This is a genomic window from Micromonospora sp. NPDC000442, from assembly GCF_042898635.1.
Lineage (GTDB): Bacteria > Actinomycetota > Actinomycetes > Mycobacteriales > Micromonosporaceae > Micromonospora.
The window spans coordinates 1-43494 of sequence record NZ_JBIAYZ010000031.1 but is presented as its reverse complement, the minus strand read 5'-3'; the positions used below and the strand labels follow the sequence as shown (position 1 = coordinate 43494).

Here is a 43494-nt window from a genome sequence, read left to right as displayed (position 1 = left end):
GGCGGCGGGGGGGGCGGCCCCGGGGGGGGCGGGGGGGGCCCCCGCCCCCCCCCGCCCCCCCCGGCGGGGGGGGGGGGGGGGGGGGCCCCCCCCCCCCCCACGCCGCATCATGATCAGGCCGGGCTGCCGGTGATCGAGCTGCCGGACTTCGTCAGGCGGTACGTGATCTGCGCACCGCTCCAGAAGTGGAAGGTAAGCGTGACGGTGCCGTCGTTGACCTCGGCGAAGAACTCCGGCGTCAGGAGGACCGTGTTGGCGCTGTAGTCGGGCCGGAAGCTGCTCCAGAACTCCTTGTACGTGGTCCAGTTGGCCGGTCCGGCCGGGCTGCCGTCGGCGTACTCGGCTTCCATGGTGGCGAGCTGGTCACCGCGGAACTGGGTGGGAATGGTGAATCCGCTGGTCGTGCCGGTGGCTGCGGTCTGCGTGGGCGGGTCGTAACTGATGATGCTGATCCGCCACGGCACGCCCTGGGAGAAGCGGGCCTCGATGGTGGCGTTGACACCGGTGGCCCGGTTGCCGGCCAACCGGGTGACGGCCGTTCGGGTCAGCGTGAGTGTGCTGCCGGAGACGGTGTAGTCGGTGCCGTTGGTCAGTCGGGTGCTGCCGTGCCAGAGACTCTGGAACGAGGCGCCGTTCAGGTTGAGGGTCAGGGACCTGCTGGTGATGCCACCGGTGCGGGGTACGTAGATCTGATCGGTGGACGCGGTGGCGGAGCGGTTCGTCAGGCTCGCCATCATCAGCTCATGGATGCCCTGGTCCCGCCAGCGCAGCTCGGGCCGGTGCAGGAACGAACCCGCGTCCCACAGCATCGTGGTGAGCTTCCGGGTGCGGGCGTGGTGGCCGACGGCCTCGAAGAACTTCAGCAGTTCACCCCGTTGGATGATGCCGGGCCGGGTGTAGTCGTAGCTGAGCAGAGCCCACTCACCGATGATCACCGGGATGTCGCGGGACACGAACGTGTTGTACGCCCGGTCGAAGGTGCCGATGATGTCCTGCTCGACGTTGCTGTCGTAGCGGGTGCCGCCGGCGATGTTGACGCTGAACGGCCACCAGCCGTAGAAGTGGATGGTGGCGACGAGGTGGGGGTCGTCAAGCTCGTCGAACGTGGCCAGCAACGCGTCCATCCGGGCCTGCTCCCCGCTGGTGTGCAGGGTGGGCAGCACCAGCAGGCGGGTGGCGTTGTTTCCACCGGACTGGCGTACCAGGCGGACGAAGGCCAGGTTCAGTTCGTGCAGGACCTGGTCGCTCTCGGCGTCGCCAGCGGTGCCGGCGAACTGGGGTTCGTTGATGCTCTCGAACACCAGCTTCGATGAGTGGTCGCGGAACGTGTCGGCGAGCTGACTCCACAGTGCCTGGTACCGACTCATCACGTTCGTACGGTCGGTGGGGTAGGCGTTGATCCACTGCCACGAGTCGTGATGCAGGTTGATCATCACGTAGAGGTCCTCCGCCAGGGACCAGTCGACGATCTCGCGGACGCGGTTCAGCCAGGCCGGGTCGATGGTGTAGTCCGGTGCCGGGCCGTGGTGGTTGCTCCACGTGATCGGAAGCCGGATGCTCTTGTAGCCTTGCGACCGGACGTGGCGCAGCATCTCCCGGGTCGTCAGCGGGTTACCCCATGCGGTCTCGTCGGGAATGGCGTCGAGGGTGTTGCCCAGGTTCCAGCCGGGCTGCATCGCCGCCACCATCGCCATCCGGTTTCCCGGCGGCGGGGTCACCGTCGGCGAGACCGTCGGTGACGTGGTGGGGGAGACGGTCGGCGTCGGTGAGGGACCGACGTTCCCGGTGCACGCGACCCCGTTCAACGTGAACGAGGCCGGTGCGGGGTTGCTCCCCGTCCAGGATCCGTTGAAGCCGAACGAGACCGTGGCGTTCGTGCCGACGGCGGCGTTGTAGCTCATGTTCGTCGCGGTGACCTGGTCACCCGACGCGGCGACCGTCGCGTTCCAGGCATGGGTGACCCGCTGGCCGGAGGGGAACGTCCACGCCAGGTCCCAGCCGTTGATCGGGTCACCGAGATTCGTCACGTTCACGTTGGCGGTGAAACCGCCCGGCCACTGGGACGAGACCTCGTACGCCACCCGGCAGCCGGCCGCCGCCTGGGCGCTGCCGGTCACCATCGTCCCTGCCATCATCAGCGCGGCCACCGCACCGGCGACCAGGCCGGCACGCCAGGGGGGCCTTCGTCTGTTCTGCGAACTCATCAGCAACTCCTCGCCATAGTGGCGCCCGTTTCGTGGACCGGCCGTTCCGCCGGTTCCTGCTTTTCGGCGGACGGGCTACCAGCACAGGGCATGGCGCACGAAGGCATGGCCTTCAGCCGTCACGGCCGGGAATGCGCGGCGATGACGTACCGACAGGCGCCCGGCCGCGCGAAACGAAGGGTGATGGGTACGCGGACGCTGCCCTGGCGTCCGCGACGAGCCCTGGAACTCCCGTACAGAAACTTTCGGCCTCATAGGCTAGAAAGTTTCCGGGCGAGACATTACAACTTTCTTCGATCGACGTCAATGAGTGCCTGGTGCAATGGCCTCGGGTCGTGGCTCGGCCGGCGGCCGGACGTCGATGGCGTCCCCTCGGCACCACCCCTGGCACCGGACTGAACGGTTATCCTTGCGCCCTGAACGATGTAGCGGCCATCGGCCGCTCGGCGACTGCCGACGCGGGCCCTGCGGCCACTAGGGACCGGTGAGAAGGTGGCCAGGTTGACGCGCGCCGATTCGAGCGAGCAACAGCCCGTTGACCTGGAGTCGCAGCTCGGCGACCCGCTGCGACCAGTGACGATCGCCGCCATCGCGGAGTCCGCAGGCGTCTCGGTGCCGACCGTTTCCAAGGTCATAAATGGTCGGTCCGGCGTGGCGGCACAGACCCGGGCCCGCGTCGAGGCCGCCATCAACCAGCACGGCTACCGCAGGTCGTCGCCGTCCGCCCGGTCCAACATGATGGAACTCGTCTTCGACGAGATCGAGGACATGTGGGGCGTGCAGATCATCCGGGGGGTGGAGCGCGTAGCCCGGCAGCACGGTGTGGGGGTCATCCTGACGGAGTTCGGCCCGCACCGCGGCGCGATCCGTTACTGGATCGACGACACTCTCTCCCGCCGCCCGGACTGCCTCGTGACGGTGGCTCAGCTGGATGAGGAGCAGCGTAGTCAGCTACGCGCCCGGGGCATCCCGTTCGTGGTCTTCGACCCCACCGTCGAGTTGCCGGACGATGTTCCCTTCGTGGGCGCGACGAACTGGGCCGGAGGTCGGTCCGCGGCCCGGCACCTGATCGGACTGGGCCACGAACGAATCGCGATGATCGCCGCGCCCGAACGGATCCTGTGCTGCCGGGCCCGGCTGGACGGCTACCGCTCCGCGTGCGACGCCGCCGGCCTGAGCGGGGAGCCGGCCCTGATCGTCCGTGCCGAACTGTCCCGGGAAGGTGGTGAGACGGCCGCGCTCGACCTGCTGAGCCGACCCGATCGTCCGACGGCGATCTTCGCGGCCAACGACCTGCAGGCGTTCGGCGTCTACCAGGCGGCACGGCGGTTGGGGTTGCGGATCCCGAGCGACCTGAGCGTGGTGGGCTTCGACGATCTGCCCTTGGCGGACCTGGTCGATCCGCCGCTGACCACCATCCATCAGCCACTGACCGAGATGGCCGTCACCGCCACCGAATTGGCACTCGCGCTCGGTCGCGGGGAGCGGGCCCCGCAGGTCGGCCTGGAGTTGGGCACCACCCTCAAGATTCGTCAGAGCACGGCACCGCCCGTCATTACGCTCAAGGCTTCCGGTTGAGCACCTGCTCTCCGCCAGGAGATGGACGGGATCCTTCGAGCCGGCGGGCCGACCGCTACCGGCTGCGTTCCACGACGTAGTCGGGCAGGCCGAGCAGGAACCGGCCGTCCTCGGTGTCGGCCGCCGGGCCCAGCACCCGCTGTCCTTCCCGCCGGGCGGCGGCGGCCAGGTCGCGGGCGCTGCGCCGAGCGGACTCGACGCAGTCGTAGGCGAGCAGCCGCCCGTGCAGCCAACGCACCTCGGCCCCCGTGCGCTGCGCCCGGCTCCGGCGCAGGAACGCGACCAGCCGCTCGCGTTCGTCCCCGGTGCACCGCCGCATGAAGTCGATGAGAATCAGTGTCCGCTTGCCCTCCCAGAGATCACCCGCGATCTCCTTGCCGTAGCGGGCGAAGTCCCCGACGAGGTTGAGCGCGTCATCCTGGATCTGGAACGCGGCACCCAGATACCAGCCGTAGCGGTCGAGGACGTCGACCGCGTCATGCTGACCCGTGGCGACCAGGATGCCGGTACGGCACGGGTAGATGCAGGTGTACCAGGAGGTCTTCTTCAGACACATCCGGTAGTAGTCGTCCGCGTCGAGGTCGCACACGTTGTCCCGGATCCAGCCGACCTCGATCGCCTGCCCCTCCAACGAGTGACGCAGCATGAGCTGGGTCTCCTCGAACAGCCGCCACGCGATCCCCGAGCCGAGGGCCCTGCGGTTGGCGGCGAGCCGCTGCAAAGCGAGCAGGTTCGTCATGTTCCCCACGTTGAGGGCGACACCGACTCCGTACTCGCCGTGCAGGGTCTGCGCTCCGCGCCGCTGCTCGCTCTCGTCCTGGATGTCGTCATGGATCAGGAACGCGTTGTGGAACAGTTCCACGGTCACCGCGGCGTTGAGTCCCACCGACGGCGTGCCGCCGAAGGCTCGGCAGGCCGCGAGACAGAGCGCGGCACGCAGCCCCTTGCTCCAACGCCGCGGATACTCGCTCACCAGGTCATAGAGGTACTGCGGTCCGCCCGACGGCACGCCAGCGAGGAGCGCGTCGATCGCGAGGGCGCGATAGCGCTCCAGCATGTGCGTGACATGGCCGCCGGTCACGCCGGTGGTCCGGCTACCTGTCCGAGGGCGCGGGCTTCTGCGTGGCCTCCGGCGTCAGCCGGTCGACCAGCCCGTTCGCCATGTCCGGCACCAGCCGCGCGAGGTTGAGCACGCCGTCGAGGACGTCGTGCGCGTCCGACGTGTATCGGCGGATGACCTCACCACGCTGGTCGTCGGAGGTCTTCAACTGCGCCACAACAGTGTCGATCAATGCGTGCCCGTCGGTGCGGACCCGCGTCACCAGTTCGTCGAACGCCTCCGGGTCCACCCTGCGGTCAGCGCTCAGCTTCTCCTCAAGCCGCCGCGCGCTGGCAATACCCGCCGCGAGTTCCTCCTCCAGCACGCTGGCCGCATGGGTCACGGTCTCAGAGGTCTCCGCGGCCACCTTCTCGAAACGCTCGTCGCTGCGCTCACGCCCACTGCTCTGCATGGGAGAAGTGTTGGCGTCCCGGTGGCCGGCCGGGTAGAGATGTGTCTAAATGGTGACTCACTGTGATCTGATTCAGCGTCAGGTTCGCTGACCAGCGCAAACCAACTCCGACGCAGGTCCGAACGGGCCGGCAGGGCGGCGAGCGCGACCTCAGCGATCAGTCGACCCAGTCACCGGGTAGGTGACCCTCGATGACGAGGGGGTTGCGGAACGGCGGTCAGCGGTTGAGGTAGGCGGCCAGGCCGCCGAGTTCCTCGCTGGCGATGAAGACCGCCCGTACGTTGAGGATGGCTTCCTCGACATGGCGCGGACAGCCCCACGCCGAGTCGCCCCACGAGTCGGCGATCTTGATTTCGGCCGGTGCGGTGCATTCCTGGGGCCCGCCGAGTTGGCAGGTCTCCGGATGCGGCGTGGCGGCCTGCGCGGCTGCGGCGGCACGCATCTTGGCATTGAGTTCCGCGGCGGCTGCGGCGCGCTGCTCGGCCTCGGCACGAAGTTCCCGCTCCGCGCGTACCGCCTTGGCGAGCTCGTCATGGGCTGCCTTGGCGCGTGCCTCGGCGGCGAGTTTCGCCTGCTCGATGTGGTGGCGCTCGATGGCCAGTGCCGCGGTGTCGGCGAAGACCCGGGCGAGGGCCAGGTCGGTGTCCTGCGGAACGCGCGGGGTGCGATGGTACATGGCGAAGGTGCCGAGCAGGCTGCCGTCGCGGGCCAGGATCGGCGTGGACCAGCAGGCGGCCAGTCCGGCCCGCCCGGCCAGGTCGCGGAAGTCGGTCCAGAACGGATCGGCGGCGATGTCGGTGACGATCACCGATTCCCGCCGGTGAGCGGCGGTGCCGCAGGATCCGACGCCCTCACCGGTGGCGATCCCGTCGATGGCCTGGTTGTAGAAGTCCGGCAGGCTGGGGGCGGCACCGTGGCGCAGGTGCCGACCATCGGGGTCGGCGAGCAGCACGGAGACGAGCATCTCCTGCGGGGCGAGGTTCTCGATACAGCGTGCCATCCCGTCGAGCACCTAGGCCAGCGGTGCCTGGCGGGCGATCTGCTCCAGCATGGCGCGGTGCTCGGCCATCAACCGTTGGGCCTGCTTGACCTGGGTAGTCTCCACGCCGATCACGCGGATGCCGAACACGGCGCCGTCGGCGTCCCGACGCGGCTCGTACGTGAAGTCGAAGTACGCCTCCCGCGCGTGCGGCTCGGTGCCGAGCACGACCCGGGCGTCCCGGCCGGTGTAGGGCTCACCCGTGCGGTAGACCTCGTCCAGCAGGGCGACGAAGCCCTGAGCGGCCAACTCGGGCATCACGTCCACGAGCGGCACGCCGGTGCGGGCCCGTTGCTCGCCGATGGCGGCGAAGAACGCCGGATTGGCCGCCTCCACCAGGTGCTCCGGCCCCGCCAGCGATGCGAAGACGGCAATGGACTGCCCGAACAGCGTACGCAGATCCTCCGCTGCCTGACCGGCGCCCGCCGGATCCGCAGCAGTGGGCAGTTCACCCGGTACCGCCGTCATGGTGTCGGCTCGCCTCTCATCTGCCAGTGCCGAGGAACATCGGTGGTGCACCCGTCGGGAGACGGTGGCCACAGAGCGAAGGACCGGGCTGAGGCCGCCGATGCAGCGTACCGGCAGTCGATGTATCCGGCAGCGATGCCGCCGGCCTCCTGTCCCACATCCGGTTCGCCCAGGGCCGGCACACCGAGGCGCGACACCTGACCGGCACGCTCGTGCAGCCCGGCCGGGGACAACTCCGCCGGCAGGACTTGCAGACCAAGCCGGCACCGCCCGCGAACGCTCAGCTGATCGTGGCCAGCAGTTCGCGGCAGGCTCGCTCGCAGGCGCGGCACGCGTCGGCGCAGACCCGGCAGTGCTCGTGCTTGTCGGCGTGAGCGGCGCATTCGTCCCCGCACGACTTGCAGGCCGTGGCGCACGCCTCCAACAGGCTGCGGCTGATGTTCGCGTCGTAGCCGGTGTGCCGGGACAGCACCCGGGCGGTGGTCGCGCAGATGTCGGCGCAGTCCAGGTTCGTCCGGACGCACTTGGTCAGGTCCGCGACCATGTCCTCGCTGAGGCAGGCGTCCGCGCACGCGGTGCAGGCCTGCGCGCAGTCATCGAGGGCGTCGATGGTGGCCGCCAGCTTCGTCCGGTCCAGGTTGATCGACTTCGGGTACGTCTCCAGCATGGGCATCCATTTGAGTTGCACCGCTGTCTCGCCCTCGCAGCGGTCGTGCCGGCAGGGGCACCGTTCACCGGGCCGTCCGTACATCGAGCCGGTTGACCACTGCCGCGTGCGGCACGGTGAGCCCGGCGAGCACCGCGAAGACCAGCTGGAGCGGGGAGTCCTGGAACGGACCGGCGGTCGCTGGCCCGACGGTCGGCGATGCGCTGACGTGTACCAGGACGAGCAGGCCGGCGAAGGCGGCGATGGTGGGCAAGGCCGCCTGCCGGGCGAATCGGCGGATCGCACTGCCCAGCCGACCGACCGCCAGGTGGTGGCGGTTGCCCGGGTCGGCGCGCAACAACCGGGCGACATGCCGGGCGGAGTGCCAGGCCGCGAAGTAGCCACCAAACGCCAGCGGCGGCGGCACCATCGCGAAGGCCGCTACGAGGATGCAGAGTGCCGCCGCATCCTCACCACGGCGGGCGGCCAGCGCGCGGAGTCCGGTCACCAGGGCCGCTAAAAGTACGACGGACAACACGATCAGGCGTCCGGCCGGTGCGAACGCGGCTGAGGCCCCAGGGGCAACCGCGTCCAGCAGCGGGTCGACCGTCCCTGGCCACAGCGCGATTGGCAGCACCACCGGAGGTCCGCCGTAGGCCAGGACGGCGAGTACGGGACGGACCGGTGTCTGACCGTCCCGCTCGGCGTGGTACGCCACGTCACCGGTGCCGAAGTGCAGCACCGCGAGGATCAGGAATCCGGTGAGGGTGGGGACGGGCGTCCGGAGGAACAGCGCGACCGTGGCGGTGGCCGTCACGATGTACGCGAGCAGCAGCCCGACGGTGACCCGCAGCGACCGGGCCCTGACGGAGATCCAGGCCGGTAACAGGTGATCGACGGCGCCGTGCGGAAGGCCGATCAGCAGGCCCACGAGCAGCGGAAGGATTCCAGCCCAGGCCGTCACGCCCGGTACCAGCAGGGCCAGGCAGGTGAGCCCAGCCAGTGCGATCGGGCCCGAGCGGCCGACCCGGCGCAGTAGCCAGTCGCCGGGCGGAGGGTGAACCGGCCGGACGACCTGACGGGAGGCTGGCGTCATGCGACGGTGAGCAGGCCGCGGTCGGACAGACGCCGCAGCAGAGCCAGGTCGACTGCGCTCCACACCACTTTGGACAGGATCGGCAGGATCACGAACAGGGCTGTGTCGGTGGTGTCCCCGAACAGCCCGAACCCGGATGGCCCCAGGATCCAGATCAGCCCGAAGACCACCAGCAGAGCCACCACCCCGACAGCGTAGAGCCCGTACCGCCCGGCCCGGCTCTCCATCAGGTCAGCCAGGAACCCGCTTGTGATCATGATGATGTCGGCGGCGACGAGCGCGCGGACCAGTCCCCAGCGCTTGCGGGGCAACGCGTGCATCGCGGTGAGCGAGAGGGCCACCAGTAGCAGCGGGGTGGTGACCACCCAATCGGCGTACCGAGCCCAGAAAGTCGTCTGGTCGGCGACGTCGATCCGACCGCCGCCCACTGCCATCACGACGTACCAGAACCCCGACCAGAGCGGAATCGCCGTGGCGATCGAGTACTCAACCGGTGGGATGCCCTTGGGGTTGGCCCGCCAGTAGCGGAAGAGCGCGACGCCGGCCGCGATGACGACCACGTAGAACCACAGCCAGAACTCCACGGCAACTCCCTAGCCAATCACGGCTCCCTGAAATGAGTGTCCGCTCCCTTGGTGCCAGCTTAGGATGGGTTTAGACCCTTTTCGGGTGACAAGGAGGAGTATCCCCGATCGCAGGCGAGGCGGCACCACGCTCCGCAATCGGAGACGATCCCGGGCCGGAAGGGGCGGGTCAGCGGTATGAACTTCGAAAACGAGTTCGGCTACAACGTCATCCAGTACACGCTGGTGTCGCACGTACTGACTCTCGGTTACGCCGTCATGGCGGCGGGGCTCATCTACTTCCTGCTGACCATGTCCGGTATCGCTCCGCGGTACCGACTCGCCTCGGTGCTCTCCGCAGTTGTCATGATCTCCGCGTTCTTCGAACTCTGGGTGCTGTCACAGCGCTGGTCCCAGGCGTTCGCCTGGAACGGAAGCGCGTACGTGGGTACCGACACCCTGTTCTCCAACGGCTACCGGTACATGAACTGGTCCATCGACGTGCCTGTGCTGCTGATCCAGTTGCTGGTGGTGCTCGGTGTCACCGGCCGACGCTTCCACCGCACCTGGGCGCTGTTCGTCGCCGCCGGCCTGGCCATGATCTACACGGGCTATGCGGGCCAGTTCTACGAGGTGGACAGGTCCTGGCCGTTCTGGATCTGGGGTCTGGTCAGCACCGTCTTCTTCCTGTTCCTGCTCGCCCTGGTGGCCCGCCTGATCTTCGGCAACCTGCGCCGGCTGCCCCGTGCCGCCCGAGGGCCGGCCCGGTCCGTGTGGTGGCTGATCCTCGTCTCCTGGATGCTCTATCCCGGGGCGTATCTCATGCCGGCGATGTGGGACTCCGCCGACGGGGTGGTGGCCCGGCAGATCACCTACACACTGGCCGACATCACCTCGAAGGTGATCTACGGAGTGCTGATCGGGGTGATCGCCCGGAAGGTCAGCGCCGCCGAGGGCGGTCAGGCCGCGATCGAGGAGGATGTGGCCCAACCGCGCGGTGGCCTGACGTCCGCCACGTCCAGCTGAGACTCCGTCGGTCACGGCCAACGTGGGTGACGGGAAATCGCAAAGCCCCGGCCGACGGCCGTACCGGATATCTATGGTGGCGCCCATGGGACGTCAAGCCGCAGCTGGCCGCGACCGCTACTGGCGGCTACGCGGGTTCAACGTGCTCGTCGGCCTGCTACTGGCCGCCGAAGGTGCCTGGATGTGGGCGGCCAGCAACGACCTGTCGCTACCGGTCACCGCGTCGTACCTGACAGCGGACCCGGTGACGCTACGAGACGCCACCCTCCCGGAGGTGGCCTTCCGGATCGCCATCGGGCCGGCGGTAGCGGTCTTCCTGCTCCTCGCCGCGCTGGACCACCTAGTCACCGCCGCCCCGGTCGTGCACCGCTGGTACGAGCGCAACCTGGATCGACGGGCCAACTACGCCCGCTGGATCGAGTACTCGGTCAGCGCCTCCATCATGATCGTCCTGATCGGCCTGCTCGTCGGGATCCGCGATCTCGCGGCGATCATCGGGATCTTCGCCGCGAACACCGCGATGATCCTCTTCGGGCTGCTCATGGAGCGGCAGCAGACGCCGGGACGCGCCGACTGGAGCGCCTTCTGGTTCGGCACAATTGTCGGCTTGGCGCCCTGGCTGGCGATCGCCGTGTACGTCGCGCAACCGCCGGAGATCCCCGGCTTCGTGTGGGCGATCATCATCGTCCAGTTCCTGCTCTTCGCCAGCTTCGCAATCAACATGGCGCTGCAATACCGCGAGCGCGGTCGGTGGCGCGACTACCGCTACGGCGAGGTCGCGTACATCCTGCTCAGCCTCGGGGCCAAGTCCGCGTTGGCCTGGCTGATCTACGCCAACGTGCTGCGTACCTGACGCCGGCCAGAGCACCTGCTCAGCGCTCGGCGTCGCCGGTGTTGTCGGCGATGAACGGCGGCGCGCGGCGGCCGGGCGCGCAGAGGGTCGCGGCAGCCTGTCCTGTGGTCGTGGTCGCAGCCCGGACGGGAAGCGGATCTACGGCAAGCCGACCAGCGGCTACCAACCGCTGAGGAGTGGCAGGGGTAGTCCTCGTCGAAGGGTGACCGCGGCCCTCGGGGCGTGAGCCGTCACTCGCGGGTCAGCCCTGGTGGCAGCGCGTCCTCGTCGGCTCGGACCTGGCGGGCGTTGGCCACCCGATCGCGTTCGAGGGTGTGGATCAGTGGTGCCGGGCCGCCGACGCAGGTCCAGGTGTCGTCCCAGAGCGCGGAGACCAGCCATGACCGGTCGGCGGGGAAGAACAGGTCGGGTAGCGCTCCGTGCGGGTGGCGTATGTGACCGCCGGTGCGCCAGGTGAGGGCCTGCTCGGGGCCGGCCTCGACCAGGACGTACGGCCAGTGCCAGTAGAGGAACACCCTCGGGGCGTGGGGGAAGACGACGTCGTGGGCGCCGGTGTCGAGGTAGGCCAGCCACCACGGCTGGTCCGGAGTGTGCGTGATGAGGCCCTCGACCAAGGCGTGCTCGTAGGCGCCGGCGGTGACGTCGTTGGCCTGGTACGTGGTGGCGTAGGCGTCGAAGACCGGCGGGATGGCGGTGGTGATCGAGACGCCGGCAGTGGTGTGACCGGCGATCCAGCCCACGTCGGCGGCGGCGCCGATGCGCCAGCCCTGCCCGTCCTTGCTGACCTGCACACCGCTATTCAAGCCGCTGCAGCGACGGTTGGCGTAGAAATCAGACCGGTCGCTGAAGGGGTTGCGACGACCCCGTCATGGGCAGTCACGCCGTACCCCTGCCTGCGCTCGATGGAGCGCTGATGCTTCCGGGTCCTCGCTGCGCCGCTTCGACTACTCGCTCGCCAGGGTCGATCCGCATCGGGGGCTTGCACCGCTGCCTGGCGTGTACATCGATACTCCGCGTTCTCGCGCATCGTGTCCGGGCTGTCTGCCGGCGACGGCGGCAGGCTGGCGCTGCCGTGCCCGCGAGGCCGGGGAGTCCGGCCGCTACGGCTCACCAGAGGGCAGCCGGCATCGGGATCTCGGTGCCGTAGGCAAACCAGTCGCTCCACCTGCGTACGTCGGTGGAGAACGACGATCCGGTCGTCGCCGGGGCGACGTAGACGTCCGCCGCGGAGCCCCGGGTGAAGGCGATCACGTCGTCGCGACCGTCGCCGGTGAAGTCACCGATGCCAGGCACCTGCACTGCGCTGGCGAAGTCGCGATGCCAGACGGTTGCCGTAGCGAACTGGCGCAATGACCAGGAATGGACCATCGACAGTGCGACCACCACCGACCGGCGCTCTCCTCTGGCGAATCCGACCAGGTCGGCGCAGCCGTCGCCGTTGACGTCGCCCACCGCCGGCACGTCGGTGCCGAGGGCGAGCGGGTGACCCCAGTACGTCGCCGGTGCGAACCGGTCGCCCTGGGAGGCGGAGACCCGCAGCATGCCTGCGCCGACCCGGTCGACCGCCACCAGGTCGTCGCGCCCGTCGCAGTCGAAGTCACCGACCAGCGGTATTGCGTCTGCGCCGGGGAAGCCGCTGGTCCAGCTGACTCCGGTGCCGACGAACTGGCTGCCGTTGGAGAGTGCGACGAAGACCGTACGGTTTGTCGACGGGTGGACCCGGATGCCCCGGGTGACGGTGGCGATGTCGTCGCGGCCGTCGCCGTTGAAGTCACCGACCACCGGGGTTTCGTTGCCCACCGCGAAGCGGCTGTGCCAGAGCTGCGACGGCCCGAACGACGTGCCGGTCGACAGCGCCACGTACACGTGGGCGGAGGCACCCCGGGTGAACGTGATCAGGTCGTCGCGGCCGTCGCCGTTGACGTCGCCGAGCAGCGGGATCTCCTCACCGGCGCTGAAGTACTCGTGCCATTTGGTGCCGGCGGTGAACCCGGATCCGGTGGACAGCGCCACCCACACGTCGGCGGCGGCACCCCGGGTGAAGGTGACGATGTCGTCGCGACCGTCGCCGTCGACATCGGATCCGGTACGCCCGAAGCCGTCGTTGCCCGGGCCGTTGCGGTCCAGGTAGAGCACCCGGTTCGGCGAGCCCGCGATGTCGGTGATCCGGTCCCTGCTTGCCTCGTTGATCAGGGTGGTCGCCACCAACTCGGGCGAGGCGTCCGGGAAGCGGTCCAGGTAGCGGGCGACCGCGCCGGTGACGTGTGCGGCGGCGATCGACGTACCGTTGCCGAAGTTGGTCGTCGCGGTGTCACTGTCGTTGGTCGTGGTCGTCACCTGCTCGCCGGGCGCGAAAAGGTCGACACACGGGCCCCAGGAGGTGCCCCGGATCCGGTCCTTGAGCGCGTGTATCGAACCGACCGTGATCACCGCCGGCACCCGGCCGGGGGAGAATCGGCAGGCGTCATGGTCGCTGTTGCCGGCCGCCGCGACCACGGTGATCCCCCGGTCGACCACCCGGGTCACCGCGGCGTCAAGTGACGGGTTTATCCCCGGCACCCGCCAGCTCAGGTTGACCACCGCCGGGCGGACCGCATTGACGTGCAACCAGTCCATGACGGCGATCATGTCGGCGGTGGTCGCCGTGGTGCAGCCCAGCCGGATCGAGTGCAGCCGGACGTTCTTGGCCACCCCGTGCAGCCGACCCCCGATGGTCCCGGCCATCGGCGTGCCATGCCCGAAGCAGTCGTGCGAGCCGCCCGGCCCCACGTCGGTCTGGCCGAAGGTGACCGTGCTGACCACGCGTCCGCCGAAGTCTTCGTGGGTCGTCCGGATCCCGCTGTCGACGACGTACGCGTTGACGCCGGTGCCGTCGGAGTCCCACCGGTAGATGCCGTCGAAGTCCCGGCGCTGGTCGATGACGTCCAGCCCCCACGACGGGGGGCGCTGCTCGCCGCCGAGCCATTCGATCTCCATCTGCGGCGCTACGTATGCCACCAGGGGGTTCTTGGCCAGCGCTTCGGCGATTTGCTTCGACATGTGCACGGCGAAGCCGGGCAGCGCGTGGTAGTAGGTGTGGGTCAGCTTTCCGGGATACTCGGCGAGCAGGCTAGCGACAGCTTTGTCGATCTTTTCCTTGGTCGCTTCTTTGTCCTTGTCGTCGAGTTCTTTGTCGTCAAAGGCCAGGACCACCACGTGGGAATCCGCGATGTCTTCCTTGCCAGCTGGCGCGGCGGAGGCCGGCGATGTGTCGGGGGTGAGCCCGGTCGAGACGAGCAGGGTCGCGGTGAGCAGCGCCGCGGCGGTGAGACGAGGCCAGCGAAGGCGGGGCCAGCGATACCGGACGGTAGACATGACGGTCGCTCCGATCGGGTGGTTGGTCTCAGAGCCGGTCGACAGCGGTACGCAGTAGTCGCGTCACGTTGTCGGCCCGCTGCGCCGGCTTGGCGTTCGCGCTGAGCAGGATCTGGTAGTTCAGGAAGACGACCTGCTCACCGTCGCGGGTGCCGGCGGTGACCCCGAGCGGGCTGCTGCGGATCAGGAACGCCTCGTCGCCGAGCCCGGTCAGCGGTTCGCCGGTGCCTCCCCAGCGCGCCGGCGAATAGAACGACCGTCCGGTGTAGACCTGCAGGTGAAGCTGGTGCATCGCGCCGTCGCGGCCCACCCAGACACACTCGCGGGTCGACTCCTCGCCGCTGTCGACCGTGGCGGCGGTGCCGAACAGGTCACCGGCCTCGGCGATGGTCAGCAGCTCGCAGACGGCAACTGCGGTGGCCTCCTCGTCTCGGGCGGACTCCGCCGGCCGGGCCGACTGGGAACCACTGGACACCGCCGTCGCTTCTCCGGCCGGCGCTCGGGTGTCGTCCGGTCCGCCGCAGCCGACGGCTGTGAGGGCGCACGCGACCATGAGGAGTTGTACGCCGTACCGTCGGGTGATCGCCATGGTGTTCACGAGATCACTGCCGTCCGGCGGTGCTGAAGCTGACCCGGCGACGCCTGGTCACGACGAACAGCGCCACTCCGGTGCCGAGCAGGACCAGTCCAGCGATGAAGATCAATGCGGTCTGGGCGCCGGTGATCGGCAGCTGGCCGCTCGCGCCCGGCGGGCCGCTCGCGCCCGGCGTGGTGACGCTCGGGCTCGGATCGGCGCTCGGGTCAGTGCTGGGGCCCGGGTCGCCGCTGGGGCTCGGGCTTGGCTCGACGGCACAGTCGGTCGGCCGGACATGGGTGCCGGTCAACCAGGTAGACCAACCACCGCCGGCCCGCGGGCCGCGGACGTAGAACGGGTCGCCGTCGACCAGCGGCAGCTCAAGCTCGGTGCGACCGGGAGCGAGCGGTGCCACCTCCCACGGTGGGTAGCCGTCGGCGAGGACCTGGATTCCAGGAACCGGCCGGGTTCCCTCGTTGCTGAAGGACAACACCAGCCCATCGCAGCCGCTGGTCGGGGTGACGGTCAGCAGCGGCGCGTCGGTGCAGCCCTCCGGCGTACGGTGCAGGTAGCTCGATGTCGGCAGGCCCTCGCGCCGGATCTCGAAGAGGTCACCGTCGCTGGCGCCGTACTCCGCGCTTCCCCGGGAACGCATCGAGAACTCGTCGATCACGGCGTCGTTGCGCACCACCGTGGTCTGCCAGCTGTCGTCACCTCCGATCGTCCCGGTGTCCCAGGAGAAACCGACCGCCCCGCAGAGGTCCGCGAAGTTGACCATCGGCGGGTCGGCGACGGCCGGCGTGGCGGTGCCGAGTAGCAGACCGCCAATCGTCATGAGTGTTGCGGCGGCGAGAACGGACAATCTGCGACGCATGAGGGAAAGGCCCTTCGAAGGGAGGCACGCGGTGGCGAGTGACCGGCACGGTGGTCAGGTCGTCCGAGCCCACCACTGGAGCTGGTGATCCAGCATGAGTGCCCGGGTACTCAATCGCGCCGAGCTGAGCCTCCATGCGGGTCGAGGGCTGCCCGGAGCTCCGCACGGCCAGAGACACCGAGCTTGGCGTACGCCCGATGCAGGTGGTTCTCCACGGTCCGTTCCGACAGATGCAGCCGGCTGGCGATGCCCCGAGCGGATTCACCACGGGCAGCCGCCAACGCCACCTCCCACTCGCGTGTGGTCAACTGGCTGACCGGGCCGCGGCGCCGCAGCGCCGGAGTGCTGGCCGGCTCGCCGGTCGACACCAACTGCGCCTCGGCGAGCAGGTGTGCGCCGGCTGCCACCGCCGGATCGCCGCCGGCCGACCCGGGAGCCCCGTCGCGGGTGACGACGCCGGTTCGGGCGGCGGCCTCAGCCAGAGCGGCGGCCTCGGCGGCGTGCAACGGCATCCCGTACCCGGCGAACTGCCGGGCCACGTTCAGCAGTCCGGCCGGATCGGCGGCCTGCGCGGCGGCGGCGTACCGGACCACGGTGTGACCGAGCAGCCAGCCAGGAGGCGGCGGATACGCGGCGAGTAGCGTTACCGCTCGCGCGCCGGCACCGAGCCGCACCAGATCGAGTGCGCCCAGCGCGCCCGCACCTACCGCGCCGAGCCGGCCGTGTTCGGCGACCGACGCCGCCAGCACGCCGATACCGACGCCACCGTCCCCGACGACCGCACCCCGCCAGGCGTACGCGCGGGCGACGTCGATGTCGAACAGCCGCATCGAGCGTGGCCCGCCCGCGTAGCGGTGCAGATCGGCGGTGAGACCCTCGATGTCGGCGTCGGTGCCGAGTTGCGCGGCGGCCTGCAGTCCAACGGCGACGGACCAGCGGCACACCGGACGTAGGCTGATCTCTTCGGCGACCAACTGGGCTTCCCGCGCCCAGCGCAACGCGGTCCGTGGCCGGCCGCGGACCAGAGCGATCTGGCCGAGCACCAGTGCGTGCAGCGCCTGGCTGACCGGGTTGGTCGGATGCAGACTGGCCTGGTAGCCGTGTTCGGCGAACTCCAGGGCAGCGGCCGGGTCGGGCCGGTAACAGCGCAACGCGGCAGCGGCGGGTGACGCGCCGGCGGCCTGCAGCTGGCTACCGCCGATGTTCCCGCCGGTCAGTGGCATGGTATGCGCTATCAGTGCCTCCGCCTCGGCGTACCGGCCGGCGACCAGCAGAGCGCCGCCAGCCGCGCCGCTGGCCGCTAAACGGGCCGGCATCGGTGCATCGCTGCCGATCACCGCCAAGGACGGTTCGATCACCGTGCAGTCCAGTTGCACCGAGCGAAGGTACAGGTCGAACGCGGCCAGTGGGCAGGCCGCCGGGTCGCCGGCGGCGGTCGGGTCCGCGCCGGTCACCCGTGCTCGGTCCCGGCGGGCACGCTCGACGACGCTTCGGGCAGCGGGTACGTCGTCCATCGCGTGTACCAGGATCTCGGCGTGTTCGACGGCGACCAGCAGCCGGTCCAGATCGGTCTCGGCCAACCGGACCAGCTTCGTCAGCTCGGCGCAGCGGGCGAGTGCCTCGTCGATGCGGCCGAGTTGCACCAGCGCCCGTACCGAAACCAGCCCGGCGGCGACGTCACGGTGTGCCTGGAAGGCCCGGTCGGCCAGCCGGTACGCCAGGGCGTACTCCCGGTTTCTGGTCGCCTGTTCCGCGGCGGCCAGCATCACCTGCGGGTTGACCGGACCGCCGGCGTCGAGCCGCCAGCGGGCGACCCGCAGCCGATCCTCCCCGCACCCGGCCGATGCCGAACAGGTCGTCTCCGGCTCGGACGCGTCGGCGAGCCGCCGCAGGTGCCGCAGGCGGCCGAACGCCGGGGTGCCGGCGCGCAGCAGTTCGCCGTAGAGCGGATGGCTGAGCCGGACCACCGGCGGGTCGGCGGGGCTGACGGAGAGCAGACCACGGCGTTCCAGTGCCTCTAGGGTGTCCTCGGCGACGAGGGCGACCGCCAGCCGCAGTGGGACCGGCTCGCCGGCAGCAAGCAGTTCCAGCGCGTCGCGTTCGGCCGAACAGGTGGCGGCGAGGCGGTTGGCCAACAGCTCGGTCAGCCGGGGTACTGCGGTCATCGGGCCGGTGAGCCGCCACAGCCCACCGGTCTGGTCGAGCAACCCGGCCTCACCGGCAGAGATGACGAGCTCGCGTAGAAAGAGCGGGTTGCCGGCGGCGGTGTCCCGCAACCGGCGCAGAGTCCGACCCTCCACCGGGCCGCCGAGCAGGGCGGTCAGTAGCGCGTCGGACGCCGACGGGTTCAGCGGCGCGAGGTCGATCCGGACGACTCCGGCGTCTTTCCACAGGGCCGTGACCGCATCCGGGACCGACTGATCGGTGCGTGCGGTCGCCAGCAGGGTGACAGTCCGGTCGACAGCGGCGTGGTGCAACACCGCGAGAGAGACCGGATCCAGCAGGTGCGCGTCGTCGACTGAGAGGATCACCCGGCCCTGCTCCTGCGCGGCGATCCGGCGTAGCCCGAGCAGGCCGACCTGCACCGGGCTGAGGCTGGTCTGGTCAGGCCCCGGCGGGCCGAGCAGACCGGCCAACCCGCCGAGCACCAGTTCGGCGGAGTCGGCGGTGCCATGGACAGCGAGGGTTCGCGCGCCGCGTACCCGTGTGATGGCATCGTGTCCGACCGCCTCGCGGGCGAGCCGGCTCTTGCCGACGCCGGCTGATCCGGCGATCAGCGCGCCCGGTCCGTCCGAGGCACGCAGCGACTCGACCGCCGTGGCCAGCTCCAGCTCACGGCCGATCAGCGGCGACTCCTGCACCGGCCGGTCCATGGTCGGCACACTAGTCGCCCGCGGCCAACCGGCAACGATCTGATGCAGGGGAGCGATGTGGAGTCGACAACATGTCATCGTCTCCCGGTATCGCTGGAGAGCCGCCGCCGTCAGTCGTACGCCGGTCCGGTTGAAGTCGTTGCGCCACTGGATCACCGATGCGTGAGCGGCATACAGCAGCGTGTGGACGGCGACCGACGGCAGTCGGCGTTCGCCTCGTGCAGTGCCGCCAGCGCCGCGGCCACGCCCACCAGAGGCACGGCTGATCCACAGCACCTGGCTGGGTGGACTCCGTTTCACGGCCGGCGAGGTGGTCGTCGACCGCACGCTCAGACGTGGGCCACTCCCTGCCACCCCAGCTGAACCCCAGGTCGCGAGACTGTGCCCTCGCGCCCTCATAGCTCAGGGGATAGAGCATCGGTTTCCTAACCCGACGCTCCGCCGGTGTCCACGAGCCGACGGCCTGCGGCTTTCCTACTGTCCCCCGTTGCATGCCGGTCGCTTCGCGGGCTCGCTGCGATCGCTTGCCGAAGATCAGCTGGAACGTTATGAGTCCTGCGTGCACCTGCTTGACGCTGCCGCGAGTCGGGAGCCGAGAGTCACCCTTACTCGCCGTCGAGCAGTTCGCGGCGCCATTCGGCGAATCGGTTACGGAGATTGTCCAGCGCTGAGCCTGTGACCCCGTACTGGGCGAAGTCGTCGGGATCGAGCTGGGCGGCTTGTCCGAGGGCGTCGGCGAAGACACGCGGGTCGAAGCCACGGTCGGCGCGCTGCGCGAGGGTGAGGAGGTCGTCGCGGGTGTAGCGGCCGGATTGGACCGTGGCGTCGATGTCGATGAAGTCCCGGGCGAACGCTCGCCCGTAGAGGGCGCTCATCTTGTTCGCGACCGCGTCGTCGGGGTGGAGGACCGGTCCGATCGCCATGAGGATCGGTTCGTTGGCACGCCAGTCCACGCCGAGTTCGACCTTGGAAACCCGAACCCCGTCGCTGACCGCCAACCGGGTAAAGGTGTCGTACTGCCGCTCGGTCTCGACGGTCAGGCCGTCGTCCCGGTAGGCGTCCACGACGGCGGTGACCGCGGCGGTGAACTCGTCGCGGCGGTCCCAGGCGGTGAACAGGTCGACGTCCTCACTGGGTCGCTCCAGAAGCCCGGCGGCCTGTACCGCGTAGCCGCCGGCCAGCGCGAAGCCGTATCGATCAGCGGCCCTGAGCCCAATGCGGGCGAGGCGTTCGTGGAAGGGGTCCACTGCTACGCCGCGTTGCTGCGGGTCGCGGCGAGTTCGGGGAAGGCGTCCTCCCAGCGCTGGCGGAGCTGGGGTGGCAGCCAGAGAGTGGGCCAGAGCCGCTGGAGGAGGTCGGCGTCGAGCCAGGTGTGCAGATCCTCGACCGTGGCGGCTTCGGTGAGCACCACCTTGTACATGCTGGCCAGGCGTGCGGTCCGGTTCAGGTCGTACTCGGCGTGCCCCGACCAGTCGAGATGACGCGGAAGCGTCACCGTGCCCTCGGTCGGGCCGTGCAGCGCGGCGAGGGTTTCGGCCACGACGTAGGGCTTCCGGTCACCGTAGGGCCGGTAGTCCGCCGGCAGCTGAGGGGATGTCCTGCGCCGGCTGAGATTGGTCGCCCGCCGGACCTCCGGTCGTAGCGCCTGGCGGATCGTTTCCCGGCTGTACCCGGTGACCCGCTGCAGATCCACTGGCCGCCAGCCGGCCGCGTGAAACGCCCGTAGCTGCTCGTCCCGCTCGGTCAACGCGGCCGCCCGCGTCGCCTCGTACCGGGAGACAACCGCGTGCAGCTCATCCTCGGAGAACCGGCTCATGCCCGTAGCCTACTACGCTAGGCCAAGCGCGCTTGGCACCTTGGTCATATCCCCGTGACCGGCGGGACCAGTCATGGTGACGCGATGGGATGCACTCATGTTCTGGTGAAGCTGAGTGCCCGGTATCCGGGCATGCGGCGTGGGAGTGAGGCGGCGAGGATGGGTGTGGCCGGGGCGTGGTAGTCGTGGACCTCGACGAGGTCCTTGCCGGGCGCGGCGCGGATGACGCGGCCGGCGCATTGGACGAGTAGGCCGTCGTAGGAGATGGGGCCGGCGAGGAAGAGGGTGTCGAGGGCGGGGGCGCCGAAGCCTTCGCCGATGAACGGTGTGGTGCCGATGACAAGGAGGCCGTCGCCGGTCTTGGCGCCGCCGAGCCAGAACTGCGCGGCAAGGCACAGCGGTTTTGCTCGGCACCGTGCTGTACGAGACCGCTCGGGCACGTTGACCGTCGATGGATCATCTTTGTCTCATTCGGGGGACCGGAAACGCTGTCAGCCGAGGATGAGTAGGCCTTACCGGACAGGCTTCTGTCGTCAGAAGCACGGTGTCTCCTTGATGAAAGGGATGATGCCTGACGACGGGTAGCGGGCGAACTTGCCATGGATTCCTCCGCTGTAGGTGATGTCCCCGACGCCCCAGACCTGCACCCGGTACTTGCGTTGCGGGTTCTTCTTGTAGTGGAAAGTCAGGCTGCCGCTGGTCGGGCCGCCCGTGGGATATGCCAACGTCCGGTGCATGACGGTGTAGTTCTCGGTGCAGTCGATGACGAGGTACCAGAAGATGCCGGACAGCAACCGCTTGTCGTTGTTCATGCGCCAGTAGCCGTCGACCTGGATGTAGTCGCCGGTGCGGGTGCCGCGGACACCGGCGGTGACGTCGAACCGCTGGATGGGGTCGAACTTCCCCAGGCTGGCGAAGATCCAGCTGCTGGTGATCGTGGCGGGGTCGGTGGTGGTGCCGTCGGCCCACTGAGGCAACGCGGTGACGATGTTCGTCGACGCGCTCTCCCCAGCGGCGTTGATCGCCGTGACCTTGAAGTTGTAGTAGTGGCCGTTGCCGAGGTATCCGACGGTCATCGACCTCTTGTTCAGCGGGTACGGCAGCTTCTCCCACCAGCCGTTGAGCGTGGCGTCGCGCACGTAGACGTGGTAGTACACGTCCGGGGTCGGGCTGGCCGACCAGCTCAGCTTGACCGAACTGTCCCCAGCGACCGCGCGCAGGTTGGACGGCGGTTTCGGGAACGGCGGCATCGGCCGGGCGGTGTCGGTGTTCGACGGCGAACTGGTCCCGGCCAGGTTCGTTGACCGCACCCGGAACTCGTACGTGGTGCCGTTGTTCAGGTACTTCACGGTGAACGAGCAGCAGGAGCTCACCGGATACGGCAGGCGGATCCACGAGCCGCCGACCTTGCGGTACTCGATCCAGTAGTAGACGTTGGCCGTGGAACTCCGCGTCCAGGTCAACTTCACCGCGCCGTTGCCCGCGTTGCTCGCGTTGAGGTTCGACGGCGGTTGCGGGAACGGCGGCAGCGGTCGGGCCGAGTCGGTGTTGGACGGGCTGCTGTCGCCGGCCACATTGGTCGCCCGAACCCGGAACTCGTACGTGGTGCCGTTGTTCAGCAGGTTCACGGTGAACGAGCAGCAGGTATCCACTGGATACGGCAGGCGTTTCCACGAGCCGCCGGACTTGCGGTACTCGATCAGGTAATACACCCGGGGGGTGGGGCTGGCCGACCAGGCGAGGGAGACCTTGCCGTTTCCGGCGGTGGCCCGCAGGCTGGTCGGCGGCTTCGGGAACACCGGCATCGGCGTCGCACCGGCCACGTTGGAAGGATCACTCTCGCCTGCGGCACTGGTGGCGGCGACTCGGTACTCGTACCGCTCTGCGTTGGTCAGATACTCGGCGGTGAACGTGCAGCAGCCGTCGACCGGGTACGGCATCTTCCGCCAGGACTGGTTGCGAGAGGCGTTGCGGTGGTAGACGACGTACATGACGCCAGCGGTCGGACTGGCCGTCCAGTTGAGCCGGACGAAGCTGTCCCCGGCTGTCGCCTTGAGGTTGCTCGGCGGTTGGGGGGCGATGCCGACGGCGGTGGCCCGGGAGGTCGCCGAGGCAGGCCCTTCCCCCGCCACGTTGGTGGCGCTCACCTTGAACTCGTAGACATGGGTGTTGACCAGGTACTGCCAGGTCGCCTCGGTTAGCTCCGTCGGGTACGGCGATTTGCGGAAGGTGGTCTCGCCTGCGGTCACGTCCCGCCAGTACACCCAGTAGAGAACGTTCGGGCCGGGCGCGTCCCAGGTCAGCCGGATCTGCAGACTGCCGGACGGCACGGTCCGCAGGTTCGTCGGTGCCGTCGGCCGCGCCACCGTGCTCCGAGCCTGCACCGGCGCCGACGCCGCGCCCTCGCCGGACAGGTTCTCGGCGGTCACCTTGAACTCGTACGTGTGCAGGTGGGTGAGGTATTCCCAGGTCGCGGTGGTCTTGTCGGTGGGGACCTCGGATCGTTTGAAGGTGGTCTCCCCCGCGGTGACGTCCCGCCAGTAGATTCGGTAGTAGAGGTTCGGGCCGGGCGCGTCCCAGGTCAGGGTGATGTCGCCGGTGGACAGCGGCTGGAGAGCCAGGTTCGTCGGCTGGTCGGGCAGCGGTGGCATGGGTTTGGCCCGGGCCACGTTGCTGGGCAGGCTCTCGGAACCCCGCGTCGCGGTCACCTTGTACTCGTACTCGTGGCCGTTGGCGAGGTACTGCGCCGGCATGGTGCAGCATTCGGAGATCGGTATCGGGAGCTGCTCCCACTCCTCGTTCTCGGTAGCGTCGCGCTGGTAGACCCAGTACCAGACATCCTCGGTGGCCGACGGGTCCCAGGTGAGGGTGTTCATGCCGTCACCGGGTGTGACGCGCAGGTTCGTCGGGGCGGCCGGCGCGTCGAAGTACGCGGTCGCGGTGGCCGGTGCCGACGTCGGCCCCTCACCGCCACGGTTGGTCGCGCTGACCTTGAACTCGTAGGTGTGGCCGTGGGTGAGGAAGCCCGCTTCCATCGAGCAGCACTCGGTGAGCGGCAGCGGCAGCTTGGTGAACTCCTGCTCGTCGACGGTGGTGTCGCGTTGGTAGACCCAGTACCAGACGTCCGACTGCGGCTCGGTCCAGGTCAGCTCGATGGTGCCGTTGCCCTGGGCGGTCGCGGTCAACGCGCCGGGCGCAGGCGGCGGCGCGATGGTCGACTTCGCGGTGGCCACCTCCGATAACGGACTGACCGCCATCGTGTTCACCGCGACCACGGAAAACTCGTAGGTGTGCCCGGGCACGAGGTGGTCGGCGACCGCGCTGGTGCCGCTCCAGATCGTGGGTTGCCGCTCCACCGGATCGCGCTGCCCGGCGGTCACATCCCGCTGGGAGATCCGGTAGCTGACTCCCTCGGTGTCGATCGGCTGCCAGGCCAGGTTGATGGTGCCGTCGTCGGCCGGGGTGGCGGTGAGGCCGGTGGGCGCATCGTCCAGCGGTGGCGCCACCCGCAACAACCGGTTGGGGGAACCGACGCCGGGATCGCGGATCACGCCCGGCTCGGCCAGGCCGAGAAGCGCGGCGGACACCTGCTCGGGCCGGTAGTTCTTGTGTGCCTGCAGCACCAGCGCCGCCGCACCGGCGACGTGCGGTGTCGCCATGGAGGTGCCAGCCGAGTCGCGGGATGAGGTGTCGTCCATGTTGCTGGCCGAGGTGATGCCGACGCCCGGCGCGAAGATGTCGACGCACGACCCGTGGTTACTGCGCGGGGCGCGCTTGTCGTCCTGGCCGGTGGCCGCCACGGTGATGACGTCTGTCAGGGCGGCCGGTACCTCCGTGCACGCGTCCACGTCGGCGTTGCCGGCGGCGGCGACCACGGTGATGCCCTTGTCGATCGCATCCTGCACTGCTTTGCCGAGCCGGTCCCGGTCCCGCGAGGGGGTCGCCACGCTGAGGCTGATGTTCATCACTGCGGGCAGGACGGCGTGCTGGGTGATCCAGTTGACGCCCCCGGCCATCCTTGCGGCGGTCGTGGCCATCTGGCAACCGATCTGCACGTCGATGATGTGCGCCTTCTTCGCCACTCCGTAGCTCTTTCCACCGGCCGTGCCTGCCACATGGGTGCCGTGCGCGCCGCACAGTTCCACGTTGCGGGAGCGCTTTTCACCTCCCACGTCGGCCCGGCCACCGAAGTCGGTGTGGGTGGTCCGCACACTGTCGTCGAGGATGTACACGTCGACGCCTTCACCCATGGACGGAAAGACGAACCTGCCGTCCAGGGTGCCATCGATGCGGTCCAGGCCCCACGAGGGTGGATTTTCCTGGACGCCACCGCTGTCCGACGCCGAGACATCGCCGTCGTCGTCCAAGCTGACCGTGCGGTCCTCCTCGACCGCCTCGACGGCCGGGTCGGCGGCGAGTTCGCGCGCCCCCGCGTCGGTCAGGTCGGTGACCGAGAAGCCGCCGAGGGCCGCGCCGAAGACTCCGTCGAGGCTGCCGCCGTATCGGGCGACCAGGCGGGTTGCGATCTCCCGGATGCCGTACTCGCCGCTGGCCGCGCTGTCGCGCAGGTCGACGAGGTAGCTACCGGCCACGGCGATGCCGTCCGGGGCCGGCAGGAATTCCCCCTGCTGGGTGGGCCCGCCGCGCGCGGTGGCCGACACCACGGCCGTCGGGGCGCTCTCGCCGTTGCCGTTCACCGCCGAGACGGCGTACTCGTACAGGTGCCCGTCCACCAGGCCGGCGTCGGTGAAGGACGCCGCCGCGACCTGGCCGGGCAGCCGGACCGGGTGGCTCTGCCCGTACGACAGGTCCCGCCGGTGGATGCGGTAGCCGGTGGCACCCGGCGAGGCGGTCCAGGTGAGCTGGACGTTGCGCTGCTCGTCGGCGGAGGCGGACAGCTCGGTCGGCGTCGGGGGCAGGGTCGCCGGGTCCGGCGCCGGCCGCGGCCAGGTGACCTCCACGAACCGGGGCCGGTAGAGGCGGGCGTCCGCCTGGTTGTCGGCGTTCGCCAGGCTGTTGACGTTGTACGACACGAGCAGCTTGCCCGGGCGCGCCAACTCGGGATGCAGTCGGGCGTCGTACACGATGATCTCTTTGCCCGGCTGCGGTTCGGGCGCCCGGAAGAGGTGCACGGGTCCGCTGAAGGGACCGGTCGGCGCCGGCGCGGTGTAGGCGACGGTGTCCGGGTTGAACACGAGATTGCCGTCGACGGTGACCAGCACGTACTGGTTTCCGACCTTCTGCACGCCGAAGGCGGTGGTGGTGCCGGCCATCAGCCGGGTGGCCGACGACTCGTCTGCCGACCAGCCGTCGCCGGTCCAGAACTGCCACGGTCCGGCGAGGCCGCCGGCCGGCACCTTGGCGAGGTAGATCGGCTTCACCGGCCCCGAGTCGTTGACCAGCCGGGTGCCGTAGATGTAGGTGGTGTCGCCGTCCTCCAGGATGGCCGAGCCCCAGGCGATCCGGTCGGCCACCGGGAGCGGGGTGAGCGAGCGCAGGGTCAGCCCGGGCAGGTCGAACGATGCCAGGGCGGTGCCGGTCAACTTCAGGTCGAGGGGCTTCGGGCCGGAACGCAGGTAGTGGTTGTAGAGCACCTTGAGGGTGGAGGCCTCGACCGTGCCGTCACCGACCCAGTAGCCGGCGCTCGCGGGATCCCCGTCCCGCTCGGCGCCGACCAGGGACAGCGGTTCGTCGGCGCTGCCGCCGGTCAGCGTCTCGGAGAGGGTGGCGTCGTCCTGCACGACGATCGAATTGTGGATCATCGGTTGGAAGTCGGGACGTGATCCGTCGGGGTTGACCGAGCCGACGAAGGTGTCCGAGAACAGCCACACCATCCGGCCGTCGGGCAGCTTCACCGAGGCGGTGCTGTCGCCTCCGTTCCACCTGCCGCTGGTGTCTCCGTACGCGCGGAAGGCGTCGTTGAGTTGGGCCGCGGACATCCCGTCCGCCGGGATCTCGGCCTTCGCCACAGCGCCCGGCGCCAGCAGAATCGCCACCGTCACGAGCATCGCGACGGCGGCTCGCCGAGCCTTCGCCGCAAACATCGCCTGGTTGTTGAGCGATACGCCCATCGGATACTCGCTGCGGTCGGTCGTCACGCTCGCCATCCACGAATAATGTGCCATCGATATGTGGAGCGGGGTGAAGGATCTGGACATCGAACGCAAGAATGTGGACAGTCACTCAGCGTCACCGGGGGCCGCGCGGAGGGCGCGGTAGGGAGGTCTGCGATGCCGGTCGAGGAACCGAGCGTGGCGATGCTGGCTTACCCGGGCGCGGGTAGCTTCGACTACGTCACGGTCAACGAGATCTTCGGCGTGGACTATGCGTACCGGTTCGGATCGTGGTACCGGACCAGGACGTGCGCCATCGAACCGGGGCAGATCGAGCTGGACGGTGGGATCACCGTGTCCGCCCCGTACGGGCTGGCCGAGGCGGAGGCCGCTGACCTGCTCGTCGTACCGGGTTGGACGAGGGAACATGAGGTGCCACCCCGGCCGCTGCTGACCGCCCTGCTGCGGGCTCACCGGCGCGGGGCCCGCATCATGTCGATCTGCACGGGGGCGTTCATCCTCGGCCACGCCGGCCTCCTCGACCATCGGCACGTCACCACCCACTGGACGACCGCACCGCTGCTGGCCTCGCTCTTCCCCGCCGCGACCGTGGACCCACGGGCGCTGTTCATCGACGACAGCGGCGTCCTTACCGCCGCCGGTATGTCCGCCGGTATGGACCTCGCCCTGCATGTGGTACGCGGGGACTACGGCGCGGACGTGGCCGCCGCGCTCGCCCGCAGGCTGGTGCTCTCCGGCTACCGCAGCGGCGGACAGGCCCAGTTCGTCGATTCGCCGCTCAGCCCCGATCCCGACGACCCGCTGCCAGAGTTGCTGGACTGGATGCGCGGGCACCTGGACCAGCCATGGTCGCTGCGGTCGCTTGGCGAACGGGTGCACATGAGTCCGCGGACGCTGGCGCGGCACTTCCACCGCCTGACCGGAATGAGCCCACACCAGTGGCTCACCCGGGAGCGGGTGCTCGCCGCCCAGCGCATGCTCGAGGCCAGCGACGAGCCGATCGCACGGATCGCCACGCGGACCGGGATCGGATCTACCGCCAACCTGCGGCACACCTTCCGGCGGGAACTCGGCATCTCACCCCAGGCGTACCGTGCCACGTTCCGTGCCCGCCGGACACCGCGATGACGCGTGGATGATCTTCGTGGATGTGTGCGGGGTGTACTCTCCAGCCGGTGCCAGGCCCGGCTACGTGGTTTGCTGCGCCTTCGTGACGACTTCAACGAAGGCGCGTACCAGGGCGTTCTCTCCGCCTTTGCGCCACACCGGCGCGTAGTGCAGCACCGGTCCGTCGGTGATGGGCAGGAAGGTGATGTCGCCTCGTTGCCGGGTGGCTCCCACATCCGATCCGACCGGGGACACGACCCTGCCACCGGCGATCGCTTGGAAGGCCTCCTCGAGGGTGACGATGCCCAGCCCGCGCCGGACGGGCCGCCCGGCCGGGGTGGTGGACGGGGTGTGCGCCTCCCACACGTAGTCGGGAATGGGGCCCTCGGGGTAGACCACCGGATGATCGCCGAGGTCCTCCAGCTCGACGCTGCCCCGGCCGGCCAGCGGATGACCGGCGGCCACCGCCAGCACCAGTTCCTCGCGGTGCAGGACCGGCCCGACCGTGAGATCGGGCTCGCGGATGGGCAGCCAGAGAATCCCGATGTCGACCGAACCGGCCCGCAGCGGCCCGAGCGGATCGGTCGGCAGGATTTCGCGCAGGCGCAGCTCGCACTGCGGGTGCCGCTGCCGGAACAGGTCGAGGACGGCCTCGACCGACTGGTAGTGGGTGCCCATGGTGCCGACGGTCAGCGTGCCGGCCTGGCCGCGTGCGGTGGCGGCGGCCTCCTCGATGCCGGAGATGATCTCGCTGTAGCCGGCGCGGAGGCGGTCGCGTAACCGTTCGCCGAGCGGGGTGAGTCGAACGGCGCGGCTCGTACGCTCGAACAGGCCCCCGCCGATCCGGCGTTCCTGCTGTTTGATCGACTGACTGACCCGCGATTGGGACACGTGCAAACGTTCGGCCGTGCGACCGAAATGAAGCTCTTCGGTCAGCGTCAGGAAGATCTCGATGTCGCGCAGTTCCACCAGACGGCCCTACCTTCGATCATTGCGGCCTGGGCAGTCTACGGCCGCGACGAGAACGGCGGCACGAGCGTGGCTCGGACCACCGGCCGTCGCGGGGTCCGTCGTCGATCGATCACCGCTGGCTAATGCGGCGATGCGATCTTCTGCGTTGTTCGGCCGGGACGGCCGGGCGATGGTGGACGCATGAGCGAAAGCGTGATCGACATCGTGGCGGCACCGGATCATCTCGGGACCCCACGCTGGCACGCTGTGGTGTCGCCCGGTTTGGTGGCCGGGGTCGCCGATCTACGTCCGGTCATGCCGTTCGAGTACGAACTGCCACCGCCGACCGCCCTGCAGCCGGGCACCCTTGCGCTGAACCTGTGTGTGCAGCCGCAGTGGCGTCGACGAGGGATCGGATCGCTGCTGCTGGCCGCCGTTGGTGCACACGCCGTGGGACGGCGGCTGATCGTGGAGACCGCCCCGGATTCCGCCGCGCAGTCGTTCTGCGAGCGGCACGGATTTCGGCGCACCGGATCCAGGATCCATGACCTGCTCGCGTACCGCGATATTCACCATGCCTGGCTGGGTGAGTTGGTCGACGTCGAGCACCCCGGATACCGGCTGCGTCACTGGACCGGTGACCCGACTGGCGCGAACAGCGTCGAGCAACTACTCCGGTATCCGAGCCGACCGGGTAATGCGGTGGTGAGCACCGCCGAGGCGGACGGCGGCGTGGCCGCCTATGTCTTGGCGATGACGGATGCACCGTCGCAGCGTCGCGCCCGCCAGTACGGCCCTGCCGTGCTCGTCGGTCATCGCGGACGGCGGCTGGGACTGTGGGTCAACGCCGCTCTGCTCACGCGACTGCGCGAGATCCACCCACACGTCGAGGAGATCGAGACTCGCACCGTCGACGAGGACTCCGACCTGGTCGCCCTGCATCGACACCTGGGCTTCCGCCCTCTCGGGCGGCGTCTCCGCTACGAACTCACCCTGCCGTAACCGGCGGCCCTGATCCCGGTCCAGCAGCACCGGGCCGACGCGTCCACTGAAAAGAGATTTGTCATGAAAGATCCTGCCTGCCCCCGGACGCGCGCCGCCCCGGGCGGGAGCCGAGACCCGCCCGGTGATCCCGGGCCGCCACCCGGCGGTCGCCACCTGCCCACGTCAATGTCAAGGAGCTCAACACTGTGTCCGTCAACCTTTCCACCCAGGACAAACTCACGCTTCGCACGGCCGCGTACGGTGCGGTCACGCTGCTGTCGGCCGCTGGAGCCGCTGGCGGCTCACCCCACAAGATCGCCACCGGCGGGTCCATCGCCCTGGCCTCGGCAACCGGCCTGGTCGGGCACGTGCTCGCGGAGAAGTCCACGGGTATTGACCTGGGCGGCAGGTCGGTGGCCGAGATCGCCGACCGCGTTCTGCCCGCCCTGACCGAGGCGATGCGCCTGCTCGCCGAGCAGGCTCCGGCCGAGGCCGACAACTTCCGCCGCACCGTCGTCGTCGCCCTCGACGCGGCCGTCCGTACCCGGCAGGGCGCACCCGGTCCCACCGTCGCCGACATGACCAACAAGATCATCGCGGCGCTCGACGCCGCCGAGGCCACCCCGGAGGTGACCGCGTGACGACCCCGGCGATCTCGGTCTCCGGCCTGCGCAAGGCGTACAAGGACAAGACCGTCCTCGACGGCGTCGACTTCGACGTCCACGCTGGCACGGTGTTCTGTCTGCTCGGCCCCAACGGCGCGGGCAAGACGACGACGGTGAACGTGCTGACCACGCTGGTGCAGGCCGACGGCGGCGCGGTCCGGGTCGCCGGCCACGACCTTGCCACCGACGCCAGGGCGGTCCGCGCGGCCATCGGCGTCACCGGCCAGTTCGCGGCCGTCGACGAACTGCTGACCGGACGCGAGAACCTCCAGCTGATGGTGGACCTCAACCGCGGGGTCGCCGGCGACGGCGAGCGGATCGTCGCGGACCTGCTGGACCGGTTCGAGCTGACCGCCTCGGCGGACAAGCCGACCTCCACCTACTCCGGGGGCATGCGCCGCAAGCTCGACCTGGCGATGACGCTGGTCGGCAATCCGCGGATCATCTTCCTCGACGAGCCGACGACGGGCCTGGACCCGCGCAGCCGCCGCACCATGTGGTCGATCGTGCGTGACCTGGTCGACGACGGCGTGACCATCTTCCTCACCACGCAGTACCTGGAGGAGGCCGACCAACTCGCCGACCGCCTCGCGGTGCTCGACCAGGGCCGCCTGGTCGCCCAGGGCACGCCGGAAGAGCTCAAGCGCCTCATCCCCGGAACACACGTACGGCTGCGGTTCTCCACCGCCGCCGAACTCGACGCCGCCGCGGGGATCTTCCCCGTGGCCACCCGAGACGACGACGCGCTGGCCCTGCGGGTGCCCGCCGACGGCGGCACGAAGTCACTGCGGGCCCTGCTGGACCGGCTCGACGAGCACTCCCTCAGCGCCGAGGAGTGCTCCGTGCGCACCCCGGACCTCGACGACGTTTTCCTCGCCCTGACCGGCCACGCCACGGAGGTCGACACGAAATGAGCGCCCAGTCCCAGTCGCTGGTCATGCTGCGCCGCAACCTCAAACACCTCACCCGGAACCCGACCTCGGTGTTCAACGCCGTCCTGATGCCGATCATCATCATGCTGATGTTCGTGTACATGTTCGGCGACGCCTTCAGCGTCGGCGTGGACTACATCGACTACGCGACGCCGGGCATGATCCTGCTGGCCGTCTGCTACGGGCTGGGAGCCACCGCGACGGCGGTGAACTCCGACATGACCAAGGGCATCATCAACCGGTTCAAGGCCATGGACGTCTCCCGCGGCGCGGTGCTGACCGGCCACGTCATCACCAGCGTGCTGACCAACGTGATCGCCATCGCGGCGCTCGTCGGAGTGGCCTTCCTGCTGGGGTTCAGCCCGGAGGCGAGCCTGACCGACTGGCTCGCCGTGGGTGGCGTCGTCGTTCTGCTCGCGTTCGCGGCGGGCTGGTTCACGGTCGCGCTGGGACTGTCGGCGAAGTCGCCGGAGACAGCGGGCATGGCCGCCGTGCCGCTGGTCATGCTGCCGTTCTTCAGCAGCGCGATCGTACCGGCGGAGAAGATGGGACCGGGTCTTCGTCAGTTCGCCGAGTACCAACCGTTCACGCCGATCATCGAGACCGTGCGCGGCCTGCTCGACAGCGCGCCCGACACCACCGACGCGGCCGTCGCCGTCGCCTGGTGCGTGGCGATCGCCCTCGTCGGCTACCTGTGGGCGCGTTCCGCCTTCACGAAGCGAGCCTGACCCGGGCCGGTGTGGGGCGTTGCGGCGCCGTCTCGGTGAGCGTAATCCGACGAGGCGGCGCCGCAACGGGTCGAGAGGCCTTGCGCTCGGCACCTGGCCGTCGCGGCCGAACGGCCGTCACCGGCATGTCCGTGTCAAAGCTGTCGAGGTCGATCGCGTCCTGGACCGAGGCATGTGGCGGCAGCGCCAGCGATTGGGTCAGGTAGCCGGTACCGCCGGGGGTAATCACCGTCAGTTCCGAGGAAGACGCGGCACTGGTCCAGAACGGCGTGTGCTCTCCGGCGGATGCCAACCCGGGTGAACCGTGCCAATGCGGGTCACCTCGGCCGACCGCCGGTCGCGAACCGGGGTTCGTGTGCTCCGGGCGTGGTCCTGGGCTGGCTGAACAGGGCCTCGGGGTTGTGGGTGAACGTGGGCCACTCCCTGCCACCCCAGGTGAACCCCAGGTCGCTAGACTGTGCCCTCGCGCCCTCGTAGCTCAGGGGATAGAGCATCGGTTTCCTAAACCGTGTGTCGCAGGTTCGAATCCTGCCGGGGGCACCTCGAAGATCAGCAGGAACGCTGCCTGGCCTGCGGATACGCTTCCCCGTCGATCGGCCAAGATGTGCAACTGGATGCCACCCGGAGCCGCCGTTTGCAGCCCTCCGTGCAAAATACGTGCAATGATCTTGGACGCTTGAGAGCGCCCGTTCCCGCAGGTCACAGCCCACAAAGGCGGAGGGGCCGCAGCACCCGTCACGGCCCCTCCCACGCTACCGGCGTTTATCAGCTCAGCGCCGCCTCGATGCGCTCGTTCATCCGGCTGCGGTCCCCGTCGAGGCACTTGGCGTACACCTTGAGCAGGACGTCGACCGAGTGGCCGGCCCGCTCCGCGACCTCCGGTGCCGGTAAGCCGGCGTTGAGCCACAGCGACACCCCGGCGTGCCGCAGGTCGTACGGACGACCGGCCAGGGGAGAGGCCACCCGCTCCGGCGGCAAGCTGAACCGCCGCGCCTCCTCCCACACTCGCGAGTACGTCGAGGACGCCACCACGTTGCCCCGCCCGCTGCGGAACAGGCGCCCGTCGGCACCTACGCCGAAGCGGCCGATGTGTGCCCGCAGGATCGCCACCAGCTCCGGCGGGATCGGCACCTCTCGCGCCTCTGCGTCGCCCCGGTGCTTCAACCCCCGGTCGTCGTGTACCTCGCCACTGTCGGTGTACCGCTTCCCGGCCGCCGGCCGGGATTTCTCCAGCGTCAAAAGGCCCCAACCCTTCGCCGGGAGATGGCAATCCCGCTCCCGCAAGCCCAGCGCCTCGCTTGGCCGCAGCGCCGCGAAGTACAGGCAGGCGTAGAAGGCGACCAGGCGCTCACCGCGCCGGCCGTCCTTGCCTCGCTGACCGACGTACGTGACCCCGATGAGCAGTTCCCGCGCCTGGCGGACGTTCACCACGACTCGGCGGTCGACTTCACCGGACAGCTTCCGCCGGCTCGACCGCACCCGCAGCTTGTCGACCGGGTTGAAGTCCAACAGCTCCAGCTCGACGGCGTACTGAAGGACGTTGTAGAAGACCGAGCGTCGCCGCCTGGTCGTCGACGCCGCCGCCGGCCGGCCGTCCATCCGCAAGCCGAGCGCGTCCAACGCTGGCCGCACCACCGCGGCTTCCGCCAGCGCCGACAGCGGCAGCGAAGCCCGCTCCAACCACCGCAGCGCCGCAGCGACCTCCGCAGGCCGGTCGAGTTGCCGAGACGCGGGCGGAAACTCCCACTCCCGCAACGCCCGCCGCAGCACGACCGGGTCAGGCCGCCCGGCCGTGTCCCGCACCAGCGCCGCCGTGACCGACGCCAGCGCATCGGTCGTGCTTTCCCGCGACTTGGCCGCCGCGCCCGGCCACTTCATGTCGAGGTACCGGCGGACGAACCCGAGCCAGCTCACCGACTCTTTCGGCGCAACCATCGGCTCTGGCAGACCGGAGTCACCGTCGAATGCCTCGCCCTGGTTCGCCGCCTGCATCAGGTCCGACCGGAAGTTGTCCGCCAGCGCCCGGGTGCTGAACGTCCGCGACTTCGGCCCCGTTCCCACCACCCATCGAACGGTGTACGACTTCTTACGACCCGCCAGCGCGTTGACCTGGATGCCCCGGATTCGTACCTCGCGCGACTTCACGCCGCCTCCCGGTGCTGCTCCAGCCACGCCCGCAGGTCTCGCCGTTCAATGCGCAACTCACCGTTGGGTAGCTTGATGCACTCCGGGGCGATACCTAGCTCACGCCAGCGGTAGAAGGTCCGCCGCGACACTCCGTTGAGGACGGAGAGGACTTCCGGAACGGTCAGCAGCTCACTTTCCATGAGGGGTTCTGTCCTCCAGATGGTTAGGCAGCAGGGGAGAGGGGAGCAGCGGTAGCCGAAACGGCCCCGGCTGTTCGCTGCCGTGCTGTGTCGAGGTCTGTGCGCCACCGAATGCGGGCCGAGATGGCGCGTAGAAGGCGGTGTTCCAGTGGTGGCACGTCGGGGTCTTCGGGTCGGGCGAGTTCGAACCGGTAGCGGTTCGGCCCGTCTGCCTCGTCGGCCGCCGCCTGGTCGTGTTCCTCGGTGTCGGCCATGCCGCCCGCGAGGATGGCCCGTACCCAGGCGCGGTTGTCGGCGCGGTGGTCGGCGAGGGTTTTGCCGGACCATTGGCGGGAGACGAGGACGCGTCGGCCGGTGAAGCCGAGGGTGGAGCGTTGGTGGACCTTCCCGGTGCACCGGCCAGGCGTCAAGCCGGCCTTGACGCCGTCGGGTTGGACGCCGTAGAGCAGCCAGTTGGCGCAGGTTGGCGAGCAGGGCAGCACGGACAGTTCCGCGTGCAGCCGGTCGAAGTGTGCCTTCTGCGCGTCGGATCGTGGCTTGGCCTGGTCGGTCAGGTCCTTGGTGACGTACTTGGTCACGTACCGGATGGAGCGTTCCGCATCCTTGGTGCCTTGCTCGATGCCGCGTGCGTCGATGCGGCCGAGTCGGGCGACGTAGGCGGGTCGGCTGTCGGGTTCCTCCAGGGCGTCAAGCGCTTGACCCCAGGTGGGCAGCGGCTCACGGGTTTTCGGGTCGACGTATTCCTGTCGGTCGACGTCCCACACCGGCGGCTTGTCTAACGAGTACACCGGTTCGCTGAACGGCGGCCACCACACTTGGTGGTAGGTGGCTGCGGCGATCTGTTTGAGCAGCCGGCGGGGCAGGGTGCCGCGGATTGCGAAGTGCGCGTGTGGCGCGAGACGGCGTTGCAGCTCGACGGCGCCCGCGTACTGAACGTTCCAGCCGGCGGCGCGGCGCACGTTCTGCCACCACCTGTCGAGCACCCGGGCGAAGTGGATCGCGTCGAGTGCGGCCCGCCGGTAGTCGTAGGTGGTCGGGTCGACGGGTGTGCCGAGCACGTCGTCATGCGGCCCGTGTCGTTGCCCGCACTCGCACGGGGCGATGTAGGGGCCGCGTCGGAGGTGGGAGTGCACCGGCCCGTGGGAGCCGAGCGTCAGGGTGACGAGCATGGAGGGCCGGTGGGTCTTGCCGGTCTTGCCGGAGTAGGCCCGGCCGACCGTGCGCGGGTCGACGTGCAGCCGGGGCAGGTCCGGGGAGTCCTGCCGCCGCCTGGTGGACCGTTTGCGGCGTGGCCGTTCGTCGCGGTCTTTCGGGGTGAGGTGTCCGCGCAGGCTCGTCTCACCGAGCGCCTCGTCCAGTTCCGCGATGGCGGCGTCGATCTCGGCCAGGTGCGCGACTCGCTCGTCCGGGGTCATCGGCTGGTACTGGACCGCTTCCCGCTCGAATTCCAGGTGTGCCCGTACCCGCACCAGGGCGAGTGCGTCTTCCCCTGGCTTGTCGGGGCGGATGGTGGGTTCGTCGGCGAGGTGCCAGCCTTCCCGGATTTGCTGGATCCGCAGCCGCCGGCCCCGCTCCGCACACGGCTTGCACTTCGCCGCCAGGGTCGCCCCGCACGGCACCTCTACCACCTCGGTCACGCCGGTGGCGGTGTCGGTACGGCGCAGGGCAAGGGGTCGGACGCAGACGCCGTGCTGTTCGGCGAGTTGCTTGAGCGCGTCCTTGGCGAGAGGTTTGCGCATCCGGTCGGCCCGTGACCCCGGCCGAGGCCGCTCCATTACCTCAGCGGCCGGGGTTGCGGTGGGGATGAGTTCGAGTTGGTTCACCGGTCGCCCTCCGGACCGGCAGGGGTGCCGTTGCGCGGGGTGAACGCCGCCGCCGGGACGGGCACGAGTCCGGGACGCCGTTCGCGTTCGATCGACGGCACTGGCCGCAGGACCACTGGCCGACGCTGCTCCTCGTCGACATCCCGAACGACGGGCGCCGCCTGGTCGTCGTTGGCCCGTGCGTCGCTTCCGGCCGCCTGGTCGTCGTTGGATGGCACCGGCAGCGCGTCGCTACCGCTCGGCATGGTGGCCGGTGGCACGGGGGCGGTGGAGAAGACGAGTTTGGACAGGCCGAGAAACGCCAGCGCGGGCACGGCGGACAGGAGCCAGCCGGACAGGCCCGGTTTGGCCACCGCGAGCTGCGCAGCCAAAGACAGCGCCACCGCACACACGAGCAGGAACATCGGGTAGCCGATCGGTCCGCCAGTGCGGCGGCGTTGCCGGATGGTTAGCAGTGCGGCCAGGGGTAGCAGTTCGGAGATGGCGGCGTTGGCCCAGCCGAACCAGTCCCCCGTACCGGCGGGCGAGTTGGCCATGGTCCAGTCGTGCACGTGGGTGAACGACGCTGCCCCGGCCAGTCCGCCGACGACGAGGACGATGAGGACCAGGACCACGCCCTCCACCCGTTGCGCGTTGCTTTTCACGCGGTCACCCCCTGCTCGCCGTCGGTGGTTGTGTCGAGTCGGCGGTAGGTGTGGCCGAGGGCGCGGATGTCGTCGTCGGTGAGGTAGGCAAAGCGGACCCGGACGGGTTCACGGACGCCGTCGAGGACGACGAACCCCACCCCCGGCGACGTTTCCGGGATCCGGTCGCACAGGGCACCCCGGTCGCGGGAGGCTTCACCGAGGACCATGTCCACCTGCTCCGGCTCGGTCAACCGCAGGCCGATGCGGGTCGGGAACAGATCCCGAAACGGCAACACGTCCTTACGCGGGTCCTGCAACGCCGCGACGACGTGCACCCCGACCGCCCGGCCCTGCGACAGCAGGAGACCGAGGGATTCCTTGATCCGGTCCCGGACCTTCCGGTCGGTGATGTAGGCGGTCAACGCGGCCAGCTCATCGATGACCAGGACCAGCAACGGCTCCTCGACCGTCGGCACATGCTGACGCGTCACCCCACGCAACCGGGACGCCCGCAACCGCATCCGCTTCACGGCCTCGTCGAGGACGCCGGCCATGCCGTCGGCGTCGTCGTAGGCGAACCGGGCGAACAACGGCACCCCCGCCGCCAACTCCATCCCGCCCTTCGGATCGAACGCCCACACCTCCACCAGACCGGAACGGATCCCGCCGGCCAGAGAGCGGATGAGCGACCACAACACCGAGCCCTTACCCGCCCCGGTCGCCCCCGCGATCAGGACGTGTGAGCCGGCCAGCCGCAGCCGGTAGGGTTCGCCGTCTTCGCGGACTCCGAGGAGTAGCCCGCCGAGGTCGGGCACGTCCGTCACGGGGAGCGGCGTCACGATGCGGGCGAGGGGGTCACGGCGCATGAAGCGCACCACCACCCGATCGGGACGGTCGGTGGAACGGGCCTGGCCGGTGTGCTGCCGGAACGCGTAGGCGAGACGTTCCGCAGCCTGGCCCCAGTCATCCGGAATCTGGCCCGGCAGCATCCGCACGGTCAGCTCATCGCCCCACCGATCACAACGCACCCGCAGCAGCCGGGGCACATAGCGGTCACCACCGAACACCGTCGCCAGGCCGCAGGTAGCCATGACCGACGCCCACCGGGGCTGGTACACCACCAACGCCCGGATGCGGGCGACGAGCGGGTACCAGCCGAACCGCAGCCACGACACCGGATGCCACCGCCACCACCCGACACAGCCAGCGGCAACGGCGGTGACGACGCCGGCCAGGACCAGGCCACCAAACTCGGCCCGGATCCACAGCGCGAGCACGGTCGGGCCGGTGAGCCACCAGTAGCGGATGGCCATGACGGTGAGGCGGGCAAGGCCACGGGCCAGCCACCAGAACACCAGCAGCCAGCCCGGCACCCGCCACGCAGGCAGGCGCATGTTCATCGGCGCAACGGGGATCTTGTCCCCCGGAATGATGTTGATCAGAGGCACACGTCACCGCCCTGACCACGGCGACCACGGCCCAACGTGGAGATGCACGACCGGCACGACATACGCCGCAGGTCAAACCGACGCGGCTTCACCCACTGGGAGCAGCGGGGGCAGCGGATCGCGTAGACCAGTCCGGAAGCCGGCGGCATTCGCAGCAGTGACCGCAGCGCCGCTTCCACCTCCCGCAGCGCATGCCGCAGGTCGGCCAGGCTGGTTCGGAACAGCAGGAGCAGCGCCCCGACCAGCAGCGGCACGGCTGCGATCAGGGCAGGGTGAACTACGGTGGGCATCACGCCCTCCTTCATCAGACGAGGGATGAGGTGAGCGCGGGGACGGGCCGGGACTCTTGGCGGGGAAACGACCCGCCCCGCGCGCTAACGAAGCGATCAGGCGGCCACCGAGCCCGGCACCGCCGACGCCGGACGGATCGCCGAGGCCCGCAGCGAGTACGCCATCCGGGAACGGCAGTCACCCGAGGAGCGGCCCGGCTTGCACCGCTGCGAATCCACATACGGCGTCAGCGTCAGGCCCTCGAACTCCACCGCCGGTGGATAACCCGGCACTGTCGACGGCGGCGGCACCGGCTGCTGCGCGGCCACCACCTTGACCTTCACCTCAGTCGAGCGGCCGAACTTCCCGGCCTCCGGGTCCAGGTCCATCACCCGCACTACCCAAACCCGCTCCCCGGTCTCCTTGTCCCGCGCCTGGTTATCCGCCTCACCCCGCCGCTGAAAATCGATCTGCGGCGACACACCCAGGCAGAGAGCCCCAGCGGGGAAGACGTACTCGGACGGGACCGGCACCTTCAACGTCATCGGAACCAACGAACGACCTCCAGAGCCATGAAGCCAACTCAACCAGTTGACTTGTTAAGTTGCATCAAAGGTAGGCGCGGCCAACTTGACTTGTCAAGTGAGGTGTCGGGCTACGTCAGTCGATTGGATAGACGTCTTCGAGATCGTGTCGACGTGCCGGCAGCAGCAGATCCACAGCGAGCAGGGGCTTGGCGGATCGGTCGCAGACGGCCAGCAGCACTGTCAGCGCCGGGTCATGTTCGGCGATCTGCAAGAGCTGGGCTTCTTCGGTGTCGGGCAGCCGAGCGGAGATCCGCTCACTCACGTGGTCGAAGCGCACGCGCTTGCGCGAGGCCACATGCCGGAGCAGTCCCTCTGGAAGCGCGTCGCCGCCGCCGACTCCCGTGCCGTCGGCGAGGTCGACAGGCAGGAACGCGGTACCGAGTTCGACCGGCCCGAGTCCGTCGACTGTGATCAGGCGACGCCGTGCGACGACGGAAGTTCCCGGGTCGATCCCCAGCGCTACGGCTGCCCTTGGGGGAGCCGGCACCGTTCCGGCCTCCAGCAGGGTTGAGCCGGTCCGTTCGTCGTCTTCGAGCACGGCGTAACGGCGTTCGCGCTGCCGCTGGTCGGCCCCGCCGGGCCGGCCGAGGACGAAGCGGCCCTTGCCCTGTCTGCTGTCGATCCAGCCGTCTTGGCGCAGCAGGTCCAGCGCTCTGACCACGACCGGCCGGGACGCGCCGAACTCGCGGATCAGTTCGGTCTCGCTGGGCAGCATCGAGCCCGGCGGGTACGTGCCGTCTTCGATGCGTTGTTGCACCGCGTTGACGATCACGACGTACTTCGGCGGCGCAACTTCGATCGGCACCGGGCTTCACCTCAGACGACAACTCAGCTTGTCAACAGGCTATCTGCGCTGCTCAGGTTCTGTCCAACGTCCGGCGTTGGCCATCCGGCCTGTCTTGCGAGCGATGCTGCCCTGCCACTCACGCAGGGCGATCTTCAATCGGGCGTTCTCCGCGCGCAGGCTCGCCTCTACGCCATCGCGCGCGGCCAGCTCGTCAACGACCGCGCGCAGGAAGCCGTACACCTGCTCCTCGGCCAGGCCGCGCCGCCCGAACCGGGTACGACGGAACCGGATCCGCTTGACCTGCTCTGGACAGAGTCGGACCAAGCGGGACGCTGCTTGGACGACGCCAACCGAATGCCTGGTCACCGCAACCTCCTCGAAGTTGAGACTGCCGTAGGAACCCTTCGACTCGCCCCGCTCCGCCCGGCACGGCCCGGGAGGGCAGGTGGGGTGCGTCCGGTGGCGGGGGTGGTAGCCGGGGCGAGCAGCCGCAGCCCCGCCGGCCGCACGAAGATCTCTCGCCGGTCCACGGCGTTGCCGGCCCGGTCGAGCGTGTAACCGAGCAGCCAGACCCAACCGTCGTACGTCGTCAGGTCGCAGACCTTGATGACCCGGAAGGTCAGCGACCGCTTCCCGCCGAACTGCACGGACGCATCGCTGCCGACGTGCAGAACGTCGCCCGGTTTCGGGTCCATCACCGCCCGTCCTCACCGCATGATGTGGATGGGCACCGAAGCAGGCGGGCTGTGGCCACGACCGACACCGTGATTCGCCTGCCAGCACCTGCTCCGGTGCCCTGCTCAGGACGCAGCCGCTACCGCAATCGCCGCCGATCGCGTCTGCCTACCGGTGCCGGCGCAGTCCGGGCAGCCCCGTCGTTGCAGCCGGTTCGGATCACTCGGCGCGCGAAGAGACCGCCGAGGGCTGGCCATCTTCCAGCCCCGCCCCTCACAGCCAGTGCAGGCGATGAGAGGCGACGAGGCGTGGCACGTTCCCCGGCGCGAGCGTCCCCCGTTCACGCACCGAAGGACCCGAGCACCGCCCTCCGCCATGGCCGCAGTCGAACCGGCACCGGCACTAGTGGCCCGGCGCCATGTCGGCCCATGCACCTCAGCGGCGAGTACATGCACAATTGCGGTGGGTGAGACGTCCATGGTGGAGATAGAACACCCGGTGACGGAGACCGATCGAGGACCGAACCTGCACCTCTGGCGGACATCGAGCGGACACCATGAGGACCTGCGTTGAGTTCAGGACCTCCGACAGGCGAGCGTGGAGACAGCCCATCAGGAAGGCATCGAGATGGCCCGAGACCGCCGCGAACCTCGCACCGTGCTGGAGCACCTGATCCAGCACAGTGACCGCACGTACGAGGAACTGGCCGACGAGTTCAGCCGCATGGACCCCCGTGCGGCGATCAGCGCCCGACACCTCGGGCGGCTGGCACGCGGTGAACGGGACCTGGCCTCATCGACACCCGCCACCCGGCGAGCGTTGCAGGCCATGTTCGGCAAGACCGTCGATGAGTTGCAGCGTCCCTGGGCACCTGACCAGTTGACCCCTGCGCCGGGCCGACAGCTCATTGTCGAGCCCTTCGGCGCCGGCCCGGAAAGGAACCTCCTCGCCATGGCCGCACAACGCGCCCGCCACTACGCCATGCTTGCCGCCGAAGCCACCTCACCGGCCGCCATCGACCAGCTCACCGAGGACGTACAGCGACTCGCCCTGGCCTACCCGCAGCGCCCGATCAGCCAGATCCTGCCGGACCTGGTCGAGACCCAAGACACCCTGTTCACCCTGCTCGAACGCCGCCAACAACCAGCACAGTCACGGGACCTGCACTTCCTCGCCGGCATCACCAGCGGCCTCCTCGCCAAGGTCTCCCACGACATGGCCGACCCGCACTCCGCGATGTTGCAAGCCCGTACCGCCGTGCTCTGCGCCGACCAGGCCGCACACCCCGGCCTGCAAGCCTGGCTCCGCGGCCTCCAATCCCTGGTCGCCTACTGGGCCGGCCGGTATGCCGAAGCCGTCCGCTACGCCGAAGCCGGACGTGAGTACGCCACCCAGGCCGGCGGCACCTCCGCCGTCTGGCTACCCGCCAGCGCCGCGCGCGCCTACGCCGCCCTCGGCAACGGCGAACAGGCCAAGGCCGCCATACACGAGGCCGAAGACGCCTGGTCCCGGGTACGCCCCGACGAGATGGACGAGATGGGCGGCATCTGCACCTTCAACCAGCCCCGCACCCTCTACTACGCCAGCGACGCACTCGCCTGGCTCCCCGACGAAGCCGCCACCACCGAGCGCTACGCCCTGCAAGCCGTCCAGGCATACTCCGACCACTACGACCCCGCATGGGCCTTCGGCGACCAGGCCGGCTCACACACCAACCTGGCTATCGCCCGCGTCGCCAACGGGGAACTCGACGCCGCCGAAGACGCCCTTGCCCCCGTCCTCGAACTCCCTGCCGACCAGCGCATCAACGGCATCGTGCACTCCGTCCGACGCGTTCACCAGGCCATCACCCGTGCCGGCCACGCCGACGACGCCCGCGACCTCATCGACGGCATCGAACACTTCACCCACACCCCCGCCAACGCCCTGCCTCGATAAGGCACCATCGGCGCATGTACCCGATCACCATCCCCGGCCGCGTCATCACGCTGCGCGAACTGCGACCCGATGACGCGGCCGACGCCTTGGCGATCATCGGCGACGACCGCGTCACCCAGTGGCTCTCCTTCGACAGCCGCGACCACGCCGCCGCCGTTGCCATGGTTGAAGGAGCCGTTACGCGGGCGCAGCTCACCCCGCGCAACGAGTACTACCTAGCCGTAGCCGACACCGAAGACCGCATGATCGGCTTCGCCCGCCTCGGACTCACCGGCCACCAGGCCGCCAAGCTCGGCTACGCCATCGGCGCCGATCACTGGGGTCGCGGCTACGCCACCGACGCCGCCCGCATGCTTGTTGGCTTCGGCTTCCAGGAGCTGGGGCTTCACCGCATCACCGCAGCCATCGGCCCCGACAACGCCGCCTCGATCGCCGTCGTCAAACGACTCGGCATGCAGTACGAAGGCCGCCTCCGCGACCACGTCTACACCAACGGCGCATGGCGCGACTCCCAGCTCTACTCCATCCTCGCCACGGAGTGGAACACCAAACCCGGCTGACCGCTCGCCTCCACCGCGCAGCACGCGCACGAGCAGTTCCGATCATGGCGACGGTACGATCGCCGTCATGCGCGACGCCGACACGCCGCCGCAGGATCCCGCCGACCGTCCCGACACCCGCACCGGGCTCACACCTCGCCAGCAAGCAGCCCTCATCCGAGCCGCCACAGCCGAGGTGTACGAGCGTGTGCAGGAGTGGCGAAATTCGCCCCGCTGGCAAGACACACCCACCAACACTCACCGGTATCAAGTAACTATGGGCGCGATCGTCGCGCTTGACTTGCTACCCGAGCCGCCCACTGCGATGTATCTCACTGAGCTCCTCGAAGCTGTCCGACCGCTACTCGTCGAGTGGCGTCCGAGCCGGCCTGGTCCCGAGCAGCAGATCTTCGTAGCGGTTGAGCGACTTCAACGAGCGTGCGAGTAGCGCGGACTGCCGCCCCTAGTACGGCAGCCGCCGTTTGAGATGTCGCTGGTGGGGCCGGGTAGACGAGGTGCGGCCACCGCGTGATCGTCTGTCTGCTGTGGACATGACTT

General features: G+C 69.3%; 38 protein-coding genes and 1 tRNA gene. 11 read left to right on the top strand and 28 right to left on the bottom strand.

Annotation, left to right across the window (positions count from 1 at the left end; all coding sequences use genetic code 11):
• Nucleotides 1-113: 113 nt before the first annotated feature.
• Nucleotides 114-2204: a cellulase family glycosylhydrolase gene (locus tag ACFY2A_RS28885; RefSeq protein ID WP_387176279.1), complete on the bottom strand. Its 2091-nt coding sequence runs from the start codon at nt 2202-2204 to the stop codon at nt 114-116.
• A gap of 501 nt (nt 2205-2705) precedes the next feature.
• Here ACFY2A_RS28885 and ACFY2A_RS28880 point away from each other — a divergent pair.
• On the top strand, nt 2706-3782 hold the full coding sequence (locus tag ACFY2A_RS28880) for a LacI family DNA-binding transcriptional regulator (protein ID WP_387176277.1): 1077 nt from the start codon (nt 2706-2708) through the stop codon (nt 3780-3782).
• Between the two features lie 55 nt (nt 3783-3837).
• Here the strand turns inward: ACFY2A_RS28880 and ACFY2A_RS28875 are convergent, their stop codons facing one another.
• From ACFY2A_RS28875 to ACFY2A_RS28845, 7 genes are all read right to left on the bottom strand, one after another.
• The gene (locus ACFY2A_RS28875) at nt 3838-4863 is read right to left on the bottom strand and encodes a polyprenyl synthetase family protein (RefSeq protein WP_387176275.1); all 1026 of its coding nucleotides are present in this window, start codon (nt 4861-4863) and stop codon (nt 3838-3840) included.
• A gap of 13 nt (nt 4864-4876) precedes the next feature.
• Nucleotides 4877-5293, bottom strand: a complete 417-nt coding sequence (locus ACFY2A_RS28870) for a hypothetical protein (protein WP_387176273.1) — start codon at nt 5291-5293, stop codon at nt 4877-4879.
• A 217-nt stretch (nt 5294-5510) separates the two neighbouring features.
• Nucleotides 5511-6293 carry a GAF domain-containing protein gene (locus ACFY2A_RS28865; protein WP_387176271.1) on the bottom strand — a complete coding sequence of 261 codons (783 nt, stop codon included), beginning with the start codon at nt 6291-6293 and terminating at the stop codon, nt 5511-5513.
• Nucleotides 6294-6305: 12 nt separating this feature from the next.
• The gene (locus ACFY2A_RS28860) at nt 6306-6800 is read right to left on the bottom strand and encodes a PAS domain-containing protein (protein ID WP_387176269.1); all 495 of its coding nucleotides are present in this window, start codon (nt 6798-6800) and stop codon (nt 6306-6308) included.
• A 280-nt stretch (nt 6801-7080) separates the two neighbouring features.
• Nucleotides 7081-7467 carry a four-helix bundle copper-binding protein gene (locus ACFY2A_RS28855; protein WP_387176267.1) on the bottom strand — a complete coding sequence of 129 codons (387 nt, stop codon included), beginning with the start codon at nt 7465-7467 and terminating at the stop codon, nt 7081-7083.
• A gap of 64 nt (nt 7468-7531) precedes the next feature.
• A complete protein-coding gene (locus ACFY2A_RS28850; RefSeq protein WP_387176265.1) occupies nt 7532-8542 on the bottom strand; it encodes a Brp/Blh family beta-carotene 15,15'-dioxygenase in 1011 nt (336 codons plus the stop codon).
• Nucleotides 8539-9126, bottom strand: coding sequence for a bacteriorhodopsin (locus ACFY2A_RS28845; RefSeq protein ID WP_387176263.1), 588 nt, complete (start codon nt 9124-9126; stop codon nt 8539-8541). The genes ACFY2A_RS28850 and ACFY2A_RS28845 overlap by 4 nt, the downstream gene beginning before the upstream one ends.
• A 177-nt stretch (nt 9127-9303) precedes the next feature.
• On the opposite strand from ACFY2A_RS28845, the gene ACFY2A_RS28840 reads away from it, so the two are divergent.
• A complete protein-coding gene (locus ACFY2A_RS28840) occupies nt 9304-10131 on the top strand; it encodes a bacteriorhodopsin (RefSeq protein WP_387176261.1) in 828 nt (275 codons plus the stop codon).
• A gap of 85 nt (nt 10132-10216) precedes the next feature.
• Entirely contained in the window at nt 10217-10984 is a 768-nt protein-coding gene (heR, locus tag ACFY2A_RS28835; RefSeq protein ID WP_387176259.1) for a heliorhodopsin HeR, read from the top strand.
• Between the two features lie 230 nt (nt 10985-11214).
• On the opposite strand, the gene ACFY2A_RS28830 is transcribed toward heR, so the two are convergent.
• The 9 genes from ACFY2A_RS28830 to ACFY2A_RS28790 form a co-directional block, all read right to left on the bottom strand.
• A complete protein-coding gene (locus ACFY2A_RS28830) occupies nt 11215-11775 on the bottom strand; it encodes a hypothetical protein (RefSeq protein WP_387176257.1) in 561 nt (186 codons plus the stop codon).
• Nucleotides 11776-12091: 316 nt separating this feature from the next.
• The gene (locus ACFY2A_RS28825) at nt 12092-14338 is read right to left on the bottom strand and encodes a S8 family serine peptidase (RefSeq protein ID WP_387176255.1); all 2247 of its coding nucleotides are present in this window, start codon (nt 14336-14338) and stop codon (nt 12092-12094) included.
• 28 nt (nt 14339-14366) lie between these two features.
• Nucleotides 14367-14927: a DUF3558 family protein gene (locus ACFY2A_RS28820; protein ID WP_387176253.1), complete on the bottom strand. Its 561-nt coding sequence runs from the start codon at nt 14925-14927 to the stop codon at nt 14367-14369.
• Nucleotides 14928-14940: 13 nt separating this feature from the next.
• Entirely contained in the window at nt 14941-15747 is an 807-nt protein-coding gene (locus ACFY2A_RS28815) for an LPXTG cell wall anchor domain-containing protein (protein WP_387176251.1), read from the bottom strand.
• A gap of 149 nt (nt 15748-15896) precedes the next feature.
• Complete coding sequence (locus ACFY2A_RS28810; protein WP_387176249.1) at nt 15897-18659, bottom strand: LuxR C-terminal-related transcriptional regulator; 2763 nt, start codon at nt 18657-18659, stop codon at nt 15897-15899.
• A 605-nt stretch (nt 18660-19264) separates the two neighbouring features.
• Nucleotides 19265-19906, bottom strand: a complete 642-nt coding sequence (locus ACFY2A_RS28805; RefSeq protein ID WP_387176247.1) for a nucleotidyl transferase AbiEii/AbiGii toxin family protein — start codon at nt 19904-19906, stop codon at nt 19265-19267.
• 2 nt (nt 19907-19908) lie between these two features.
• On the bottom strand, nt 19909-20475 hold the full coding sequence (locus ACFY2A_RS28800) for a hypothetical protein (RefSeq protein WP_387176245.1): 567 nt from the start codon (nt 20473-20475) through the stop codon (nt 19909-19911).
• 95 nt (nt 20476-20570) lie between these two features.
• Nucleotides 20571-20915 (bottom strand): hypothetical protein, encoded by a 345-nt coding sequence (locus tag ACFY2A_RS28795; protein ID WP_387176243.1) that lies wholly within the window; start codon nt 20913-20915, stop codon nt 20571-20573.
• A 93-nt stretch (nt 20916-21008) separates the two neighbouring features.
• Entirely contained in the window at nt 21009-26582 is a 5574-nt protein-coding gene (locus ACFY2A_RS28790) for a fibronectin type III domain-containing protein (protein WP_387176241.1), read from the bottom strand.
• Between the two features lie 123 nt (nt 26583-26705).
• Between ACFY2A_RS28790 and ACFY2A_RS28785 the strand changes: the two genes are divergently transcribed.
• Nucleotides 26706-27677, top strand: coding sequence for a helix-turn-helix domain-containing protein (locus tag ACFY2A_RS28785; RefSeq protein ID WP_363923965.1), 972 nt, complete (start codon nt 26706-26708; stop codon nt 27675-27677).
• A 60-nt stretch (nt 27678-27737) separates the two neighbouring features.
• On the opposite strand, the gene ACFY2A_RS28780 is transcribed toward ACFY2A_RS28785, so the two are convergent.
• Complete coding sequence (locus ACFY2A_RS28780; RefSeq protein WP_363923964.1) at nt 27738-28625, bottom strand: LysR family transcriptional regulator; 888 nt, start codon at nt 28623-28625, stop codon at nt 27738-27740.
• Between the two features lie 183 nt (nt 28626-28808).
• On the opposite strand from ACFY2A_RS28780, the gene ACFY2A_RS28775 reads away from it, so the two are divergent.
• From ACFY2A_RS28775 to ACFY2A_RS28755, 5 genes are all read left to right on the top strand, one after another.
• Nucleotides 28809-29609: a GNAT family N-acetyltransferase gene (locus ACFY2A_RS28775; RefSeq protein WP_387176239.1), complete on the top strand. Its 801-nt coding sequence runs from the start codon at nt 28809-28811 to the stop codon at nt 29607-29609.
• Between the two features lie 188 nt (nt 29610-29797).
• The gene (locus ACFY2A_RS28770) at nt 29798-30232 is read left to right on the top strand and encodes a hypothetical protein (protein ID WP_387176238.1); all 435 of its coding nucleotides are present in this window, start codon (nt 29798-29800) and stop codon (nt 30230-30232) included.
• Entirely contained in the window at nt 30229-31170 is a 942-nt protein-coding gene (locus ACFY2A_RS28765) for an ATP-binding cassette domain-containing protein (RefSeq protein WP_387176236.1), read from the top strand. Before ACFY2A_RS28770 ends, ACFY2A_RS28765 begins: the two co-directional genes overlap by 4 nt.
• Nucleotides 31167-31916 carry an ABC transporter permease gene (locus tag ACFY2A_RS28760; RefSeq protein ID WP_387176234.1) on the top strand — a complete coding sequence of 250 codons (750 nt, stop codon included), beginning with the start codon at nt 31167-31169 and terminating at the stop codon, nt 31914-31916. The genes ACFY2A_RS28765 and ACFY2A_RS28760 overlap by 4 nt, the downstream gene beginning before the upstream one ends.
• A gap of 467 nt (nt 31917-32383) precedes the next feature.
• Nucleotides 32384-32456 (top strand) — tRNA-Arg (locus ACFY2A_RS28755).
• A gap of 225 nt (nt 32457-32681) precedes the next feature.
• Here the strand turns inward: ACFY2A_RS28755 and ACFY2A_RS28750 are convergent.
• From ACFY2A_RS28750 to ACFY2A_RS28705, 10 genes are all read right to left on the bottom strand, one after another.
• Nucleotides 32682-34061: a tyrosine-type recombinase/integrase gene (locus tag ACFY2A_RS28750; RefSeq protein ID WP_387176232.1), complete on the bottom strand. Its 1380-nt coding sequence runs from the start codon at nt 34059-34061 to the stop codon at nt 32682-32684.
• Nucleotides 34058-34243, bottom strand: coding sequence for an AlpA family transcriptional regulator (locus ACFY2A_RS28745; protein WP_018722283.1), 186 nt, complete (start codon nt 34241-34243; stop codon nt 34058-34060). The genes ACFY2A_RS28750 and ACFY2A_RS28745 overlap by 4 nt, the downstream gene beginning before the upstream one ends.
• 23 nt (nt 34244-34266) lie before the next feature.
• Complete coding sequence (locus ACFY2A_RS28740) at nt 34267-36018, bottom strand: replication initiator (RefSeq protein ID WP_387176281.1); 1752 nt, start codon at nt 36016-36018, stop codon at nt 34267-34269.
• Nucleotides 36019-36062: 44 nt separating this feature from the next.
• On the bottom strand, nt 36063-36710 hold the full coding sequence (locus ACFY2A_RS28735; RefSeq protein ID WP_387176230.1) for a DUF2637 domain-containing protein: 648 nt from the start codon (nt 36708-36710) through the stop codon (nt 36063-36065).
• Nucleotides 36707-38140 (bottom strand): FtsK/SpoIIIE domain-containing protein, encoded by a 1434-nt coding sequence (locus ACFY2A_RS28730; protein WP_387176228.1) that lies wholly within the window; start codon nt 38138-38140, stop codon nt 36707-36709. The genes ACFY2A_RS28735 and ACFY2A_RS28730 overlap by 4 nt, the downstream gene beginning before the upstream one ends.
• Nucleotides 38131-38430: a hypothetical protein gene (locus ACFY2A_RS28725; RefSeq protein WP_387176226.1), complete on the bottom strand. Its 300-nt coding sequence runs from the start codon at nt 38428-38430 to the stop codon at nt 38131-38133. The genes ACFY2A_RS28730 and ACFY2A_RS28725 overlap by 10 nt, the downstream gene beginning before the upstream one ends.
• 96 nt (nt 38431-38526) lie before the next feature.
• On the bottom strand, nt 38527-38955 hold the full coding sequence (locus ACFY2A_RS28720; RefSeq protein ID WP_387176224.1) for a hypothetical protein: 429 nt from the start codon (nt 38953-38955) through the stop codon (nt 38527-38529).
• Nucleotides 38956-39070: 115 nt separating this feature from the next.
• A complete protein-coding gene (locus ACFY2A_RS28715) occupies nt 39071-39769 on the bottom strand; it encodes a GntR family transcriptional regulator (protein ID WP_387176222.1) in 699 nt (232 codons plus the stop codon).
• 72 nt (nt 39770-39841) lie between these two features.
• Nucleotides 39842-40150, bottom strand: a complete 309-nt coding sequence (locus ACFY2A_RS28710; protein ID WP_387176220.1) for a DivIVA domain-containing protein — start codon at nt 40148-40150, stop codon at nt 39842-39844.
• Nucleotides 40147-40479, bottom strand: a complete 333-nt coding sequence (locus ACFY2A_RS28705; RefSeq protein WP_387176219.1) for a hypothetical protein — start codon at nt 40477-40479, stop codon at nt 40147-40149. Before ACFY2A_RS28705 ends, ACFY2A_RS28710 begins: the two co-directional genes overlap by 4 nt.
• A 607-nt stretch (nt 40480-41086) precedes the next feature.
• Here ACFY2A_RS28705 and ACFY2A_RS28700 point away from each other — a divergent pair.
• Nucleotides 41087-42397, top strand: a complete 1311-nt coding sequence (locus ACFY2A_RS28700) for a hypothetical protein (RefSeq protein WP_387176217.1) — start codon at nt 41087-41089, stop codon at nt 42395-42397.
• 14 nt (nt 42398-42411) lie between these two features.
• The gene (locus ACFY2A_RS28695; RefSeq protein WP_387176215.1) at nt 42412-42957 is read left to right on the top strand and encodes a GNAT family N-acetyltransferase; all 546 of its coding nucleotides are present in this window, start codon (nt 42412-42414) and stop codon (nt 42955-42957) included.
• Nucleotides 42958-43494 lie beyond the last annotated feature (537 nt).

Coding starts and splice junctions, on each gene's coding strand:
- ACFY2A_RS28885 (WP_387176279.1), bottom strand. CDS start 2,204: ATGAGTTCGCAGAACAGACGAAGGCCCCCCTGGCGTGCCGGCCTGGTC.
- ACFY2A_RS28870 (WP_387176273.1), bottom strand. CDS start 5,293: ATGCAGAGCAGTGGGCGTGAGCGCAGCGACGAGCGTTTCGAGAAGGTG.
- ACFY2A_RS28865 (WP_387176271.1), bottom strand. CDS start 6,293: ATGGCACGCTGTATCGAGAACCTCGCCCCGCAGGAGATGCTCGTCTCC.
- ACFY2A_RS28860 (WP_387176269.1), bottom strand. CDS start 6,800: ATGACGGCGGTACCGGGTGAACTGCCCACTGCTGCGGATCCGGCGGGC.
- ACFY2A_RS28855 (WP_387176267.1), bottom strand. CDS start 7,467: ATGCTGGAGACGTACCCGAAGTCGATCAACCTGGACCGGACGAAGCTG.
- ACFY2A_RS28850 (WP_387176265.1), bottom strand. CDS start 8,542: ATGACGCCAGCCTCCCGTCAGGTCGTCCGGCCGGTTCACCCTCCGCCC.
- ACFY2A_RS28840 (WP_387176261.1), top strand. CDS start 9,304: ATGAACTTCGAAAACGAGTTCGGCTACAACGTCATCCAGTACACGCTG.
- heR (WP_387176259.1), top strand. CDS start 10,217: ATGGGACGTCAAGCCGCAGCTGGCCGCGACCGCTACTGGCGGCTACGC.
- ACFY2A_RS28825 (WP_387176255.1), bottom strand. CDS start 14,338: ATGTCTACCGTCCGGTATCGCTGGCCCCGCCTTCGCTGGCCTCGTCTC.
- ACFY2A_RS28820 (WP_387176253.1), bottom strand. CDS start 14,927: ATGGCGATCACCCGACGGTACGGCGTACAACTCCTCATGGTCGCGTGC.
- ACFY2A_RS28815 (WP_387176251.1), bottom strand. CDS start 15,747: ATGACGATTGGCGGTCTGCTACTCGGCACCGCCACGCCGGCCGTCGCC.
- ACFY2A_RS28810 (WP_387176249.1), bottom strand. CDS start 18,659: ATGGACCGGCCGGTGCAGGAGTCGCCGCTGATCGGCCGTGAGCTGGAG.
- ACFY2A_RS28800 (WP_387176245.1), bottom strand. CDS start 20,475: ATGAGCCGGTTCTCCGAGGATGAGCTGCACGCGGTTGTCTCCCGGTAC.
- ACFY2A_RS28790 (WP_387176241.1), bottom strand. CDS start 26,582: ATGGCGAGCGTGACGACCGACCGCAGCGAGTATCCGATGGGCGTATCG.
- ACFY2A_RS28785 (WP_363923965.1), top strand. CDS start 26,706: ATGCCGGTCGAGGAACCGAGCGTGGCGATGCTGGCTTACCCGGGCGCG.
- ACFY2A_RS28775 (WP_387176239.1), top strand. CDS start 28,809: ATGAGCGAAAGCGTGATCGACATCGTGGCGGCACCGGATCATCTCGGG.
- ACFY2A_RS28760 (WP_387176234.1), top strand. CDS start 31,167: ATGAGCGCCCAGTCCCAGTCGCTGGTCATGCTGCGCCGCAACCTCAAA.
- ACFY2A_RS28745 (WP_018722283.1), bottom strand. CDS start 34,243: ATGGAAAGTGAGCTGCTGACCGTTCCGGAAGTCCTCTCCGTCCTCAAC.
- ACFY2A_RS28740 (WP_387176281.1), bottom strand. CDS start 36,018: ATGGAGCGGCCTCGGCCGGGGTCACGGGCCGACCGGATGCGCAAACCT.
- ACFY2A_RS28725 (WP_387176226.1), bottom strand. CDS start 38,430: ATGCCCACCGTAGTTCACCCTGCCCTGATCGCAGCCGTGCCGCTGCTG.
- ACFY2A_RS28720 (WP_387176224.1), bottom strand. CDS start 38,955: ATGACGTTGAAGGTGCCGGTCCCGTCCGAGTACGTCTTCCCCGCTGGG.
- ACFY2A_RS28705 (WP_387176219.1), bottom strand. CDS start 40,479: ATGGACCCGAAACCGGGCGACGTTCTGCACGTCGGCAGCGATGCGTCC.
- ACFY2A_RS28700 (WP_387176217.1), top strand. CDS start 41,087: ATGGCCCGAGACCGCCGCGAACCTCGCACCGTGCTGGAGCACCTGATC.
- ACFY2A_RS28695 (WP_387176215.1), top strand. CDS start 42,412: ATGTACCCGATCACCATCCCCGGCCGCGTCATCACGCTGCGCGAACTG.